This is a genomic window from Streptomyces sp. NPDC025806 (assembly GCF_055558275.1).
Genome location: NZ_JBVHMU010000009.1, coordinates 226,611 through 282,001, shown reverse-complemented (window position 1 = coordinate 282,001; position 55,391 = coordinate 226,611). Strand labels below are relative to the sequence as shown.

Genomic DNA, 55,391 nt, shown 5'->3' with positions numbered 1-55,391 from the left:
ATGACGCGCAGCCGGTCGGCGGCGGCGCCGAGGCGCTTGTAGTTCCAGATGCGGCCGGTGGTACGGGTCTTGGGGCTGACAGTGACGACGCACTGCTTGTCCGCGGCGTGCAGGCGGGCGCAGAGGTCGGTGACGAAGTCGGCGAAGCCGTCGCGCACCGCCGGGTACGTGGCCTCGGGGGTCGGCGCGATGGACTCGTAGTCGATGTCGAGTCCGTCGTAGGCGCGGCTGCGGACGACGGCGAGCAGGGTGTCGATGTGGGCGGCGCGCTGTGCGGCGCTGGTCATGACGGCAGCGAGGGCGCCGGGCGGGAGTTGTTCCATGACGGTCGGGACGACCTGGACGCCCTGGGCGCGCAGCCCGTCGATGATCGTGCGGTCGCCGGCCCCGGGGAACCCGGCGACCTCGCCGGCGGAGCGGGTCTCGTACCAGAAGGGGCTGACCGTGCGCAGTTGCGCGGCGTGGGCGAGGGCCGACCGGTAGGCGTTGTCCTGGTCCCAGTACGGGAGCCAGGCGGAGACGGTGCGGGTCTTCTCGGGTGTCGGCGTCGACTGTGCCGGAGCCGACGGTGCCGGCGTCGACGGTGCCGGAGCCGACGGTGCCGGGTCCGCCGTGCGGGCGGCCGCGGGCGCGGGCAGGAGTGCCAGAACGGCCAGGGCGGCAAGCGCTTTTGGGACCCAGCGGGATATCCGGCCGGCCCGGACGGCGCGTCGCGGGCGTGGGGCCGGGGTGTGTCGTCGTGCCATGGTCCGAGCCTGTCGGCCCGGGGGTGGACCCGCCGCGCGGATTGCGCCGTCCAGCCTCTAACGTGACCCGCGTGACTGCCTTCAGGGATGACCCCGCGACCGACACCGACACCTTTGCGCACCCGGGACGCGGCGGTGCGACCGCCACCGTCGAGGCCGAACCGCGCGGGATCGGCCGGGTGCGCACCGAGTACGCGCCCGCGCACGACGGCGATCCGGACCCCGGGGAGATCGTGTGGACCTGGGTGCCGTACGAGGAGAACGACGGGCGGGGCAAGGACCGGCCCGTGCTCGTCGTGGCCCGTGAGGCGGGCGGCACGCTGCTCGCGGTGCAGTTGTCGAGCAAGCGGCACGACGCCGACCGCGAGTGGGTGGCGATCGGCTCGGGGCCCTGGGACCGCGAGGGACGGCCTTCGTGGGTGGACCTGGACCGCGTGCTGCGGGTGCACGAGCGCGGGATGCGGCGCGAGGCCTGCGCCCTGGACCGCGGCCGGTTCAACCTGGTGGTGCTGCGGCTGCGGGAGCGCTACGGCTGGCGCTGACCCGCGGCGCCCGCTTCTCCCACGGGCGTCAGGACCCGCTCGAACGCCGAGCGGGTCGTGGCGCCCCGGGTCCGGTCGAGGACGCCGAACACGATCTCGTCGAAGGCTCCGGCGAACCGGCCGGTGAGCAGGGCGCGGAACGCCTCGGCCACGTGCGCCGGATCGTTCTGGAACACGCCGCAGCCCCAGGCCCCGAGGACGAGCCGGCGGTACCCCTGCGCGGCGGCGACCTCCAGGACCCGCTCGGCGCGGGAGGCGAGCGCGGCCGGGATCCGCGCCACCCGTTCGGGCGTGCGGGCCGCGATCACGCCCGCGTTCGGCGCGGGTGAGGTGAGGAAGCCGACCTCGTACGGGCTCTCCAGGAGGCGTCCGGTGTCGTCGCGGAAGACGGGGACGCCCGGCGCGTGGATCACCCGGTCCGTGTAGAAGACGTCCCGGTCGGCGCGGTGGTGGGCGTAGAACTCGGGCACCTCGATCAGGCAGGTGTAGAGCGCGGAGGCGCGGCAGACGGCCTCTTCCTGGGCCTGCGCGCCGTTCAGGTAGCCGCCGCCCGGATTGCGGGCCGAGGCGAAGTTCAGGACCGCGACCGGCTCGGGGCGGGCGGCCGTCATGCGGCGGGCCGCGTCCAGGCTGCTCTCGCCGGTGACCGTGATCTCGCCGCGGCCGTCCCCGGTCGGTGCCGCGGGCACGGGGTCGGGTCCGTACAGGCGGGTGCCCGCTTTGGCCCGGGCCACCGCGTCCGCGATGCGGACGACGCGTCCGGTCCCGGTCGTGTACTCCCCCGCGGCGACGATCTTCTCCGTGTCCTGCGCGATCCCGCGCAGCCGGGCGCTCATGCCCGCTCCCCCGTCGTGCTCATGAAACGATCGTGAGCTTCCGGTGGCCGCCCGTGCAACAGATTTTCCCGTCCCGACGGACTCCCGAGGCGCACCCTTGTGCGATCCGCCGCGACCGTCTTGGGTAGTACGGGCGCCGCCGCACCGGCGGTGTCCGTACGGGCCCGAATCGACGGCGCGGTCCCCACCGGGGACCATGGAAGCGAACCGACCAGGAGGATCCCCGCATGACCGAGGGAGACTGTACGACGCTCGGTGACCTGGTCACCGAGACCGAGGCGGAGGCCCTGGTGCAGGGCATCTGCTTCAAGACCGGCCCGCCCCGCGCGGTGGGTGTCGAGCTGGAGTGGATCGTCCACGAGACGCACCGCCCCCGCCTGCCGTTACCGCCCGAACGGCTCGACGCGGCCTATGCCGCGCTGCGCGCCCTGCCGCTGAGCTCCGCGCTCACGGTGGAGCCCGGCGGCCAGCTGGAGCTCAGTTCGCTCCCCGCCGCCACCCTGACGGAATGCGTCTCGGCCGTCCAGGCCGATCTGACCGCCGTCCGCACCGCACTCCGCGCCCACGGCCTCGTCCTGGCCGGGCACGGCACGGACCCGTGGCGCCCGCCCCGCCGGCTGCTGCGACGCCCCCGCTACGACGCTCTGGAGGCCTGCCTCGACCGGGCGGGACCGGCCGGACGCTCCATGATGTGCTCCTCCGCCTCGGTGCAGGTGTGCCTGGACGCCGGGTACGAGGAACCGGGTCCGCTGGGCCACGCGCGGCGCTGGGTGCTCGGCCATCTGCTGGGCGCCGTGCTCGTCGCGGCCTTCGCCAACTCACCCATGCTGTCGGGCCGTCCCACGGGCTGGCGGTCGACCCGGCAACTGCTGTGGGCGCGGATCGACGCGGGCCGCTCGGCGGCGCCGTCCCCCGACGGGGAGCCGCGCGAGGCCTGGGCCCGGCGGGTGCTGGACGCGCCCGTGATGTGTGTGCGCAGCGCCGACGGCCCGTGGGAGGTGCCGGAGGGGCTGACGTTCCGGGAATGGGCGCGCACGGGGCAGCCGCGTCGGCCGACCCGGGACGATCTCGACTACCACCTGACGACGCTGTTCCCGCCGGTGCGTCCGCGCGGCCACCTCGAACTGCGCATGATCGACGCGCAGCCGGGCGAGGACGGCTGGCTGGTGCCGCTCGCGGTGACGACGGCGCTGTTCGACGATCCGCAGGCCGCGGAGACCGCGTACCGGGCGGTGAAGCCGCTGGCCGAGCGGGCCGGGGAGCGTCCCGCGCCGCACAATCCGCTGTGGCGCGACGCGGCCCGTCTCGCGCTGACCGATCCCGAGCTGCGGGAGGCAGCGACGGCCTGTTTCGCGGCGGCGCTTGAGGCGCTGCCCCGGCTCGGCGCGGGCGCGGACGTGCGGCGGGCAGTCGAGGACTTCCACCGCCGTTACGTGCTGCGGGGCCGCTGCCCCGCCGACGACGTGCTCGATCCACTGACGCAAACGCCTGTCCAGGGGAGGACCGTCCGCTCATGACCACCGAGGAGAACCGCACCGACTTCCTCACCGATCCTGAGGCGCTGCGCGTCCGCGCGGTGGACGCCCTGGAGGCAGCGCGCCGCCGCACCACCCTCCTGACGAGCTGTGTGGAAGATCCCGAACTGACCGCGCAGCACTCGCCGTTGATGTCACCGCTGGTCTGGGACCTGGCGCACATCGGCAACCAGGAGGAGCAGTGGCTGCTGCGGGCGGTGGCGGGCCAGGAGGCGATGCGGCCCGAGATCGACCCGCTGTACGACGCCTTCGAGCACCCGCGTTCCGAGCGGCCCAAGCTGCCGCTGCTGGCGCCGGAGGAGGCGCGCGGCTATGCGGCGGACGTGCGCGGGCGGGCGCTGGACGTGCTGGAGAAGGCGACGTTCGACGTGGACGGTCCGGCCCGGCTGACCCGGGCGGGCTTCGCGTTCGGCATGATCGCCCAGCACGAGCAGCAGCACGACGAGACGATGCTGATCACGCACCAGCTGAGGTCGGGGGCGGCGGCACTGTCGGCGCCGGACCCGGAGCCGCTCGCCGTGCCGTTCACCGGTCCGGCCGAAGTCCTGGTGCCCGGGGGCCCGTTCACGATGGGCACGTCGGCGGAGCCGTGGTCGCTGGACAACGAGCGGCCCGCGCACACGCGTGAGGTGGCCGCGTTCCACATCGACACGACGCCGGTCACGAACGCCGCGTACCTGGAGTTCCTCGCCGACGGCGGCTACGAGGATCCACGCTGGTGGGATCCTGCGGGCTGGGCCGCGGTCCGTGAACACGGCCTGCACGCACCGCTGTTCTGGCGGCGCGAGGCGGGTGACTGGGTGCGCCGTCGGTTCGGGGTGACGGAGCTGGTGCCGCCGGACGAGCCGGTGCTGCACGTGAGCTGGTACGAGGCCGACGCCTACGCCCGCTGGGCGGGGCGGCGACTGCCGACCGAGGAGGAGTGGGAGAAGGCCGCCCGGCACGATCCGGTGACGGGCCGCTCGCGGCGCTACCCGTGGGGCGACGCCGACCCGACGCCGGAGCGCGCCAATCTCGGTCAGCGGCATCTGCGCCCCGCCCCGGCCGGCAGCTACCCGGCGGGTGAATCGCCGCTCGGGGTACGGCAGTTGATCGGGGACGTGTGGGAGTGGACGTCCAGCGATTTCGCCCCGTACCCGGGGTTCGTCGCCTATCCGTACCGAGAGTACTCCGAGGTGTTCTTCGGGCCCGAGTACAAGGTGCTGCGGGGTGGCTCGTTCGCGGTGGCCGACGTGGCCTGCCGGGGCACGTTCCGCAACTGGGACTATCCGGTGCGGCGCCAGATCTTCTCCGGGTTCCGTACGGCCCGTGATGCCGGACCGGCTGCGCAGGAGGTCCGCTGATGTGCCGTCATCTGGCCTATCTGGGGCCGCCGGTGGCGCTGGGCGAGGTGCTCGACGCGCCGCCGCACAGTCTGTTCCGGCAGTCGTGGGAGCCGCGCCGGCAGCGGCACGGCACCGTCAACGCGGACGGGTTCGGCGTCGGCTGGTACGCGGAGGGCGACCCGGTGCCGGGCCGCTACCGGCGGGCCGCGCCGATCTGGGGCGACCAGTCCTACGCCGATCTGGCCCGGGTGGTCCGCTCGGGCGCGCTGCTCGCCGCGGTCCGGGACGCGACCCTGGGCGGCGCCGACGGAGAGGCCGCCGCCGCCCCGTACGCGGCCGGGCCCTGGCTGTTCAGCCACAACGGCGCGGTGCCCGGCTGGCCGCGCTCGCTGACCTCGCTCGTCCACACCCTGCCGGCCGCCGACCTGCTGTCCCTGGAGGCCCGCTGCGACGCCGCGTTCCTGTGGGCGCTCGTGCTGCTGCGGCTGCGCGCCGGTGATCCGGCGCCGCAGGCGCTCGCCGACACCGTCGTCGAGGTCGCCGAGGCGGCGCCCGGTGCCCGGCTCAACTTCCTGCTGACCGACGGCGAGACGATCGCCGCGACCGCCTGGGGCGACACCCTCTGGTACCTGGCCGAGCCCGGGAACCGCACCGTGGTCGCCTCCGAGCCCTACGACGACGATCCGCACTGGACCGAGGTGCCCGATCGCACCCTGCTCGCGGCGAGCCGCGCCGACGTCCTGCTGACCCCGCTCAAGGAGCCATCCGCGTGAGCCCGTTCCAGCTGACCCGCACCCTGCCCGAGCACGCCACGGAGGCCGCGCTGCGCTCCGACGTGCTGCACGGGCTGACCCGTACGCCCAAGACGCTGCCGCCGAAGTGGTTCTACGACGCGCGCGGCAGCGAACTGTTCGACCGGATCACCGAGCTGCCGGAGTACTACCCGACCCGGGCCGAGCGGGAGATCCTGCTCGCGCGGGCCGGTGAGATCGCCGCCGCGACCGGCGCCCGCACTCTCGTCGAGCTGGGGTCCGGCTCGTCGGACAAGACGCGGCACCTCCTGGAGGAGTTCAGCGGCCTGGAGGCGTACGTCCCGGTGGACGTGAGCGAGAGCGCGCTCCGGGGCGCGGGGAAGACGCTGCTCGCCGGGCATCCGGGGCTGACCATCCACGCGCTGCTCGCCGACTTCACGGCGGGCCTCACGCTGCCGGACACGCCGGGGCCGCGCCTGGTGGCGTTCCTCGGCGGCACGATCGGGAACCTGCTGCCCGACGAGCGGGCCGCGTTCCTGGGCTCCGTACGGGACATGCTCGCGCCCGGCGACTTCTTCCTGCTGGGCACGGACCTCGTGAAGGAGCCGTCGGTGCTGGTGGCGGCGTACGACGACGCGGAGGGGGTGACGGCCGCGTTCGACAAGAACGTGCTGTCGGTCGTGAACCGGGAGCTCGGCGCCGACTTCGACCTGGAGGCGTTCGCGCACGTCGCGGTGTGGGACGCGGAGCGGGAGTGGATCGAGATGCGGCTGCGGGCCGCCACCGCGCAGACCGTGAAGATCCCCGCTCTGGATCTGGCGGTGGACTTCGCGGCCGGTGAGGAGATGCGCACGGAGGTGTCGGCGAAGTTCCGGCGTGCCGGGGTCGAGCGGGAGCTCGGGGCCGCCGGTCTGGAGACGGTGCGCTGGTGGACGGACGCGCAGGACCGCTTCGCGCTGTCCCTGAGCACGCCGACCCGCTAGCGCACGACGGGGCGGGTCACGGATTGCGTTCGTCGAGGCGTCGGGTGATCTCGCGGGACGCCTGCCGCGCGGCGGGGCCGGGGGCGGCGCCCCGCAGGACGTCGGACATGTACGTCTTGATGGGGTTGTCCGCCTCGACGGTCGCCCAGCGCGGGGACGCCGGGGTCGCCCGGCCGTGGGCGGCGCCGACGGCCATGGCGGCGACGCCCGGTTCGCCGGCCACGGCCGGGGCCAGGGTCGTCTTGTTCGGCACGTAGTCCATGGTCCTGGCCAGGTCGGTGTTCCACTTCTCCCCGGCCAGGGCCTTGATGACGTCGAGGGCGCCGGAGCGGTCGTCGGTGTTCGCGGGGACGACGAGGTCCGAGCCACCGGTGAAGACGGTGCCCGCCCGGGCGGCGGTCTTGCCGGGGATCGGGAAGTAGCCCAACTTTCCCTTGAGCTCCGGGTTCTTCGCGAGGATCGCCTGGGTGGCACCGGGCACGGAGATGATCTGTGCGACGTCGCCGCCCGCGAACTCCTCGGCCTGCGGCGGGTGTTCCTCGTCGGCGTCCTTCGGACCCTCGCCGAGCGCCTGGAGTTGCTGGTAGAAAGCCATGCCGCGCAGGGCGGCGGGGCTGTCGAGGGCGCCGGTCCAGGTGCCGGCGGATTCGCGGGCGAGCTCGCCGCCCTCGTCCCAGATGAATCCGGAGAGCGTGTACCAGTCCTGTCCGGCGAGGTAGATGCCCTGCTGTCCCGGGGTGTCGAGGCGCCGGGTCAGGGCGAGCCAGTCGTCGCGGGTCTTCGGCGGCTGCTTGATTCCGGCGCGGGCGAAGAGGTCCTTGTTGTAGATCACGACGCGGTTGGCGGCGTACCAGGGGACGCCGTACTGGCGGGCGCGGTCGACGCCGGGTTCGGCGAGGCCGGGGAGCCAGTCGTCCATGCCGAGGTCGCGGGCCGCCTCCAGGGACAGGTCGAGCAGGCCGTCGGTGTCGATGTACGTGGGCAGTTGGGTGTTGCCGACCTCGACGACGTCGGGTCCGTCACCGCCCTCGGCCTTCAGCGCGGTCGTGACCTTCTGGCCGATGTTCGTCCACTCCTGGACGCGGATGTCGAGGCGCAGGTCTTCGTGCTCGGCCTCGAACCGCCGGGTGAAGCGGTCCAGGAACGCGTCGGACGCGCTGCCCTTCATCAGCCACACGGTGACCGTGCGCCGTTCGGCCGTGCCGCCCGGGAGGGCTCCGCACGCCGTGAGGAGCGTGCCGGTCACGACGGCGAGGGAACTCAGGGACAACAGGGCTCGACGGGATCTCACGCGGGGTCGCTTTCTGCCTGAGGACAGGGGTGGTTCGCCCGACGTGGGGGACGAGCGCGCGGCTCGAACGGGTGTGACCGGGATTTTGGTATGGACCAATGGCCCGGTCAAGGGTTACGGAGAAGTAGCCGGAGCGGCCGGCGCGCACCCACCGTGACCGTCACCGCCTCCCCGTGGCGGACCCGGCCGCCCTGGGGCACGGTGGAAGCATGTCGAACCACACGTACCGCGTCACCGAGATCGTCGGCACCTCGCACGAAGGCGTCGACCAGGCGATCCGCAACGGCATCGCACGGGCCTCCCAGACCCTGCGCAACCTCGACTGGTTCGAGGTCACGCAGGTGCGGGGCCAGATCGTGGACGGACAACCGGAGCACTACCAGGTCGGCCTCAAGGTCGGGTTCCGTCTCGACGGGGAGGAGTGACCCCGGGGCCGCGTCTCAGGTGCGGCCCTCACGCTCCTGCGCGTCCTTCAGCGCCGCCGACGGGCTCGCCCAGCGGGCCCGTACGACGGTGAACCCGGCGCGCTCCGCCTCCAGGCACACCAGCTCGTCGTCGTCCACGAGCATGCGCACCGTCCGGCCGCGCGCCAGGCGGCGCAGCGTCGCGAGCTTGGTGACGCGGGCGGGCCTGCGGTCGTCGTTGCGCCGCATGTGCAGCGCGCCCTCGGGCAGTCCGTGCTCGGCGAGCCAGGCCAGCGTGTCCGCGCGGCACCGCTCGGGGCGCCCGGTGAGATACACGACCTCGCACTCCCCCGCGCTCCTGCGGGCCAGCGCCACGCCTTCGGGGAGCGGCGGATCCAGCGGGGCGGCACCGAAGAACCCGTCCCAGTCCCGCGGCTTGCGCTCCAGGAACCTCTGCCGGTGCTCGGTGTCGGCGAGCGTCCCGTCGAGGTCGAACACGGCCAGGTCACGGCGTACGTCGGAAGTCACCGGGCCACTGTAGAGCGCGCGCCGGACTCCGGGGACGTACGGGAATCATCTCCGCGCCCGCGCGTTGAACCAGGACGTGACCACCGTGCCCGACACCGTTCGCTTCTCCGTCCTCGACCGCTCCCGCACCCGCGAGGGCTCGACCGCCGCGCAGGCGCTGCGGGACACCGTCGCGCTCGCGCAGGACCTGGAGCGGCTCGGGTACCACCGCGTCTGGGTGTCGGAGCATCACGGGGTGCCGGGCGTCGCCGGCTCCGCGCCGACCGTGCTCGCCGCCGCCGTGGCCGCCGCCACCCGCACGATCCGGGTCGGCACGGGCGGTGTGATGCTGCCCAACCATCAGCCGCTGGTCGTCGCCGAGCAGTTCGGGGTGCTGGAGTCGCTGTTCCCGGGGCGGATCGACATGGGGCTCGGCCGGTCGGTGGGGTTCACCGACGGGGTGCGCCGGGCGCTCGGGCGGGACAAGGACGACGCGGACGACTTCGCGGCGCAGCTCGACGAGCTCCTCGCGTTCTTCACCGGCACGTCGTCCACCCGGGTGCACGCCCGGCCCTCGGAAGGGCTCACCGTGCCGCCGTTCGTGCTCGCGATGGGCGAGGGCGCGACGATCGCCGCCCGGGCGGGCCTGCCGATGGTCATCGGCGACTTCCGCAACCGGTCGAAGATGCTGCGCGGCATCGACCGCTACCGCGCGGAGTTCCGTCCCTCCCCCTGGGCGGCCGAGCCGTACGTGGTGATCTCCGGGACGGTCGCCATGGCGGGCAGCGAGCCGGAGGCGCGCCGGCTGCTGATTCCCGAGGCCTGGTCGGCGGCGCACTCCCGCACGCACGGCACGTTCCCGCCGCTGCCGCCCGCGGAGCGGATCACCGGCCTCGACATGACGCCCAAGGAGCGCGAGCTGTACGAGTCGGGCCTGCACGGCCACATCGTCGGCACGGAGCAGCAGGTCGCCGACGAGCTCACGACCGTGATCAAGGAGAGCGGGGCGCAGGAGGTGCTGGTCACGACCAGCACGTACGACCGTGAGGGGCTGCTGGAGTCCTACCGCAGGCTCGCCCGGGTCGCCCGCCTCGCCGCGGCCTAGGATGGTGGGGTTTGTCCCGGCCCCTCCTCGGGACGCACCCGTCCCGCCCGCACCAGCACGCACGACCGGAGCCCCGCCCATGCCGCACGCCGCCCCGCCCGATCCCCGCCACGACGGCTTCGTCCGGGTGCGGGGCGCCCGCGAGCACAATCTGCGGGGCGTCGACGTGGACATCCCGCGCGACGTCCTCGCCGTGTTCACCGGGGTCTCCGGCTCGGGCAAGTCGTCGCTGGCGTTCGGCACGGTGTACGCGGAGGCGCAGCGGCGCTACTTCGAGTCCGTCGCCCCGTACGCGCGGCGCCTGATCCATCAGGTGGGGGCGCCGCGGGTCGGTTCGATCACGGGGCTGCCGCCCGCGGTGTCGCTCCAGCAGAGCCGCTCCGCGCCGACCTCCCGGTCCTCGGTCGGCACGGTCACGACGCTGTCGAACTCGCTGCGGATGCTGTTCTCCCGGGCCGGCGACTATCCGGAGGGCGCCGAGCGGCTGGACTCCGACGCCTTCTCGTCGAACACGGCGGCGGGCGCCTGCCCGGAGTGCCACGGCCTGGGCCTGATCCACCGCACGACCGAGGAACTCCTCGTCCCCGATCCGTCCCTGTCGATCCGCGAGGGCGCGGTCGCGGCCTGGCCGGGCGCCTGGCAGGGCAAGAACCTGCGGGACATCCTGGACACGCTCGGCCACGACGTGGACCGGCCCTGGCGGGAGCTGCCGCAGGCCGACCGGGACTGGATCCTGTTCACGGACGAGCAGCCGGTGGTGACGGTGCATCCGGTGCGGGACGCGGACCGGATCCAGCGCCCGTACCAGGGCACGTACATGAGCGCCGACCGGTACGTGATGAAGACGTTCGCGGACTCCAAGAGCGCGACCCTGCGGGCGAAGGCGGAGAAGTTCCTGAAGAGCGAGCCGTGCCCGTTGTGCGGCGGGGCCCGGCTGCGCAAGGAGGCACTGGCGGTCACGTTCGCGGGCCGCACCATCGCGGAGCTGGCCCGGATGCCGCTGTCGGAGCTGTCCACGCTGCTCGACCTGCCGGACGGGATGTCGGAGACGGCGCGGGTGCTGACGGAGGACCTGCGGGCCCGGATCGCCACGGTGACGGAGCTGGGGCTCGGCTATCTGGGCCTGGACCGGCCGACGCCCACCCTGTCGGCCGGTGAACTGCAACGCCTGCGCCTGGCCACTCAGTTGAGATCGGGGCTCTTCGGGGTCGTGTACGTACTCGACGAGCCGTCGGCCGGGCTGCACCCCGCCGACACCGAGTCCCTGCTGACGGTGCTCGACCGGCTGAAGGACGCGGGGAACTCGGTGTTCGTGGTCGAGCACCATCTGGACGTGATGCGCCGCGCGGACTGGCTGGTCGACGTCGGCCCGCTGGCGGGCGAGCACGGCGGGCAGGTGCTGCACAGCGGCCCGGTGGAGGCGCTGCGGCAGGTCGAGGGGTCGGCGACGGCCCGCTTCCTCTTCGACGAGTCGCCTGTGACGCCGCGTCAGACCCGCACGCCCACGGGCTGGTTGAAGATCGGTCCGGTGACGCGGCACAACCTCCGCGACGTCACGGCCGAGCTGCCGCTCGGGGCCTTCACGGCGGTCACGGGCGTCTCCGGCTCCGGGAAGTCGACGCTCATCGGTGAGATCACCGAGGAGCTGGACGGTGTGGGGCGGCTCGTGGTCGTCGACCAGAAGCCGATCGGACGCACCCCGCGCTCCAACCTGGCCACGTACACCGGTCTGTTCGACGTCGTGCGCAAGGTGTTCGCCGCCACGGACGAGGCGAAGGCCCGCCGGTACGGCGTCGGCCGGTTCTCCTTCAACGTGGCGGGCGGGCGCTGCGAGACCTGTCAGGGCGAGGGCTTCGTCAGCGTCGAGCTGCTGTTCCTGCCGAGCACGTACGCGCCGTGCCCGGACTGCGCGGGGGCCCGCTACAACCCGCCGACCCTCGAAGTCACCTACCGGGGGCGGAACATCGCGGAGGTGCTCGACCTGACGGTGGACGCGGCGGCGGAGTTCTTCGCCGACGACGCGGCGGCGACGGCCGTGCTGCGCAGTCTGCGGACCCTGCGGGAGGTCGGCCTCGGCTATCTGCGGCTCGGCCAGCCCGCGACGGAGCTGTCCGGCGGCGAGGCCCAGCGCATCAAACTGGCCGGTGAGCTGCAGCGGGTACGGCGCGGGCACACCCTGTACCTCCTGGACGAGCCGACAACGGGACTGCATCCGGCGGACGTCGAGGTGCTGCTGCGCCAGTTGCACGGGCTCGTCGACGCGGGGAACTCGGTGGTGGTCGTCGAGCACGACATGAGCGTGGTCGCGGGCTCCGACTGGGTCGTGGACCTGGGCCCCGGCGGCGGGGACGCGGGCGGGCGGATCGTCGTGGCGGGCCCGCCCGCGACGGTGGCGGCGGCGCCGGACAGCCGCACCGCGCCCTATCTGGCGCGGGCGCTCGGCGCCTGACCGGCCGCGTCGACGACCGCGCGCCGCAGCACCCCCTTGGCGAGTTTGCCGGTCGGGGTGCGCGGCAGCTCGGACACGAACACGACCTGGCGCGGCACCTTGTAGTGGGCGATCCGGTCGCGCAGGTACGCGATGAGCTCGCGCCCCGACTCCGGTCCGGCATCGGCGCCTTCGGCGGCCTGGACGAAGGCGTGGACCGCCTCCCCCATCTCCTCGTCCGGCACACCGATGACCGCGACGTCGCTGACGGCCGGATGCAGCACCAGGCAGTCTTCGATCTCCTGCGGGTAGATGTTGACCCCGCCGGAGATGATCGTGAAGGCCCTGCGGTCGGTGAGGTAGAGGTAGCCGTCCTCGTCGACGTGGCCGATGTCGCCGGTCGTGGTCCAGTTCGGGTGCTCGGGGTGCTGGGCCTCGCGGGTGCGGCCGTCGTCGCGGTGGTAGCGGAAGGGCAGCTCCTCGCGCTCGAAGTAGACGGTGCCGGTCTCCCCCGGCGGCAGCACCTTTCCCGCCTCGTCGCAGATCCGCAGCTCGCCGAGGAGCCCGCCGCGCCCGACCGAGCCGGGCCGCGCCAGCCACTCCTGCGGGCCGATGAACGTGATGCCGTTGGCCTCGGTCGACGCGTAGTACTCGTGCAGCACGGGCCCCCACCAGTCCATCATCCGCCGCTTGACCTCGACGGGGCAGGGCGCGGCGGCGTGGATGGCGACCTTCATCGACGACACGTCGTACGCGGTGCGCTCCGCGTCAGGCAGTTTGAGCATGCGGACGAACATGGTCGGCACCCACTGGCTGTGGGTGACGCGGTGCCGTTCGATCGCGGCGAGCGCCTCCCGCGCGTCGAAGGCCTTCATCAGGACGACCGTGCCGCCGGTCGCGGTGACGGTGTAGCAGAAGCGCAGCGGCGCCGCGTGGTAGAGCGGGGCCGGGCACAGGTAGACGGTGTCCTCGTCGAAGCCGTACATGGGCTGGAAGAGCAGCTGGTACGTGGACGGGTCGGTGCGGATGTCGCCTTCGGGCAGGTCGGGTTCGATGCCTTTGGGGCGTCCCGTCGTGCCGGACGAGTAGAGCATGTCGGCGCCGCGCGGCTGCACGGCGGGCGGTTCGGGGGACGCGGCGGCCAGGGCGCGGTCGTAGCTGCCGTCGTCGAAGCCGAGCCGGTGCCGCAGCTCGGGCACGAGCTCCTCGACGCGGTCGCCCGTCGCGTCGAGCGCCCCGGAGACGATGAGGGCGCTCGCCCCGCAGTCGCGCACGATGTACGCGGCTTCCTCGGCGGTGAGGTGGTGGTTGACGGCGGTCAGGTAGAGGCCGGACCGCAGCGCGGCCCAGTAGACCTCCAGGACGCGCGGGTCGTTGTCGGACAGCAGAGCCACATGGTCGCCTCTGCGCAGGCCCGCGGTGCGCAGGTGGTCGGCGAGGCGCAGCGAGTTCTCCTCGAGGCGCCCATAGGTGAGGGTGACGGTGCCGTCGGCCGTGACGACGGCCGGCCTGGCTCGGTCGTACGCTCCCGGATACATGCGGCGACGGTACCCGCAAGAGGTGACGGTACGTCAGGGGTGCGCCGGAGGTTGTCGGTTCGCTCCGGCGCACCCGGGTGTCACGCGAGCCCCTCCAGGGCCTGTGGCCACAGGTGGGAGCGATCGCGCCAACCACTCCAGCGCTCGTCGCCGTACAGGACGAGGGCCAGCGCCTCGTCCAGCGTGACGGCGTCACGGCCGAGGATCTCGCGCACGACCACGACGGCCCCGCGCACCCCGGCGGTCCCGGCCCCGGCCAGCCGGCCCAGCGCGCGGGCGGGTTCGGTCGGGTCCGTGGCGCGGACCCGGTCCACGAGCGGGGTCAGCCAGCGCGCCCAGCGCTCGTACGGGGGCAGGTCCGCGTCCCGTTCGGCGCGGGCGATCACCGGTTCGAGGGCCGCGGCGAGCCGGGCGTAGTACGCGTCGACGGTGCCGGTGACGTGCGGGTACTCGCCCTGGAAGTGCTCCCAGCCGATGTCCGTGCCGAAGTAGATCTCGTTCAGCCACCAGCGTCCGCCCGGCACCAGGGCTTCGTTGCCGGACAGCACGAAGGCGGCACGCAGCACGTCGAAATCGACAGGCCCCAGGTCCGCGAGGAGCACGGCGTCGTACAGGTCCTTGCCCTGCGGGTGCATGTCGCTGATCAGCCACATGATCTTCCAGGCGAGGGAGAGACCCGGTGTGACGGTCAGGAGGGTGCTGGGCGGGCCGTCGCCGAGGGGGTTCAGGGCGGTGCGGACGGCGGGCTCGGCGAGCGGCTCGTCGTACACGACGTCGATCTGCACGGTGCCGCCGGCGGTGCCGGGTGCGGTCCACGGCAGCAGGAGCCGGTGTCCGGGCACCCGGTCGTACGTCCAGATGTCCTCGGTGACCGCTCCGGCCGCGTCGATCCACACCAGGGAGTCCGGCCAGGCGGCCGACGCCTCTTGCGCCGCGGCGGCGATCTGCGGGAACAGTTCGGCGGCCTCGGGGCCCTCGAACGCCCATCCCTCGGGCGCGACGAAGTCCAGGTCGCCGGGCTCGCGGGCGTCCTCCCCGCACCAGGTCGCCATGAGGACGCTGCCGCGCAGGACGAGGCGGGCGCCGAGGGGAGTCTCGGCGACAGCGGACAGCACGAGGTCGAGGGCGGTGCGTCTGGCTCGGAACCAGGCGGTTGCGTCGCGGGCGTCGGTGAAGCGGGGGTCGCCCGCGCGGAAGGCGTTCGGGTACTGGGTCAGTGCCGGGTCGAAGACCGCGGGTTGGGTCAGGCCCTCGGGGGCGGGGAGGAGTGTGCGGGGCACTGCGTGGCCTGGGCGGGTGTTCTGCTCGGTCGGAGGCGTGTGGGGGATCGGGGCGCCCGGGGTGAGGGCGCGGGTCCAGGGGTCGGGATTCATGCGGGGCTCCTCTCCGGAGCGGGGGTGTCGTTGAGAGCTCGGGTTCGGCCGTTTCGTGGCGGGCGGGCGGCCGGTGGGGGCTGGTCGCGCCCCGCGGCGGAGCCGCATATCGATAGGGTCCCGCGCCCCTGGAGTGCGCACTTCGTGCGCCGCTCCAGGGGCCCGGTCCAGCCAGCCCGCGTCGAGGTCCAGGTGGGTGTCGTGGAGCACGTACTCGCGTTCCGTCTCCAGCACTTGGGGGTCTGGCAGCTCGGCCAGCAGGGCTTCCAGGCGGCGGTGAGCCGTTCTCGCGCCCACGCCGTGGCAGCGCTGGGTCACGAAGCGTTCCTGCATGCCATCGGGTCTGATGCGGCGGGCGTTGCGGGAGAGGTGGGCGCCGTGGGCGACGACCCGGGCCGTGAGGGCGTCCAGGTCGGCCTCGGGCGGGAGCAGGAGCTTGACGTGGTGCTCGAAGTGGAGGTGGGGCGGGGCGAGTTGGGCCTCGGTGTCGGTCTGCGGGACGCCCGTGGCCCACGGGGTCGTCTCGGCTTTCACGCGCAGGACCGGGAAACCGGACCGGGCCAGGTCGGTCGCCACCCGGGCCACCGTCGTACGCAGCCACGTGTCGGCGTGTCCGTGGCCGCGGAGGGTCACCATGGGCTGGGAGGGGTGGTGGCCGCGGGCGAGGACGATGTGGGCGAAGCCGAGTCCGCGCGCGGCGGCCCAGTCGGCGAGGCGTCCTACGGCGGACTCGTCGCCGGCGTCGACGGTGAGATGGGCCTCCAGGTCCCCCTCGTGGTGGGCCGGGCCGTGCTGCGTGATCATCCGCGCAGCGTACCGACGGGGCGGCGGCGCCGTCGCCGGGATTTCCGGGGGACGGACGCGATGACGGGACCGGGGGTTGAGCACCACTCCCGGTCCCGCCCACCCCGCGCTGTTCGCGGGACGTTCTGTGCGTTTCTGCGAAGGTCAGCGGCCGACCTTGCGGTTGGCGCGCAGCCACTCCTTGTTCATGCTGGTGATGGAGAAGAGCGGGATGCCCTTCGGGCAGGCGGTGGCGCACTCGCCGGTGAGGGTGCAGCCGCCGAATCCCTCGTCGTCCATCTGCGCCACCATGTCCAGGACGCGGGTCTCGCGCTCGGGGGCGCCCTGCGGCAGGACGTTGAGGTGGTTGATCTTCGCCGAGGTGAAGAGCATCGCCGCGCCGTTCGGACAGGCGGCGACGCAGGCGCCGCAGCCGATGCACTCGGCGTGCTCGAAGGCGAAGTCGGCGTCGGGCTTGGGCACCGGGGTGGCGTGCGCCTCGGGGGCGGCGCCGGTCGGGGCCGTGACGTAGCCGCCGGCCTGGATGATCCGGTCGAAGGCCGAGCGGTCGACGACCAGGTCCTTGACGACCGGGAACGCGGAGGCGCGCCACGGCTCGATGTCGATCGTGTCGCCGTCCTGGAAGGACCGCATGTGCAGCTGGCAGGTGGTGGTGCGCTCGGGGCCGTGCGCGTCGCCGTTGATGACGAGCGAGCAGGCGCCGCAGATGCCCTCGCGGCAGTCGTGGTCGAAGGCGACGGGGTCGTCGCCTTTGACGATGAGTTCCTCGTTGAGGGTGTCGAGCATCTCCAGGAAGGACATGTCCTGGGAGATGCCGTCCACCTCGTACGTGGACATGGCGCCTTCGGCGTCGGCGTTCTTCTGGCGCCAGACGCGCAGGGTGAGCTTCATGCGTAGCTCCGCTGGGTGGGGTGGACGTACTCGAAGACGAGGTCTTCCTTGTGGAGCACCGGCGCGGTGCCGGTGCCGGTGAACTCCCAGGCGGCGGCGTAGGAGAACTCCTCGTCGCGGCGGGCGGCCTCGCCGTCGGGCGTCTGGGACTCCTCGCGGAAGTGGCCGCCGCAGGACTCGGCGCGGTGCAGGGCGTCGAGGCACATGAGCTCGGCGAGCTCGAGGTAGTCGACGATGCGGTTGGCCTTCTCCAGCGACTGGTTGAACTCCTCGCCGGTGCCGGGCACCTTGATGCGGCGCCAGAACTCGTCGCGGATCTGCGGGATCCGGTCGAGGGCCTTGCGCAGGCCCTCCTCGGTGCGGGCCATGCCGCAGAACTCCCACATGAGTTCGCCGAGTTCGCGGTGGAAGGAGTCCGGGGTGCGGTCGCCGTCGACGGCGAGCAGCAGGTTGATGCGGTCCTCGGTCTCGGCGAGGACCTCCTGCGCCGCCGGGTGGTCGGCGTCGATCTCGTCCTCGTGCGGGTGCCGGGCGAGGTAGTCGTTGATGGTGGCCGGCAGGACGAAGTAGCCGTCGGCGAGGCCCTGCATCAGCGCGGAGGCGCCGAGGCGGTTCGCGCCGTGGTCGGAGAAGTTGGCCTCGCCGATCGCGAAGAGGCCCGGGACGGAGGTCTGGAGGTCGTAGTCGACCCAGAGGCCGCCCATCGTGTAGTGCACGGCCGGGTAGATGCGCATGGGCACCCGGTACGGATCCTCGTCGGTGATCCGCTGGTACATGTCGAAGAGGTTGCCGTACTTGGCCTCGACGGCCTTCCTGCCCATGCGGGCGATGGCGTCGGCGAAGTCGAGGTAGACGCCCTGGCCGCCGGGGCCCACTCCCCTGCCCTCGTCGCACACGTTCTTCGCGGCGCGGGAGGCGATGTCGCGCGGGACGAGGTTGCCGAAGGACGGGTAGATGCGCTCCAGGTAGTAGTCGCGCTCGTCCTCGGGGATCTGGTGCGCGGGGCGGGTGTCGCCCTTGGCCTTCGGGACCCAGATGCGGCCGTCGTTGCGCAGCGACTCGCTCATCAGCGTCAGCTTGGACTGGTGGTCGCCGGTGCGCGGGATGCAGGTGGGGTGGATCTGGGTGAAGCAGGGATTGGCGAAGTGGGCACCGCGCCGGTGGGCCCGCCAGATCGCGGTGGCGTTGCTGTTCATGGCGTTCGTCGACAGGTAGAAGACGTTGCCGTAGCCGCCGGAGGCGAGGACGACGGCGTCCGCGAAGTACGTGTCGATCTTCCCGGTGACGAGGTCGCGGGCGACGATGCCGCGGGCCTTGCCGTCGACGACGATCAGGTCGAGCATCTCGGTGCGCGGGTGCAGTTCGATGTTCCCCGCGGCGACCTGCCGGCTGAGCGCCTGGTACGCGCCGAGCAGGAGCTGCTGGCCCGTCTGCCCGCGGGCGTAGAACGTACGCGACACCTGGACGCCGCCGAAGGAGCGGGTGTCGAGGAGACCGCCGTACTCGCGGGCGAAGGGCACGCCCTGGGCGACGCACTGGTCGATGATCTCGACGGAGATCTGGGCGAGGCGCCGCACGTTCGACTCGCGGGCGCGGAAGTCGCCGCCCTTGACCGTGTCGTAGAAGAGGCGGTGGATGGAGTCGCCGTCGTTGCGGTAGTTCTTCGCGGCGTTGATGCCGCCCTGCGCGGCGATGGAGTGGGCGCGGCGCGGGGAGTCCTGGAAGCAGAACTGGACGACGTGGTAGCCCTGTTCGGCGAGCGTGGCGCCGGCGCTGCCGCCGGCGAGGCCGGTGCCGACGACGATCACGGTGTGCTTGCGGCGGTTGGCCGGGTTGACCAGCTTGGCCTCGAAGCGGCGCTTGTCCCAGCGCTCCTCGACGGGCCCGGCGGGCGCCTTGGTGTCGACGACCGGCTCGCCGGTCGCGTAGTCCGCGTAGGTGCTCATGTGTTCAGCTCACCAATCCGGTCATGACGCCCACGGGCACGGCGACGAAGCCGGCGGTGAGCAGTACGGCGAGGACGTTGCCCGTGGTCTTCAGGACGCGGTCGCGGGTGCGGCTGCCGACGCCGAGGGTCTGCGCGGCGCTCCAGAACCCGTGCTGGACGTGGAAGCCGAGGGCGACCACGGCGACGATGTAGACGACGTTGCTCCACCAGGTCGAGAACGTGTCGATGATGTTCTGGTACGGGTGGAGGTGCTCGTAGCCGCCCGGGTGCACGGTGCCGGTCGTCAGGTCGAGGATGTGCCACACGATGAACAGGCCGAGGATGATGCCGCCCCAGCGCATGGTGCGGGTGGCGTAGCTCGCGCGGGCCTTCTTGTGGGCGTACTTGCTCGGGCGCGCCTTGATGCCGCGGCGGCTGAGCTGGTACGCCGAGGTGGCGTGGGCGACGACGGCGGCGACGAGGACGACGCGCACGAGCCACAGGCCCCACTCGTGGTGGAGGACCGGGGCGCCCATGGTGCGCAGCCACACCGCGTAGTGGTTGATCTCCTCGGGGCCGAAGAAGATCTTGAGGTTTCCGATCATGTGGGCGACCAGGTACAGCAGCATGACGATGCCGCTGACCGCCATCACGGTCTTCTTGCCGACGGTGCTGTCCCAGAGCGTGCGCGTCATCGACGGCCGTCGGTCCGTCCGTGTTGCCAGAGCCATGCCACTGACGGTAGGGGCCGGGGGCCCGATCGGTCCAAGACATGGTCTGCCTCATTTCCATAGGCACTGCCTATCCAGGGAACTATCCTGGGTTCATGCAGTTCCAGCAGCTCCAGTACTTCGTCGCGGTCGCCGAGACCCGGCACTTCACGCGCGCCGCCGAGCTCGTGCACGTGGCGCAGCCCTCGCTGTCCCAGCAGATCCGTGCCCTGGAGCGGGAGCTCGGCGCCGACCTGTTCCTGCGAGCGCGGGGGAACATCACGCTGACCGACGCCGGTGAGGCCCTGCTGCCGCTGGCCCGGCGCATCCTCGCGGACGCGGACACGGCACGGCACGAGGTGCAGGAGCTGGCGCAGCTGAAGCGCGGCCGGGTGCGGCTGGGGGCGACGCCCTCACTGTGCACGGGCCTGCTGCCGGACGTGCTGCGCGCCTTCCACGACCGCTACCCCGGCATCCAGCTCCTCATCGAGGAGTCGGGCTCGCACGACCTCGTACGGGAACTGGCGCGCGGGGCGCTGGATCTGGCCCTGGTCGTCCTGCCGCTGCCGGCGCCGGCGCCCGCGCTGACGACCGTGGAGCTGCTGCGGGAGGAGCTCGTCGTGGTGTCCTCGCCGGACGCGGCGGCGCCGGGGCGGGGGCGGGCCTCGGTGCGGATCTCCGACCTGGAGGGGGAGCGGCTCGTCATGTTCCGGCACGGGTACGACCTGCGGGAGCTGACCGTCGCGGCCTGCCGGGCGGAGGGATTCGAGCCGGATTTCGCGGTGGAGGGGGGCGAGATGGATGCCGTGCTGGGGTTTGTCCGGGCGGGGCTCGGGGTGGCGGTCGTGCCGCGGATGGTTGCGGCACGGGCCGGGGCGGATCTTCGGGTCACGCCCTTGGCTCGGCCCGGACTGCACCGGACCATCGCGCTCGCGCACCGGTCCGATGTGGCGCCGCCGCGGGCTGCGCGCGAACTTCAGCGCCTGCTTTTTGCGCGGGACCAGTGAGAGCTCGGGGCGCCTGGTTTCGTCTCCGGGTGCGGGTCGGTGGGGGCTGATCGCGCAGTTCCCCGCGCCCCTGAAATGCATGCCCTTCGGGCGCATTTCCCCGATAGAGGCTGAGCGGCGAAGCCGCTCGCCTCTAGGGGCGCGGGGAACTGCGCGATCAGCCCCCACCACCCGCAGTCGCGCGACCGAACCGACGGAGTCAGCCCGTGGCGTCCGCCAGGGCCAGGTCGTGGAGGCGGTCCGGCGGGCCGGGGCGGGCGTAGTACCAGCCCTGAGCCGTGTCGCAGCCGAGCTCCCGCAACTGCTCGGCCTGCGCCCCCGTCTCGACGCCCTCCACCGTGACCGCGAGGTCCAGGCTGTGGGCCAGCGAGACGATGCCCTCCACGATCTTCAGGTCGACCGGATCGGCCGGGAACTGCTGCATGCCCTGCGTGAAGGAGCGGTCCAGCTTGAGCACGTTGACCGGAAGCCGCCGCAGGTTCGCCAGGTTCGAGTACCCCGTGCCGAAGTCGTCCAGGGCTATGTCGACCCCCATCTCGGAGAGTCTGCGCAGGGGCTTGAGGAGGTCGTCGTCCGCGCCGATGAGCGCCGACTCGGTGACCTCCAGGCACAGCGCGCCCGGCGGCAGCCCGGCCCGCTCCAGGATGTCGACGGTGTCGGAGACGAGGCCGGGGTGCGTGAGCTGCATCGGCGACAGGTTCACGTTGATGCGCAGCGGCCCCGCCTCCGCGTGCCGCTCCTGCCAGACCCGGGCCTGTCGTACGGACTCCTCCAGGACCCAGCGGCCGAGCGGCACGATGAGCCCGGTGTGCTCGGCGAGCGGGATGAACCGGTCCGGCCCGAGCACCCCGTGCTGCGGGTGCAGCCACCGTACGAGCGCCTCGGCGCCGCGCACACTGCCGTCGCCGAGGTGCACGAGCGGCTGGTACTCGATGAAGAACTCGCCGCGGTCCAGCGCGGCCGGCAGCGCGGTGGTGAGCCCGTGCCGGGTGATGGCCCGCGCGTCGGCCTCGGGGTCGGCGAGCTCGAACCGGTTGCCGCCCGCGGACTTGGCCCGGTACATGGTGATGTCGGCGCTGCGCAGCACCTCGGCGGGGCTGCGCTCGGCGGCCGGGCCCTCGACGATGCCGATGGAGCCGCGCACGGACAGTTCGCGGCCGTCGATGCGGATCGGGGTGGCGAGCGCGTGCATGATGCGGCCCGCGAGCTCGTCGACCTCGGTCCGGGTGTCCGGGCCGGTGGTGAGGGCGACGAACTCGTCGCCGCCGAGCCGGGCGACCATCTCGCCGGGCGCGGTGGCGCAGGCCTGGAGCCGGTCGGCGACCTCGACGAGGAGACGGTCGCCGACGGCGTGGCCGAGGCTGTCGTTGACGGTCTTGAAGCCGTCGAGGTCGAGGTAGCACAGGCCGAAGCGGGCACCCTCGCCGGCGCCGAGCACCTTCTCCAGGCGTTCGAAGAAGAGGGTGCGGTTGGGCAGTCCGGTGAGCGCGTCGTGGGTGGCCTCGTAGCGCAGGCGCAGGTTGAGCAGCCGGCGCTCGGTGGTGTCCTCCATCAGCGCGAGCTGGTACTGGGGGACGCCGTCGGCGTCGCGCAGCAGCGACACCGTCAGATTGGTCCACAGGGCGGTGCCGTCGGGCCGCTGGAAGGCCTTCTCGACGCGGTAGTGCTCGCGCTCGCCGCGCACCAGCTCGTGGTAGAGGTGCCACACCTGCGGGGCGTCCTCGGGGTGCGTCCACTCGGTGGTGTTGCGTCCGCGCAGCACGCTCTCGCTGCCGCCGAACATGCGCACCAGGGCGTCGTTGACCTCGAGGACGGTGCCGTCGAGGGAGGCGATGCCGATGCCGATGGCGGCGCCGTGGAACACCGCGCGGAAGCGGGCCTCGCTCGCGTGCAGCGCTTCGGCGACGGCGCTGCGGGCGTCGAGCGCGGCCCGCGAGATGGCCTCCTGCTCGACGCGGGTGCGCTCGCGCAGCGCGGCGGCGAAGCCCGCGGCCATCTCGTGCTGGATCCGGGAGCAGCGGGCGCGCAGGTCGTCCTCGCGGCCCGGGGTGTCCGCCTCCTCGCCGCAGTACAGGACCAGGTAGGCCTCGACCACGTCCAGGGTGCGGCTGAGCGCGTCCGGGTCCGTGCAGTGGGCCTCGACGAGGCCCGCGCCGACGGCCCTGGCGCGCGAGGCGTCCAGGGTGCGTGCGGCGAGCGCCTCGCGCAGGGTGTGCGCGAGCGGCGCGAGTTCGTCCTCGAACTCGGGCCGCGTCAGCGAGGTCGCCGTCACCGGGTAGATGGCCCGGCTCCAGATGGTGGCGAACCTGCGCAGTCGGTCCTCCGGTCCGCCCGGCTCTTCCCTCACGGCTTGCGCCCCACTCCCACATAGCCCGCGAAGGTGTACGGGTCCTCGTCCTCCGGCGCCGTCTCGGGCCGCCAGACGGGCATCGGCACGATGCCGGGCTCGACGACCTCGAACCCGTCGAAGAAGCGGCCGATCTCCGCGGGGGTGCGCATGATCAGCGGATTGCGCACGGTGTCCCGGTAGACGCCGACGGTGCCGCCCGCCTGCTCCTGCGAGATGGGCATCCCGTCGTAGGAGGCGTGGGTCACCACGAGCATGCTGCCGGGGGCCAGCGCCTCGGCGAGCTCGGTGACCGCTGCGTACGGGTCGTCGGCGTCCTCGATGAAGTGCAGGACGGCGACGAGCAGCAGGGCGACGGGCCGGTCGAGGTCGAGCAGCCCGCGCACCTCGGCGCTCGCCATGATGTCGCGCGGCTTGCGCAGGTCCGCGGAGAGGACGGCGGTGTCCGCGTTGCCCTCCAGGACCGCGCGGCTGTGCGCGACGGCGACCGGGTCGTGGTCGACGTAGACCACGCGGGCGCCGGGGCTCGCCTTCTGCGCCACCTCGTGGACGTTGCCGAACGTGGGGATGCCGGAGCCGATGTCGAGGAACTGGGTGATGCCCTCGTCGACGGCGTGGCGCACGGCCCGCCGCATGAACGCCCGGTTCGCCTGCATGATCTTCGGCAGGCCCGGCATGAACTCCATGGCCCGGCGCGCGGCTTCCCGGTCCACCTCGAAGTTGTGCGAACCGCCCAGGTAGTAGTCGTATATCCGGGACACACTGGGCACCGAGATGTCGATGCCCTGCGGGGCCCAGGCAGGACGCTCCATCAATCTCTCCAAGGCGTAGGCGAGCCGGTGTTCGAGCTGAGGCTACTGATCAGGTGCCAAAGGAGCGAGTCAAAACGGAAATTGACCGTCCGTTCTCGGTCACTGCCTGCGGCACGTGCCAATTGCACAGAGCCCGAAATCACCCCGAAACCATCGCTTTCCCAACCCAAAAGGAACCGGTCCGTTCCCCGCACATGACCTTCACTGGTCATGGAGGAACGGACCGGCGTTTCGTCAAATCCCCGCCGACTCTACTGTGCGTCGCTCGCGGAGCGCACGGGCCCCGCCTCGTAGGTCACTTCGGAGCGCCCACGGGCTTTCCGTCCGGGCCCGCCGCGTACCAAGTCCCGCCCACGCCCTGCCCGTTGGTGTCACCCGGCTTCTTGTCGCCGGAAAACGTGTAGACCGGCCAGCAGTTCAGGGTCTGCTGCTTCGTGCCGTCGGGTCGGGTGAAGGTCATGTATCCCTTGAGCGGAATGCCCTTGGTGTCGTTCTTGGCGACCGGAGCGACGGCGGGCCACTTCTCGGCGCAGGCACCCACGCAGTTCGACTTGATGGGCCAGGCGGAGTCCTTGAGGAAGCGGTAGACGGTCCTGCCCTCGCGGTCGACGACGATCTCTCCGAGCTTCGGGTCCTTGCGGGTGGAAAGGCCCTTGAGGTCCGCCGGGCGGGCGGCCGCCGCGGGGCTCGCCTTCTTGCCGTCGGGCGCCGCCGCGTACCAGACACCGCCCACGCCCTGCCCCTTGGCGTCGCCGGGCTTGGTGTCCTTGGCGTAGCGGTACACGGGCCAGCCGTCGAGGGTGAGCTGCTTGGTGCCGTCGGCGGCGGTGACCTCGCCGAGCAGGGAGGGGTCGACGCCGGGCGCGGGCTTCGCGCCGTCCGCGGGGACGGCCGGCCAGGCCTTGAGGCAGGCCTCGTCGCAGTTCGACTGCGGTGGCTGGGCGGTGTCCTTGTCGAAGCGGTACAGGGTGAATCCCGCGCTGTCGGTGACGACGCGGCCGAGCTTCTTGCTGTCCCAGACGGCCAGCTGACCCGCCGGTTCGGCCTGGGCGGCCGTGTCTCCCGACGATCCGTAGCCGTCGGAGCCGTAGCCGTCCGAGCCCGATCCGTAACCGCCCTGCGCGGGCGCCGCGTCGCCCACGTTCTGGGTGGTGCCGCTCGCGCCGCCCTGGTCCTGACCGCACGCCGTCGTCAGGGCCAGCAGGGCCGCGGCCGTCGCCACGAACGAGGCGCCGCGCCAGGAGGTCTTCATCGTCAACTCCCGCTGATCTTCTGGGTGTTGCCCGGTCCCGGTCGGGTCCGCGCATGACCGTGGGTACGGGCGGCACCGGGGGCGTGTTCAACGCGGCGCGAGATTCCTGACTCCTTCGGGGGACGGCACGGCCGGTAAACCTCGTGCGCCCCCACGCCCCACGATCGGAGTATTCGCGCCGTGCCCGGGCGTGTCCGTGCCGGGCGCTGCCGAGGATCACCGTCGTGCATCGAACGAAGCGGGCCGGATCGGCCCTGGTCACCCGCGTCCTGGCGGTGGTCGTGACGGCCTGGCTGTGCGGCGCCTCCGCGAGCGCGGCGGCGTTGGCCCCGGCCGACGCCTGCGCGTGGGCCTCCGTGGACGGGGGCGCCGAGGGCGGCGCCGTCGTGGTCGCGGGCGACGGCGCGCAGTGCAGCCCGTCACCGACCCCGCCTCCACCGAAACCACCGCCGAAGCCCACGCCCAAACCCCCGCCGCCCCCACCTCCCCCGCCGCCCCCTCCGCCACCGCCACCACCTCCGCCGCCCCCTCCGACGACCCATGCTCCCGAGCCCGCTCCCCCACCGCCGCCACCGCCGCCACCGCCGCCACCGCCGGCGCCGAAGCCCGTACCGAAGCCGAGCCCGACCCCGACCCGGTCGGCGCCGCCGAAGCCGAGCCCGACGCCCGTCCACTACCCGGCCTACCGCCCGAAGGCGCACCGCGCGCCACCGAGCGGCGGTCCCTCGCTCGTGACGCTCACCCTGCTCATCACCGCGCCCGCCGTGCTCGCGGTCGCCGCGCTCCGCCCCCGCTGACCTCTGTGGAGACAAGAGATGTCGGAATGGCTTGTACTCGCCCTCGCGATGATCGCGGTGTGCGCCGTGGTCCTCGTCGTCCAGGTGCTGCAGCAGCGCCGGATCGGCGACGACGACGACCCGTCGGAGACCCCCGACGTCATCGAGTACATGACGATGATGATCGGCGTGGTGTACGCGATCGTCCTGGGTCTGGCCATCGCGGGAGTCTGGGAGGCGCGCAGCGCGGCCCAGGACCACGTGCGCAACGAGGCCCAGGCGCTGCACGAGGTCCACGAACGGGTCCGGGTGTACCCGGCGGACGTACGCGCCCGGATCCGGGCGGATGTCGACACGTATGTCAGCCATGTCGTGACGACCGAGTGGCACGCGATGCGCACCAAGGGTGAGCTCACCGACCGGGGCACCGAGCTGCTCGACCGGGTGCGGCACGACGTCACCGACTACAAGCCGCGCAACGACTTCGAGGCGCAGGCCTATCAGCCGCTGCTCGACCAGGTGACGGCCGCCGACGACGCCCGCAACGCCCGGGCGGACTCGACGGGGGCGACGATGCCGGGGGTCGTCTGGTTCGGCCTGATCGTCGGCGGGCTCGTCACCATCGGCATGATCTTCGTGCTGCAGATCCGGCGCACCCCGCGCGAGCTGATCCTCGCCGGGCTGTTCTCCGCCCTGTTCGCGTTCCTGCTGTTCCTCATCTGGGACTTCGACGCCCCCTACAGCCGGGGGGTCGCGGCGACGGCCGATCCGTTCCTGATGCTGTTCCCCGGCGCGCGGTGAGGTGGCTCCGGGCTGCGGCCCCGCGCCGCCCGGAGCACTCTGGGGGCATGACCGCATGGCAGACCCCCATCGTCGTCCACCCGCCCGCGCCGGAGGGTGGGCGGCACGTCACCGTGCGCGGGCGTCCGGTGGGGCTGGCCCACAGCGACCGGGATCTGACGGAGTTGCTGCGCCGGGCCGGGCTCGGCGAGGCGGACACGACGCTGGACGACCCACATCTCGTGGAGTGGCGCGGCGCGGGTCCGCACGTGTGGCACGCGCCGGGGACCGACGGGCCGTCAGTCCGCGCCGACCTCCCCTGACCGGCCCACACGCGTTGCCCCGTTCGTACGACACCGATCGCGCGCCGCACGGCGTGTCCCTAGCGTTTCGGGCATCGAGGTGCTTGTCCCCAGTAGTACGCGGAACCGGTCCGCGGCTGCCCCTCGTGGACCCGGAGGATCTCCCATGCGCGCGATACGTACCGCTTCGGCCGCCGCTCTCTGTCTGACCGCCCTGTCGCTGACGGCCGTACCGGCGGCGGCGGGCGACTCCGACACGTTCCGGGTCGGTGTCACGCCCACGACGGTCGCCGCCGGCGGGCAGATCACGCTCACCGCGCACGGCTGCGAGCGGCGCACCGAGGTCACCGCGGGGATCTTCGACACGGTCTCCATCGGCAAGGGCGGCGGCTCGGCGAGCGCGACCGTCGACTGGGACGCCAAGCCGGGCGCCGTCTATCCCGTCACGTTCTCGTGCAAGCGCGGCCCGACGCGCACCCTTCACCTGACCGTCGCGGGCGGCAGACCGATCGAGCCCACGCCCGAGCCGATCCATCAGGGGCACGGCGTGCGGGCCGGTGTCGGCGGCAGCCTCGGCGGTCTCGACATGAAGGCGATCGGCCTCGGCTCGGTCCTGATCCTGGGGTCGCTGGCCACCGCGTACCACCTCGCCCGGCGCCGCACGGGCGACGACGGGGCCTGAGGCACCCGCGCGAGAAGGCCGGTGCCCCGCGGACCATGACGGTCCGCGGGGCACCGGCCTTTTCGCGGTCTCACGCGGCAGGCCCCGTGAAGGGGGCCGGGGCCCGCCGCGCCGGATCAGACGCGGTTCTCGGCGCGGCGGCGCATCCAGAAGACGCCGCCGCCGACCAGCGCGACGGCCACGAGGCCGCCGCCGATCGCCATGTCGGTGCGGGTGGCGCCGGTCTCGGTGGAGCCACCGAGTCCACCGCGGACGCCGCCGTTGATGACGGTGAACGCGGCCGGCTTGGTCACGTTGGAACCGCCGCAGGAGACGGTGATGTCGTGCGCGCCGGGCGTGGCGTCGTGCTTGATGCGCGCGGTGGCGGTCGCGGTGCTGCCCGAGGACCGGGTGAAGCTGGTGGTGTCGAACGCGTTCGACGAAGCGGTGCCGCCCTCCTGGCACTTGGTCGAGTCGACCGTGATGGTCAGCTCCCCGCCGCGCGGGATGACGCTCGGCGTGGCCGTGATGTTGGACGGCGTCGGGTCGGACCAGGCGGACGCGGCGGGGGCGGCGAGACCGACGGCGGCGACGGCGACGGCGGACACCGCCAGAGCACGGGTGGTACGCATGGAAATCCTCCGCGGAAGACGTCCCCGGGGAACGGTCCCCGGGAATTTCGGCGAGAACGCCTCCCAGACGAACCCTCAGATGCCGTGCACGGCACCGCATTTCGGGAATCGGCCGTCCTGGTGAGGCGACACGCCGACGGACTTCCGTACAAGCGGACAATCCCGCAGGTCACACACCGTCAGAAAAATCCTGTGCGGGAGAACTCGGATGGCGCACAGGGGCCGCTCCGCCCGGCGGGCCGCCACCCGTTCGCCCTCGCCCCGTCGCCCGTCGTGCGCGCTCGACTTAGCGTTCTGGTACGCGCAACGGACACGGTCTCGCCGCCGGGTCCAGAGGGGACGAGCGAATGTTCAAGCCAGCCTTCGTGGAAGAGGAGCGACCCAGGAAGCGAGCCCCGTGGGGCGTGATAGCGCTGGTGCTGCTCACCGGTCTGGCGCTGATCCGCAACGGTTCGGGAGAGTTCGAGGTCGGCCCGCCGCAGCCCGCGCCGGCCGCCGCGGCGGACACCCGGATCCCCGCGGCGCTCAAGTCGGCGGGCGCCCCGCAGCCGCTGCCGTTCTCGATGGCGGACCGGGTGCGCATCCCGGCGATCCGGGTGGACGCGCCGGTCACCGCGGTCGGTCTGGACGCGGAGGGCTGGGTCGACGCGCCACCGCCGCAGGACCCGAACCTCGCGGGCCAGTTCACGGGATCGGTCTCGCCCGGTGAGCAGGGCACGGCCATCGTGGTCGGCCATGTCGACAACATGCAGGGCCCGGCCGTGTTCTACGGGCTCGGCTCCGTGAAGAAGGGCAATCACGTCGAGGTGCTGCGCCGGGACGGCAAGACCGCCGTCTTCGAGGTGTACGGGATCGAGGTGTTCGAGAAGGCGAACTTCCCGGGCGAGAAGGTCTACGGCCCGACGGGCACCCCGGAGCTGCGGGTCATCACCTGCGGCGGCGGTTTCTCGAAGCAGAACGGATACGACGGGAACGTCGTGGTCTTCGCCCGCCTGGTGTCCGTGCGCTGAGCGCACGGACACCAGGTCGGCTCACAGGCCCCGGCGGCGCGGCACGGTCAGGCGGTAGCCGTCGTCGAGCAGCCGGGGCAGATACTTGTGCAGGGCGGCGACGCTCTGCGCGCGGTCGCCGCCCGCGTCGTGGTTGAGGACCACGACGCCGGGCGCGGCGCCGCCCAGCACCCGGGAGACGATCGTGCGGGTGCCCGGCGTGGTCCAGTCGAGGCTGTCGACGGTCCAGGCGAGGGGCTCCATGCCGAGCTCGGCGCCGAGGCGGAACGCGGAGCGGTTCCAGGCGCCGTAGGGGGCGCGGAACCAGGCGGGTGCCTCGCCGGTCGCGTCCTCGACGACTTCGCAGGTGCGCTCGATCTCGGGGCGCATGCGCGCGCGGGTCAGCTTCGTCAGCAGCGGATGCGTCCAGGTGTGGTTGCCGATGACGTGGCCGTCGTCGGCCATCTCGCGCAGCAGGTCCTTGTTCTCGACGGCCATCTCGCCGCACACGAAGAACATGGCCCGCACGTCGTGGCGGCGCAGGGTGCGCAGGATCTCGGGGGTGAAGCGCGGGTCGGGGCCGTCGTCGAAGGTGAGGACCATGGCCCGCTCGTTTGGCCCGAAGTCCATGCTGAGCAGCGGCGCGCGGCGGACCGCGAGGCGTTGCGGGGCGGTGCGCTGGGGCCCGTACCCGCCGATCGGGCGCAGCCGGTAGGCGGAGGGGGCCAGGGGCCGGGCCGCGGGGGCGCCGGCGGCGGGGGCCGCGCTCGGGCTCGCGCCCGCCGGGCCGCCCGCGCGGTCGGTCGCGGAGCACCCGGTGAGGGCGGCCACGGCGACGGCGGTGAACCCGCGCAGGAAGGTGCGCCGGCCCGAGGACGCGGGCGGGGCCGGCGCTGCGGTGTCGTGATCGGTTTTCATGCTTAATGCCTCGCACGCGCCCCGCCGGGCGAGCCCCGCGACACCTGCGGGCCCGGACGAATGCACCCGTTCAGCCGGGGCCGTCCGACCGGTGCCCCCACCAGGGACTTTCGGCTAGCCTCTCGGCGTGAACGAACAGCAGCCCCCACAGTTCGAACGCGGCACGGACGGCCCGAAGGTGATCGTCGTCGGCATGGACGGCTCGGACTCCTCCTTCCGTGCCGCCGCCTACGCCGCCGGTCTGGCCCGGCGCCAGAACGCCCTGCTCGCCGTCGTGTACGTGCAGCCCGTGATGGCGGCCGGGACCGCCCTCGGGGTGCCGGTCGCCGAGGTGACCGACGAAGTCGCGGAGGGACTCATCGCCGAGATCCGCGCGGGCGTGGAGCGGGCGAAGGGCATATACGACCTGCGCTGGGAGTTCCACACCTTCCGCGGCGATCCCTACAACGGCCTGGTCACCGCGGCCGACAAGCTGACGGCGGACGCGGTGGTCGTCGGGGCGTCCGAGCAGGCGGGGCACCGGATCATCGGCTCGGTGGCGGTGCGCCTGGTGAAGGCGGGGCGCTGGCCGGTGACGGTGGTCCCGTAGATCCGGGGGCGCGGGCCGGGGCGTGCCTTCTTCCGAACACGCCCCCGCAGGTGCATCATGAGCGGCCGTCAGCCGTCGCACCTGCGAAGAGGTGAACCCCATGGCCAAACTACGGATGGGACAGGGCGTACTGCGCCGCAAGCCCATCGAACAGATCGAGGACACGGAGTCCGGGGCGGGTGGCGAGTCGGCACAGCTGACTCGCACGCTCGGTCTGACACAGCTCACCGCGATCGGCGTGGGCGGCATCATCGGCGCGGGCATCTTCACGCTCGCGGGCACGGTCGCGAACGAGAAGGCCGGCCCCGCCGTGCTCATCTCGTTCCTCATCGCCGGTGTGGCGAGCGCGGCGGCGGCCCTGTCGTACGCCGAGTTCGCCGGTCTGATCCCGAAGGCCGGGTCCGCCTACACGTACGGGTACGCGGTGCTCGGCGAGCTGGTGGGCTGGTTCATCGGCTGGGACCTGCTCCTGGAGTACACGGCGATCGTCGCGGTGGTGGCCATCGGCATCTCCGGCTATTTCAGCTTCCTGCTCGGGGAGATGGGCCTGGAACTGCCGAAGTGGATGCTGGGCGCGCCGGGTACGGGTGACGGGCACAAGGTCGACCTGTTCGCGGCGCTGCTGTGTCTGCTGATCGCGTACCTGCTCACGCTCGGCATCAAGAACGCGGCCCGTTTCGAGACGGTCGTCGTGGTGCTGAAGGTGCTCGTGGTCGTCGTGGTGATCGCGGTGGGCTTCTTCCACATCGACACGGGGAACTACACGCCGTTCTTCCCGTTCGGGGTGAGCGGGGCGTTCACGGGAGCGGCGACGGTGTTCTTCGCCGTGTTCGGATACGACGCGATGTCGACGGCGGCCGAGGAGTCGAAGGACGCGCAGCGGCACATGCCGAAGGCGATCCTCTACTCGCTGGCCATCTCGATGGTGCTGTACGTGCTGGCCTGCCTGGTGCTGACGGGCATGCAGAACTACAAGGACATCGACCCGGAGAGCGGCTTCTCGACGGCGTTCAAGTCGGTCGGTCTGAGCGGTCTCGCGGACGTGATCGCGGTCGGCGCGATCATCGGCATCCTCACCGTGATGTTCACGTTCATGCTCGGTGTGACGCGTGTGTGGTTCTCGATGTCGCGTGACGGACTGCTGCCGAAGTGGTTCGCGAAGACGCACCCGACGCGGCACGTGCCGACCCGGGTGACGTGGATCGTCGGCTTTGCGTCGGCCGCCATCGCCGGGTTCCTGCCGATCGGCGAGGCGGCCGAGCTGACCAACATCGGCATCCTGCTGGCGTTCGTCGTGGTGTGCGTCGCGGTGATCGTGCTGCGCTACCGGCAGCCGGAGCTGCCGCGCACCTTCCGCACGCCGGGCATGCCGGTCGTGCCCGCGATCGGGGTCGTCTTCTCGATCTGGCTGATCACGTTCCTGGAATGGCAGACGTGGGTGCGGTTCGCCGTCTGGTTCGTGATCGGGCTCGTCATCTACTTCGGGTACTCGTACAAGAGGTCCGAGCTGAACCGCACCGAGTCCTAGTCAGCTCACGCGTCACCGGCCTCGAGGGACTTCTGGAACTCCTGCTTCATCTTGTCGAGTCCCTTGGGGCCCCACTCCGTCCAGAACGGCTTCCACTCGCTGATCTTGCGGCGTCCGGCGACGATGTCGTTGACCAGGTCGTTGGCCTCGGTCGACAGGCGCCCGTAGTGCTCGGTGTACGCGTCCGAGTAATGGCCGACCGTGGCGTTCTGGACGGCCGTGCGCAGGAGCTCCTGCTCGACCCCGTACATGTCCTTGACGTCCTGGACGCCGTGGCTGCCGGGGAAGACGGACGGAGCGAGGACGAAGGGGGCGGTGGTGGCGGTGGCCAGGCCGCTCCACAGGCCCTCGACCTCCTGCTTTCCCTTCTTGGTGCGCTGCGGGAAGCCCTTGTCGTCGTAGGTGAAGTCGCTGCCCTCGGCGCCGAACTCCAGGAACTCGCGTTCCTTGGTGCCGTAGGGCGCGGCGAGGTAGTTGAGGATCTCCAGCATCATCCGGACGCGCTTCTCGCTGCCCTTCTTGATCGCCGTGTATCCGATGGTGCCGAACGCGTGGTAGTGCGCGTTGGCCTTGGCGCCGTCGGCGTCGAAGGGGATGAGGATCTCGGCGGCGAGGGCCGGGTCGTTGGTGCGGGTGTCCTTGCGGGCGCCGGTCGGGTTGGCGTAGACGCAGGCGCCGATGCGGCCCTGGGCGAGCTTGAGGTAGGCGTCGGCCATCTTGGGGTCGCCCGGGTAGAAGACGCCCGCCTTCTTGAGCTTGACGACGAAGTTGAGGGCTTCGAGGTACTGCTCGGACTCCATCCAGAAGGTGACCTTGCCGCTCTTGTCGCGGCCCCACTTGTTGGGTGCGCCGTAGCACTGGCTGAGGACGCTCACCGCGTTGCCGTAGATCGGTTCGAGGGCCCAGGTGTTGCCGCCGGTGACCTCCTTGCACTTGTCCATGAACTCCTCGGTGCTCTTCGCCGAGAAGCCGTCGGCCTTCGCCCAGATCTTCGGGTTGCCGCCGTAGACCTGGCCGAGGGCGGGGTAGGGGCTGGGGGCGCCCCAGATCTTGCCGTTGACGACGGCGGTCTTCCAGTGCGCCGGGGTCATGTTGGCGAGGTTCGGGTAGTCCTTGACCGCGTCGCCGGACACGTACGGCGTGATGTCGGCCATCTTGGACTCCAGGAGCTGCGCGATGTGCTGCAGGCCCTGGTTGGGCGGGATCCACATGAGGTCGGGCAGATCGCCGCCGGCGACGATGGCGGGGAACTTCTCCTCGTAGCCGGGGTCGGTGCCGAGGATCGCGGAGAGGTCGACGCCGAGCTTCGAACTGACCTGCTTCCAGTGGGCGTTGGAGCCCTTGGGCAGCGGGGGCTGGACCCAGATCTCGGTGAGCATCGAGACCTTGGAGCCGTCGCCGGGGACCTTCGCGACGCTCTGCGCGAGCTCCTTCGGGTAGGAGAGGAAGCCGGCGGACAGGCCCTTGGCGTTGGGCGGCAGGTCGGGCTTGACGCCGGTGAAGGGGACGTAGGCGGGCAGTTTGACCTTGGCGGAGGCGGCCTCGCCCTTGCCGGCGGTGGAGCTTCCGCAGCCGGTGAGGAAGGAGGAGGCGGCGCCCGCCGCGACGGCGGTGCTCAGGCCGAGGAATCGGCGTCGGGACACACCGGTGCTCATGATCGTCTCCACACGGGTTCGGGAACGGGAGGTACGGGCAGGGGGCGGGGCCGGCCCTGGATCGTGGGCCGGGTCAGCCCTTGATCGCGCCGGTGAGCACGCCCTTGCTGAAGTACTTCTGCAGGAACGGGAAGAGCAGCAGGATCGGCAGCAGCGCGAGCATGACGACGGCCATGGAGATGGACTGGGGCGGCGCCATGTGGGTCACGCCCAGCTGGTCGGAGGTGATGGCCTTGCCCTGGACGACGTAGCTGCGGAGCACGACCTGGATGGGCCATTTGCCGGAGTCGTCGAGGTAGAGCATCGCGTTGAAGAAGGCGTTCCAGTACGTGACGGCGTAGAAGAGGCCGACGACGGCGATGACGCCCTTGGACAGCGGCATGACGATACGGGTGAGGACGCGCCAGTCTCCGGCGCCGTCGATGCGGGCGGCCTGGTAGATCTCCTCGGGGATGTTCATGAAGAAGGCCCGCATGACGACGAGGTTGAAGGCGTTGATCAGGCCGGGCAGGATCAGCGACCAGTACGAGTCGCGCAGCCCGAGCTCCTTGACCAGGACGTACATGGGGATCATGCCGGGCGCGAACAGCAGCGTGAACAGGACCATGAGCAGGACCGGCTTGCTGCCGGGGACGCCGCGCTTGGACAGGGCGTAGGCGAGGCCGACGGTCGTCAGGAGCGAGAGGGTCGTGCCGACGACGGTGATGCCGATGCTGACGAGGACGGCCCGGGTGACGAGGCCTCCGGACAGGATCGTGGAGTACGCCTCGAAGGTGGGGTCCGTCGGGAAGAGCACGAACCCGCCGGACGCGGTGATCTCCTCGCGGGAGGCGAGGCTCGTGGACAAAACCGTGAGGAACGGCAGGATCATCACGGCGCAGATGACGGTGAGGACGACGGCCTTGGCGCTCTTGCCGAGCGGGCTCGGGGGCTCCTCCCAGGCAGGGCGGACGTCCTCGGGCCGGGGCTTCAACAGCGGCAGGGAGAAGGTCACTTGCTGTACACCCCTTGCTCTCCGAAGGCGTGGGCGAGCTTGTTGGCGCCCCAGATCATGAGGGCGCCGACGACGCCCTTGACAAGGCCCGCGGCGGCGCCGACGCCCCAGTCGCCGTAGACGACACCGTGGTAGTAGACGTACGTGTCGAGGACCTCGGCGGCGCGGGCGCCGACCGCGTCGCGCTGGAGCAGGAACTGCTCGAAGCCGACGGACAGGACGTCGCCGAGCCGCAGCACGAGCAGCATGATCGTGACGCTGCGGACGGCGGGCAGCGTCACGTGCCACATGCGGCGCCAGCGGTTCGCGCCGTCGACGGCGGCGGACTCGTAGAGGCTCTGGTCGACGTTGGCGAGCGCGGCGAGGTAGATGATCATCCCCCAGCCGATGTCCTTCCAGATGACCTGGGAGGTGATCAGCAGCGGGAAGGCGTGCGGGTCGGTCATCACGTCGAGGGCCGAGAAGCCGTGGTCGCGCAGGAAGTTGGAGACGAGACCCGCGCCGCCGAGGACCTGTTGGAACAGGGCGACGACCAGCACCCAGGAGATGAAGTGCGGGAGGTAGACGACGCTCTGCACGAACTTCTTCACGCGGCTGGAGACCAGGCTGTTGAGCAGCAGGGCGAGCGCCAGCGGGGCGGGGAAGAAGAAGACCAGCTGGAGGGCGGCGAAGGCGAGGGTGTTGCGGACCGACTCCCAGAAGGCCGGGTCGGCGAAGAGTTCCTGGAAGTTGGCGAGGCCGACGAGGGCGCTGTCCTTGAAGCCGATGAAGGGCTGGTAGTCCTCGAAGGCGACGATGTTGCCGAGCATCGGGACGTAGAAGAAGACGACGAAGAACAGCAGGCCGGGCGCCATCAGGGCGAGCATCACCCAGTTGTCGCGGAGCCGGCGCGCGAGCGGCGGTCGGCGCCTGAGGGTGCGGCCCTCGGGCCGGGCCGGGGCAGCCGCGGGCGGCGAGGCGGCACGGACGCGCCGTTCAGTTGCTGGGGAAGACACGCGTACTCCCACCGACGGGACGGGTGCGGCCGCCCGGCACGTCGAGACGCCGGGACGAGCGGCCGCCAATAAAGAAGGCAACTTTCCGAATTGGAGAGTCATCATGGAAGCGGCCGGAGGGCACGTCAACCGCCTTCCGGCCCCGGGAAGTTGGACTCTTCTTCGGTGAGGCTTGGACTTTTCTGCGGGAAGGACCGCTACACGGCCCGTTCGACGTGGTCCAGGGCGAGGCGGGCCGCCCCGATCGCGGTGGACTCCTCACCGAGCGTGGAGGTCCGCACCTCGGGCGGGCACGGGGTGAGGCCGGCGAGCCGCTCGGCGAACGGCTCGCTGAGCAGGGCCCCGGCCCGCGAGATCCCGCCACCGAGCACGACGGCGCGCGGGTCGAGCACCGCGACGTGCCGGGCGAGGCTGTCGGCGAGGGCGTGCGCGAAGGCCCGCAGGGTGTAGGCGGCGCCGCCGTCACCGGCCGCGGCGGCGCGCACGACGGCGCGGGCCGCGGTCTCCCGGGTGGGCCGTGCCTCTCCCCCGTGCCCGGCGAACCAGTCGAGAAGCCGCTGGTAGGGCACGGTCCAGCCGTCGCCCGCGACCATCTCGCCGGCGGCGCCGTGATGACCCCGGTGCAGTTCGCCGCGCAGCCACAGGCCGATGCCGAGCCGGTTGCCGACGTACAGGTACAGGAAGTCGTCGGTGCCCGCGGCGACGCCCGCGGTGCCCTCGGCGAGGGTGGCGAGCTGGATGTCGTTGCCGACGACGACCGGGCCCGGGGCGTGGCCCGCGAGCGCGGCCGTCAGATCGACGCCGCTCCAGCCGGGCAGCGAGTCGCTGACGGTGACGACGCGACCGGCGGGGTCGACCATGCCGCTGGTGCCGATGCCCGTGGCGAGCGGGCGCAGTCCGGCCGCGGCGGGCCCGGCGAGGCAGCGGGCGACGGCGGTGCGGACGGCGTCGAGCCGTTGCTCCGCGCCGAGTTCGGGCGTGACCGGCAGCCGGTGGGAGGCGACGGTGCGGCCGAGCAGGTCGGTGGCGAGGACGAGGACCTTGTGGGCGCCGACGTCGACGCCGAGCACATGTCCCGCCTCGGCGCGGAAACGGAAGCGGCGGGCCGGGCGGCCGACCCCGCCGGCGCCGGGCTCCAGCTCGACCAGGCGCCCCTCGCGGAGCAGCTGGGCGGTCAGGTCCTGGGCGGTGGGCCGGGACACGCCGATCAGCGCGGCGAGTTCGGGCACGGTGATCTCGGCGCGCTCGCGCAGCACCCGCAGGGCCGCGGCCGTGTTGAGCCGGCGCAGCAGCGACGGATCGCCACTCTTGTCCTGCTTGTCGCGCTTCTCGCTCTTGTCGTCGTGGCTGGTTCTCATGGGCGCGGCTCCCCCCGATCCAAGGTGTCCCCCTTGACAGCATGATCGGTGACTCCCCAGGGTGACCCGGAGTGATTGAGCAACTTACCTAATAAACGCGCCCCTGGGGGACCACGCATGGGTGAGCAACGCACGGGTGAGCACGGCACGCTCCGACACCTCGAACTCCCGGCCGGCGACGGTCATCCCGAGCTGGCCTGCGGCGTCGGCGACTGGGACACCGAGGCCTACGGCAACCACCGCATCCTGGTCCGCGCCGTCCAGGCAGGACCGGTCCTCGCGGCGGAACTGCCGTGGCGGCGCCGGGACCCGGACCCGCAGCTGGTCGACGTGGTGGTGCTCGCCCCGTCCGGGCGCCGGGTGCGCAACACGCTGGTGGTGGAGGTGACGGCGGAGCGCGGCCGCATCGTCTTCGAGCCCGTCGAGGGCCCGGGCACGTACGCCGTGCACTACCTGCCGTACGCGCACACCGGCCGCGCCTACTACCCGCAGGCCGTGTACCGGCAGCCGGTGCGCACCGCCGATCCGGCGTGGGTGCACGCGCACGGGCTCGACGGGCCGGACTCCGGCTGGGGGCGGCTACCGAGGGCCGAGGTGTTCCGCTACGAGGCGGCGAGCGCCGTCGACTCCTTCGCTCCCCTGGGCTTCGCCGCGACCGACGACGAACGGCGCAAGCTCGAACTCGCTGATCCGGACGCCGACTTGATGCTCTTCGGAGAAGATCGCGCGCACCCCCTGGGCCGGTACGGACAGTTGCCCGCCCGCTGGGCGCGCGGGGTGCCCGGCGCTGCGTACGAGGGCACGGCGGACCGCGGGGAGTTCTTCGCGTTCCAGGTCGGCGTGTACGCGCGCACGGATCTGGCCGGTCTGACGGCGCGGGTGCGCGGGCTGCCGTTCCCGGTGCGCTGCCCGAGCCTGGGCGGCACGGACGCGCGGGGCCGTCCTCTCACCCGGCGGGTGGACGTGCCGGCGGGTGGGGTCGACGCGCTGTGGTTCCTCGCGGAGGTCCCGGCGGACGCGGCGCCGGGCCGGTACGAGGGCGAGGTCGAGGTGAGCGCCCCGGGCGCGGTCCCGCAGGTGCTGCCGGTCCGGCTCACGGTCACCGAGCACGCGGCGGCCGACGGCGGGACCGGGGAGCCGGAGCGCCTCGCCCGGCTGGCCTGGCTGGACAGCACGGAGGGGCACGACGACACGGTGGTGCCGCCGTTCACCCCGGTGACCTGCGTGGACGCGCCCGACGGCGGGCGCGAGCTCGGGCTGCTCGGCCGGCGGGTCCAGCTCGGCGCGGACGGGCTGCCGCACCGGCTGGTGTCGACGTTCACCCCGGCCGTCACCGCGGCCGACGGCCCGCCGCACGACCTGCTGGCGGGGCCGGTCCGTTTCGACCTCGGCCGCGAACTGACCCTCGGCCCACTGACCTCGGAGCAGCCCGGCCCGGGGCGCGTCACCTGGAAGGCCATATCCTCCTCGGACGAGCTTCTGGTCGACACCGAGGGCGAGGTGGAGGCGGACGGCTTCCTCGTCCTGCGGATCGACGTGGAGGCGCGCGCCGCCCTCGAACTCCCCGACGTGACCCTCGACGTGCCCGTGCGCGAGCCGCTCGCCCGGTACGTGATGGGCCTCGGCCTGACCGGGCGCGACTGCCCGGAGACGTACGACTGGACCTGGGACACCGCGACCCGCAACCAGGACGCCCTGTGGCTGGGCTCCGCGCACGCCGGACTCCAGCTGTCCCTGCGCGACGCGCACTACGCCCGGCCGCTCAACACCAACTACTACCGGGAGAAGCCGCTGGTCACGCCCCGCTCCTGGGCGGGCGACGACGGGCGGGGCGGGGTGCGGCTGCGCACCGCGGACGGGGTGCGCACCGTCACCGCGCACAGCGGCCCGGTCCGGCTGGAGGCGGGCGAGCGGCGCTGCTTCGAACTGCGGTTGCTGCTCACGCCGTTCAAGCCGATCACTCCGGGCACCCAGCTGACCGAACGCTACTTCCACGCGTACGCCACGCCCGAGGAGGTCGCGGCGTACGGGGCGAACGTCGTCAACCTGCACCACGCCACTCCCCCGAACCCGTACATCAACGACCCGCTGCTCGCCGCCGACGTGCTGCGCGCCTACACCGACCGGGCGCACACGCTCGGAGTGCGGGTGAAGGTGTACGACACGGTGCGCGAACTGACGCGGCACTCCCCCGAGTTGAGGGTGCTCGCCTCGTTCGGGGACGAGGTCCTCGCGGCGGGTCCGGGCGGCGGGCACGCCTGGCTGCGGGAGCACCTGGGCGAGGCGCACGTGCCCGGCTGGGTGGCCTCCGACGTCCGGGACGTCGCGGCCGTCACCACGGGCGAGTCCCGCTGGCACAACTTCTACGTGGCGGGGGTGCGGCGGCTGCGCGAGCGGCTCGGCGTCGATGGGCTGTACCTGGACGACGTGGCGTACGACCGGACCACGATGAAACGGGTCCGCAAGGCGCTGACCTCGGCGGGCGGGCCGCCGCCGGTCGTGGACCTGCACTCCTGCAACCAGTTCCGGGCGCCGGACGGCTTCGCCTCCAGCGCCAATCTGTACGCCGAACTGATGCCGTACGTCGACCGGTTGTGGCTCGGCGAGCTCTTCGACTACGCGACGACGGACCCGGCGTACTGGCTCGTGGAGATCTCCGGGATCCCGTTCGGATTGATGGGCGAGATGCTGGAGGGCGGCGGCAATCCGTGGCGCGGGCTGGTGTTCGGGATGACGGCGCGGGCCCCGATGACCGATGTGCGGCCCCTGTGGCGGGCGTTCGACGAACTCGGGCTGCCCGAGGCCGAGATGACCGGCTGGTGGGCCGGTGACACCACGGCGGGAACCAACCACGACGCGGTGCTCGCGACCGTGTGGCGCGGCCCCGGCGGGGCGACCACGGTGGCGCTCGCGTCCTGGGCGGAGGACCCGGTGGACTGCCGGCTGACGCTCGCGGGCGCGGAGGTGGCGGCGCACGCGCCGGGGATCGAGGGCTTCCAGGAGGAGCGGGACTACGCCGCGGGCGGCCCGGTCCGGGTCGAGCCCGGACGGGGCCTGCTGCTGCGGCTGCGCCCCGCGGACGCCGGCCCTCAGGTCACTGCGCCATGACGAGCCCGTCACGGTCCGCACCGCGGCTGAGGACGACCTGACGGATCGCGTCGCGGACGCCGCCCAGATCGGCGCCCTCGTCGATCGCGCGGCCCAGGTTCACGACGCGGCCCGTGGACACGTCGAACCACTGCGGCACGAACTCGGCCTTGGTCACCTGCCAGCGCTGTCCGTCCCGGACGGGCGGAGCGAAGGTGAAGCGGCCGACCGAGCTCATGTTGCCGCGGGCGTCCCGCGCGCCGTCGTAGTTGAACATCTCGCCCGCGATCTGGTCGCCCATGCCGTACACGATCCAGGTCCCGTTGACCTTCTCGTAGGCCTGCGGGACATGGGCGTGGGTGCCGAGGATCAGGTCGATGTCGGGGCGGCCGTTCGTGGTCGACGCGGTCAGTTCGCGGCCGAGGCTCAGCTGGCGCTCGTCGGGTTCGTCCTGCCACTCGGTGCCCCAGTGCAGCGAGACGACGACCACGTCGGCGCCGGCGCGGCGGGCGGCGCGGGCGTCCTCGACGATCCGCTGCCGCTCCATCAGGTTCACGGACCAGGGCTTGCCCTCGGGCATCGGGTGGTCGTTGGTGTCGTAGGTGTAGGCGAGCTGGGCGATGCGGGCGCCGCCCGCCTTCAGCCAGGCGGGGGCCCGGCCCTCGGCGGCGGTGCGGCCGGAGCCCGCGTGCTTCACCCCGGCCTTGTCGAAGGCGCCCAGGGTGCGCGCGATGCCGTCGGCTCCGTCGTCGAGGGTGTGGTTCGAGGCGGCGGAGCAGGAGTCGTAGCCGGTCTCCTTCAGGCCCGCGACGACCTCGGGCGGGGACTTGAAGTCGGGGTAACCGCTGTACTCGCCCTGGGCGCCGTAGACCGTCTCCATGTGACAGATCGCCACGTCCGCGCGGGAGACCACGGGTTTCATGCCGGCCAGCATGGGGCGGAAGTCGTAGCCGGTGCCGCCCGCGTCCTCCCTCGCCTTCTCGATGATCGAGGAGTGCGGCAGGACGTCGCCGGACGCGGCGAGTGTGAACGGGCGGACGGCCGGTGCGGGGGCGGGGGCGGCCTTGTGGGGCGGTGCGCCGCCCGGCCCGGCGCCGGGGGCCGCGCAGCCGGCGCCCAGGCCGATCACGGCGGCCGTGAGGGCCAGCGCCGTGCGCCGGGTGCTGCCGCGACTGCTGCTCCGTGTCTTCGACGTCATCGATCAGGCTCCCTGAACAGGTGAGATGCGGGGGACGGGGGTGGATCGCGATGGGCGGATCGCTATGGGTGGATCGCTATGGGTGGATTGCCTTAAATATCCACATATGACCAATGGAGGGAGTCAAGGCGCCGGACCGGGGCGCGGCTCCGCTCGACCCGTTCGCCGCACCGCTCGTCGAGCGCATCGACCGTCCGGCGCACACCGCCGCCGGGGCTCTGGGCGCGGACGGCCCCCTGCGCTGCCATACGCGCATGACGACGGCGCTCAGGACACTCAGGACGACGGAGGAGGACCTCGCACAGGTCCAGCAGCAGCACGGCAGGCCGCTCTACGCGTTCCTGCTGCGGCTGTGCGACGGCGACCGGCAGCGGGCGGAGGACCTCGTCCAGGAGACGTACGTGCGGGCCTGGCAGCATCCGGAGGCGCTCCGCTCGGAGCACGAGTCGGTGCGGCCCTGGCTGTTCACCGTCGGGCGACGTCTCGCCATCGACGCCCGGCGGGCCCGGCTCGCCCGGCCCGCCGAGGTCGGGGACGCGGTGCTGGAGAACGCGCGGGTCTGCGCGGACCACGCCGAGCGGTCGGCGGCGGCGCTCGACGTGCGGGAGGCGGTGGCGACGCTCAGCCCCGAGCACCGGGCGGTGCTCCTGGAGGTCTACTTCAAGGGCGCCAGTGTGGCGGAGGCCGCCCGCACGCTCGGCATCCCCCCGGGTACCGTGAAGTCCCGTGCGTACTATGCGTTGCGGGCGTTGCGCAGGGTCCTTCCGGGCTACGCGCCCGACCTGCGATGAAACCGACGCCCAGGTCAAGCATCGGTAAAGCGCCTGCCCGGTGGGGGACTTCCTCGGTTGAGTAATCCGCTGTCCTGCCCGGTGAGTCGACGGGGCGGGCCGGGACCGGCGCACGCACGGACCGGAGGAAGGCGGACAGGGACATGCGGTACGGGAGCCACGACGGCGCGGCGGGCGCCGAGGGCGGCGGCGCACAGGGGCCGGGCGGTGAACTCGCCGTTCCCATGGCCTGGTTGTACGCGGAGTACATCGCGGACGAGCTGTTGCGCACCGGGGATCTGATGCCTCCCACGTCCTTCGAGTTCCGTGCGGGCAGAGACGCGCTCGCCCTCACCATCTACCTCTCGGACGTGAGCGACGAGCTGTCCGGGATCCGGGTCGTGTCCCAGCTGGAGACCTGGTCCTCGCTGACCGCCTACGACCGGCCCTGGCAGTCGTGGGTGCGGGCCTCGCTCGCGGAACGGGAGGCGAAGGTGCGGCGGTCCGGGCAGTCCTCGCCGGACCTGCCGCTCGCCGCGGCGGCGTGGCGCTGGCTGGAGGAGACGGAGCTGCTGGCTCCGGACCTGGACGCGGTGCCGGTGCCGGACGAGGAGGACGGGCCGCAGGTGTGGACGCCCGCGTGGCGGCTCGGCTTACCTCTGGGACATCTGGCGATCCATCTGTTCTGAGTTTCCAGTGGGGTTCAGGGTGCGTGCACGCCCGCGCGGTACTTCGGGATGCGGACCGTGATCCTCATTCCCGCGCCGGTGGCCGTCTCGATGACCAGTCCGTGATCGTCGCCGAAGACCTGGCGCAGCCGCTCGTCCACGTTCGACAGGCCGACCCCGTGGGAGGCGCCGCCCTCGCCGCGCAGGATCGCGCGGAGCGCGCCGGGGTCCATGCCGACGCCGTCGTCCTCGATGACGACCTCGGCCTCGGCGCCCGCGTCCGTCGCCACGATCGTGATGCGGCTGCGGGTGACCGCGCCCTCCAGGCCGTGCTTGACCGCGTTCTCGACCAGCGGTTGCAGACACAGGAACGGGAGCGTGACGGGGAGCACCTCGGGGGCGATCTGCAGCGTCACGGAGAGGCGGTCGCCGAACCGGGCGCGGACCAGGGCCAGGTACTGGTCGATGGAATGCAGTTCGTCGGCGAGCGTGGTGAAGTCGCCGTGCCGGCGGAACGAGTAGCGGGTGAAGTCGGCGAACTCCAGGAGCAGTTCGCGGGCGCGCTCCGGATCCGTCCGGACGAACGAGGCGATCGCGGCGAGCGAGTTGAAGATGAAGTGCGGGGAGATCTGGGCGCGCAGGGCCTTGATCTCCGCCTCGATCAGACGGGTGCGGGAGCGGTCCAGTTCGGCGAGTTCCAGCTGGACGGAGACCCAGCGGGCGACCTCGTCGGTGGCGCGGGCCAGGACGGCGGACTCGCGTGGGGCGTAGGCGACCACGGCGCCCCGGACGCGGCCGTCGGCGACGACGGGGGCGGCGACCGCCCAGCGCAGCGGACAGTCCGCGGAGCCGCAGCCGCAGCCGAACGCGACGGAACGGCCGCCTCCGGCGAGGGCCGGGGTCAGTTCGGGCATGACGTGGGCGGCGTGGGCCTGTTCGGAGATGCCGTCCCAGGCGAGGACGGTGGAGCGGTTGGTGAGGGCGAGGGCGTCCGTGCCGAGGAGGGTTCTGAGGCGGCGGGCCGATTTGCGGGCCGTCTCCTCGGTGAGGCCCGCGCGGAGGGGTGGGGCGGCGAGGGAGGCGGTGTGGAGGGTGTCGAAGGTGGCGCGCTCCACGGGTGTGCCGATGTCGCTGTGGCGGGTCTTGTTCGTCGCCCGGCGCCCCAGGGCGTAGCCCAGGGTGAGGAGGACGGGGGTCAGCGCCACGAGTGCGGCTACGGCTCCGCCGGTCAACGGGGGTCCTCCTGCCGGGGGGTGGCTTCCTTCGCCGTAGGACCGGCGGTCGGTGGGTGCGTTTCCCTTGTAGGTGGTTGCTCGCGCCGTTCCCCGCGCCCCTGAAGGCGCACTTCGTGCGCCCCAGGGGTCGACCCATCGCGCCCCGCGGCGGAGCCGCCAGTGGACACAGCCCCGCGCCCCTTTCGGGGCACCCCTGCACCCGTCCCCCTCAGGTACTCCGGGAGGTGCAGGCGGGTCATCGTGGCTGTCGTGTGTGGGGGGACGGAGTCGGGGGTGGTCAGGCTGACCAGGATCATCGTCAGGAAGCCGACGGGGACCGACCAGACCGCGGGCCAGGCCAGCAGGGTGTGGAGCCAGCCCGTCGTCGCCGCGCCCGACACCGTCAGGGTCACCGCGAGGAGCGCCGAGCCGCCGCCCGCGAACAGGCCCGCCACCGCGCCGGGCGGTGTCAGGCGGCGCCACCAGATGCCGAGCAGGAGCAGCGGGCAGAAGGAGGACGCGGAGACGGCGAAGGCCATGCCCACCGCGTCGGCCACGGGGACGCCGTCGACCAGGAGCGCGCCGCCGAGCGGGAACACGACGGCCAGGACGACCGCGAGGCGGAAGTGGCGGACGCCGCGCGTGGGCAGCACGTCCTGGTTGATCACGCCGGCCACGGCCATCGTCAGACCCGAGGCCGTCGACAGGAACGCGGCGAACGCCCCGCCCGCCACCAGCGCCCCGAGCAGGTCCCCCAGGACCCCGCCGATCATCCGTCCGGGCAGCAGGAGCACCGTGGCGTCGGCGTCCTGGGCGGCGGCCAGTTCGGGGGCGTACAGACGGCCGAGCCAGCCGTAGAGCGGCGGGAGCAGGTAGAAGAGGCCGATGAGGGCGAGGACGACGACGGTGGTGCGGCGGGCCGCGCGGCCGTTCGGGCTGGTGTAGAAGCGGACGACGACGTGCGGCAGCCCCATCGTGCCGAGGAACGTGGCGATGATCAGCCCGTACGTGGCGTAGAGGGGATGGTCGGCGCGGCTGGTGGCGAGGGGGCGGCCCGCGCCGGCTCCGGTGGGCGGGAGGTCCGTCGCCGGGAGGTCCGGTGCGGGGGCCGCGCCGTGCCAGGCGAGAACGAGGAAGAACGCCGGGACGAGGAGCGCCGTCAGTTTCAGCCAGTACTGGAAGGCCTGGACGAAGGTGATGGAACGCATGCCGCCCGCGGCGACGGCGAGCACGACGACAGCGGTGACGAGCGAGCCGCCGACCCAGCGGGGCGCTCCCGTGAGGACCTGGAGGGTGAGTCCGGCCCCCTGGAGCTGCGGCACGAGGTACATCCAGCCGGCGCCGACGACGAACACGCTGACCACGCGCCGCACCCGGCGCGACTCCAGCCGTCCCTCGGCGAAGTCCGGCAGCGTGTAGGCGCCGGAGCGGCGCAGGGGCGCGGCGACGAAGACGAGCAGGACGAGATAGCCCGCGGTGTAGCCGACGGGGTACCAGAGCATGTCGGGGCCGTGCACGAGGACGAGCCCGGCGACGCCGAGGAACGAGGCCGCCGACAGGTACTCGCCGCTGATCGCCGCCGCGTTGAGCCGGGGTCCGACGGTGCGCGAGGCGACGTAGAAGTCGGACGTGGTACGGGAGATGCGCAGGCCGAAGCCGCCGATGAGGACCGTGGCGAGGACGACGGCGGCCACCGCGGGTATCGCGTACGCCTCGTTCACGGTGCTCCGGTGTCGCGGCCTCGGACGAGGTCCGCGAAGTCGCGTTCGTTGCGTTCGGCGCGGCGCACGTACCACCAGGCGACGAGGACGAGGAACGGGTAGCAGCCGGCGCCGAGGACGAGCCATTCGACGGCGGGGTCGCCGAGCGCGCCGAAGAAGAGGGGCAGCACGGCGACGGGGACGGCGAGGGCCGTGAACGCGACGGTGCCGGTGCGGAGTTGGCCGCGCATGAGGGAACGGACGTAGGCGGCGCCGAGCGTCGTCTGTTCGTCGATCTCGCCCTGGGTGCGCAGGGCGGACGGACCGGTCGCGCCGTGCGCGGTGCGCGGCTCGCCGGTCACCACTTCGCGGCGTGGTTCGGACACGGGCGGAGTGTAGGCAGGTGCGGGCGGGCGGCGGAAGGGGCTGGTCAGCCTCCTGCGCGGCGCATCAGCAGCTCCCGTACGCGGCCGGCGTGGCGTCGGCTGACGGCGATCTCGGCGCTGCCGACCCGTACGGTCATGCCGCCGCCGTCGAGGCGGAGTTCGTCGATGCGGTGCAGGGCGACGAGGTGGCTGCGGTGGACGCGGACGAAGCCGAGCGGCTGCCAGCGTTCTTCGAGGGTGGTGAGCGGTATGCGGACGAGGTGGCCGGCGCCGTCGGCGGTGTGCAGTCGGGCGTAGTCGCCCTGGGCCTCGGCGTACGTGATGTCGGCGACGGCGACGAGGCGGGTGACGCCGCCGAGTTCGACGGGGATGCGGTCGGGGACGGTGGCCGGGGGTGCGGCGACGGCGGCGCGTTCGGCGACCCGGCCGACGGCCTCGGCGAGGCGTTCGCGGCGGACCGGTTTGAGGACGTAGTCGACGGCCTTGAGGTCGAAGGCCTGGACGGCGAAGTCCTCGTGGGCGGTGACGAAGACGACGAGCGGCGGGCGGGCGAACCCGGCGAGCAGGCGGGCCACGTCGAGCCCGGTGAGTCCCGCCATGTGGATGTCGAGGAAGAGCACGTCGACGGCGTCCTCGCCGCCGGGGCCCGCCTCCAGGGCGTGGCCGATGCGCCGCAGCGCCTCGGTGGCGTCGGTGGCGCCCTCGGCGCTGCGGATGCGGGGGTCGGAGCGCAGGAGGTAGAGGAGTTCGGCGAGGGCGGGTTCCTCGTCGTCGACGGCGAGTGCGCGCAGCATGCGGCGGAGTGTAATCGGCCGGTGTGTTGAGCGGGCCGGGCGGCTCCTGCGTATGCATCGGCGTGGAGGAGAACGACTGGACGGGATCGCGGGGTCGGCATCGTGACGCCGGTGCGTACGCGCTGGGGGTCCTCGGCGCCGCGGACCGGTTCCGCTACGAGGATCATCTGGGGCGGTGCGCGGTGTGTGCGGGGTACGTGGCGGAACTCGGGTCCACGACACGGCTGTTGGAGCTGTACGCGCGGGCGACGCCGCCGTGTGTGGAGCTGTTCCCCCGGCCCGCGCGGCTCGGCGGCGTCTTGGAGGGGCTGGCCGCGGCCCGGGCGGGCGCGCGGCGCCGGGTGCGGTGGGCGGGGGCGGTCGCGGGCCTTGTGGTGCTCGCGGGCGGGTTCGGCGCGGTGCTCGCCGGGGGCGGGTCCGGGGATCGGGGCGCGGTGACGCTGCGCGGGCGGAACGCGCGGACGGGGGTCGCGGCGACGGTGACGGCGGACGCGCGGGCGTGGGGCACGGCCGTGGACCTGGAGGTGCGGGACGGGGGCGGGCCGCGGGTGTGCGCGCTGGTGGCGGTGGGGCGGGACGGCAGCGAGGAGACGGTGGCGAGCTGGGCGGTGCGTGGGGAGCGGGTGCGGGTGAGCGGTGGGGCGGCGCTGTCCCCGGGGCGGATCGCGCGGTTCGAGGTGCGGGCGGCGGGCGGGGCCCGGCTGCTGACGGTGCCGGCCGGGGGCCGGTGAGCGGGGCTACTTGAGCAGGCGGGACATGCGGCGGTCGGCGAGCGGCTTGCCGCCGGTCTGGCAGGTGGGGCAGTACTGGAGCGAGGAGTCGCTGAAGCTGACCTCGCGGATCGTGTCGCCGCAGACGGGGCACGTCTCACCGGTGCGGCCGTGGACGTGCAGGCCGCTCTTCTTCTCGGCCTTGAGCCGTCCGGCGGCGACGCCGCGCGAGCGTTCGACGGCGTCGGTGAGGGTGTCGCGCAGCGCCGTGTAGAGGGTGTGGATGTCCTCCGGGGTGAGCGTCGCGGCGAGCTTGAACGGGGACATCTTGGCGGCCCAGAGGATCTCGTCGCTGTACGCGTTGCCGATCCCCGCGATGAGGGACTGGTCGCGCAGGGCGCCCTTGATCTGGCGCCGCTCCCCCGCGAGGAGTCCCGCGAACGCGGCCTCGTCGAAGGCGTCCGCGAGCGGGTCGGGGCCGAGGCGGGCGACGCCCGGTACGTCGCCGGGGTCCTGGACGACGTACACGGCGAGCTTCTTGGTGGTGCCGGCCTCGGTGAGGTCGAATCCGGCGCCGGTCTCCAGGGCCACGCGCAGGGCGAGCGGGCCGCGGCCCGGCTTGGGCGGGCCGTCGGGGAGGCGGTCCTTCCACTGGAGCCAGCCCGCGCGGGCGAGATGGGTGACGAGGTGCGGGCCGCCGTCCGTGGCGAGGTCGAGGAACTTGCCGTGCCGGGTGACTTCGGTGACGGTGCGGCCTTCGAGGGCGGTCGGCGGCGGGTCGTACGTCTTGAGGACGCTCACCGCGACGGGCAGGACCCGCATGATGTCGTGCCCCACCAGGTGCTCGGTGAGGAAGTCCTTGAGCGCTTCGACCTCGGGCAGTTCCGGCATGGAACCAGAGTGCCACCGTTCGCCGCGCGGGGCCCGGGAGGCGCCTCGGGCGTGGGCGGGGTCGGACGTGGGCGGGGGTCAGACGTGGGCAGGGGTCAGACGTGGGCAGGGGTCAGACGTGGGCGGGGGTCAGGAACTCGCACCAGACGCACTTGCCGCCGCCGCGCGCCTCCACGCCCCACACGTCGGCGAGCCGGTCGACGAGGAGGAGGCCGCGTCCCGAGACGCCGTCGTCGCCCGCCTCGCGGCGGCGCGGCAGGGCGCTGGAGGTGTCCTCCACGTCGACGCGGAGTCTGCGGTCGGGGCCGGTCAGGACGCGCAGGGTGACGACGGCCGGGCCGTCGGTGTGCATCAGGGCGTTGGTGATGAGTTCGTCGGCGACCAGCTCGATCTCGTCGGCACGGTCGCGCCCGCCCCAGGCGCGGACGGCGGCTCGGATCATGTGCCGGGCGGCGCTGAGCGCGGCGGGGTCGCCGGGCGGGACGTGTTCGGTGAGCCGGCCGCGGCTCTGCGGGGCGCCGGCGCCTCTGCGGCGCAGCAGGAGGAGGGCGACGTCGTCCTCGCCGCCGCGTTCGTCGACGGAGGTGCACAGCCGGTCGGCGAGCTGGTCGATGTCGGCGGGGCCGGAGCGGACGAGGTCGGTGAGGGTGCGCATGCCGTCGTCGAGGTCGATGCCCGGTTCCTCGACGAGGCCGTCGGTGCACAGCAGGAGGGTCTGGCCGGGGTCGAGGTCGACGGTGGTGACGGGGTACTCGAGCCGCCCGAACATGGCGGACAGGCCGAGCGGGAGGCCGCCCTCGACGGGCAGCCGGCGGCAGGTGCCGTCGGTGAGCCGCAGCAGCGGGTCGAGGTGCCCGGCGCGGACGAACTGCACGACGCCCGTGGATAGATCGGCCTCCGCGTACAGGCAGGTCGCGAAGCGTTCGGTGTCGAGTTCGTGGAGGAAGACGGAGGCGCGGGCCATGACGGTCGCGGGGGTGTGTCCCTCGGCGGCGTAGGCGCGCAGCACGATGCGGAGCTGGCCCATGACGGCGGCGGCGTGCGTGTCGTGGCCCTGGACGTCGCCGATGACGGCGCCGACGCGTCCGCCGGGCAGCGGGATGACGTCGTACCAGTCGCCGCCGATGTCGCGGCCGAGGGAGGCGGAGCGGTAGCGGACGGCGAGGTCGGCACCGGGCACGTTCGGGATGGAGCGCGGCAGCATGGCCTGCTGGAGGCCCTGGGCGAGGTCCTTCTCCTGCTCGTAGAGCATGGCGCGCTGGAGGCTCTGGGCGATGCTGCTGCCCAGGGCGATGAGGACGTTGCGCTCGGTCTCGTCGAAGCCCTTGCGGTCGTGGTAGAGCAGGCCGACGACGCCGATCGGGCGGGCCTGGGCGATGAGCGGCAGATAGGCCGCGGACTGGATGCCGAGGTGGGAGACGTGCGGCCACAACTGCGGGTAGGAGCGCGCGAAGTCCTCGGGTGAGTCGACGAAGCGGGGCTTGAGGCTGCGCACGACCTCGCTCATCGGGTACGGGTCGTCCAGTCGGGTGACCTGGGTGCCGGGCACGAAGCTGCCGGAGGGCCCTTCGGCGACGAGGTGGATGCGGCCGGCGCGGACGAGGCCCATGAGGAAGTTGGAGGCGCCGAGCCGTTCGATGCCGTGGGACTCGCGGAGCACCTCGATGACGTCGCGGACGGTGCGGGCGTGGGCGAGGGCGGCGGTGGTGCTCTGCACGACACTGGTCTCGCGGCGCCGGGCCGCGGAGTAGGCCTCGCGCTCGTGCTGCACGGTGGCGTCGTTGAGTTCCTCGGTGGCGTCGCGCACGATGCCGACGATGCGCCGCGGCCGGCCGTCGGCGTCGCGGCGGATGTACCCGCGGGTGTGGGTCCAGCGCAGGAGCCCGTCGCGCGTGCGGATCCGGAAGTAGGCCCCGTAGTTCTCGGATCCGTTCTTGAGGGCCTGGGAGACGACGGCGTCGAGCCGCTGGGCGTCGTGGGGCGGCACACGCGACGCGAGGGTCTCGGGGTGGTCGTCGTACTCGTCGGGGTGGAGGTCGAACACGTCGCGGGCCTGGGCGTCCATCTGCATGAGCCCCGACTCCAGGTCCCATTCGAAACTGCCCATCCGCAGGCCGCGCCCGTACGCCTCCAGGAATCCGCGCGCGTGATCGTCCTGGCTGTCCCCGGCCGGGGACGCCTCAGGTCCGTGTCCGACCCCGGCTCCCGCGTCCATACAGGACACGCTAGGCGCAGGATCAGGCCCCCGCACCCGGGACGAGAGCGGCCCGGAGCCGGTCGAGCAGGGCCGCCGCGGCCGGGCTCGGCGGGCCCGCGCTGCGCCAGGCGAGGGCGACGCGGGCGCGGAGCGCGGGGTCCGCGAACGGCAGCACGCGTACGCCGATCGCGGCGGCCTGCGCGGCGGAGATCTCGGGCAGCACGGCCACGCCGAGGCCACGCGCGGCGAACCGGGCGAGGACCAGCGGGGTACCGGCCTCGAACGCGACCTGCGGGCGGAACCCGGCGCCCGCGCAGGCCCGTTCCAGCACGGCCCGCACGCCGGTGCCGCGCGGCAGGCCGATCAGGCGGCGCCCGTCGAGCGCGGCGAGCGGCAGCCGGGTCCGGGCGGCGAGCGGGTCGTCGGGGTGCACGGCGGCGACGAGCGGTTCGTCGACGAGGATCTCGTACGTGAGTCCGGGCGGCGGGTCGTGCTCGGCGACGCCGACCGCGGCGAGGTCGAGGTCGCCCTGGTGCAGGGCGGTGAGCATGCGTTCGCTGGAGTCCTCGGTGAGGGTGATCTCGACGTGCGGGTGGGCGGCGTGGAAGTCGGCGAGCAGACCGGGGATGTCGAAGGCCCGCTCGGCGGCCCCGGTGACGAGTCCCAGGGTGACGTGCCCGCGTAGCAGGCCGGTGTGGGCGTCGGCGGTCTCCCGGACGGCGGCGGCCGCGGCCAGGGCGGCGCGGGCGTGGGGCAGGACGGCCGCGCCGACCGGGGTGAGGCGGACGGCGCGACCGGTCCGGTCGAGGAGGGGCTGGCCGATTTCGCGTTCGAGTCGGCGGATCTGCGCGCTGATGCCGGGCTGGGCGAGGTGGAGGCGGGCGGCGGCCCGCGTGAACCCGCCCTCCTCGACGACCGCGACGAAGTACTGGAGCTGCCTGAATTCCATAACTGTTGATTCTAGGTCGCAGACAGAACCGCTCTTGGACTTATGGGCGCGCGGCCCGCACGCTGGGGATCATGGCGACGAGAACACGGAGCGACGGGCCGGAAACAGGGCAAGCAGGGGCGGCGAAGGCGCGGCTGCGGGCCGTGATCGCGGCGGAGCGGCGCGAACTGGCGGACGTGCTGGACGGGTTGAGCGCCGAACAGTGGGACGCGCCGAGTCTGTGCGCGGGGTGGCGGGTGCGGGAGGTGGCGGCCCACCTGTCCATGGGCTTCCGGCTCTCGCTGCCGCGCACGCTCGGCGAGCTGGCTCGCTCGGGCGGACGGCTGCACCGCATGACCGACCGGGTCGCCCGGCGTGACGCGGCGGCCATGGCGCCTCGCGCGCTAGCGGCGGCGCTGCGGGAGAACGCGACGCATCCGTGGACCCCGCCGGTGGGCGGGCTCGCCGCGGGCTCCCTGCGGTTCTTCCGGTCGGGGCTGGAGCACCACGCGTTGCGGGCGACGGATCTGGACTGGTCGCTCGGCGGGTCCGGCGCCACGCAGACCCTGGAGGCGCCGGCTCAGGAACTGGTGCTGCGCGCCTTCGGCCGGAGCCCGTCCCGCTGAGACGGGCCCCGGCCGGGCGCCCGGGTCAGCTGTCCGTCGCGTCGTCCTGGGACGAGGCGTCCGGGATCAGTCCGCCGCTGTCGGGCTGGTCCGGGGCGTCGGAGACCGTGTCGGGGCCCGGGGAGTCGGCGGAGGTGTCCGGGGACGGGGAGTCCGAGGCGAGGGTCGGGGTGGGGCAGCCGGAGGGCCAGGGGGACGGGCTGACGGGGGTGCTCGTCGCCGTGGGGGTCGGGCAGGTACTGCTCGACGGGCTGTCGCTCGGGGACGCGGAGTCGGAGTCCGAGTCGGAGGGGCTCGGCGAGGTCTCGGAGTCGCTGGGGCTGGGTGACGGTGAGGTCGGGGTGGGGCTGGGCGGCGGGACCGGCTTGTCGTGGTGGCCGTCGTCGCCGATCGGGCGCTGGATCCAGGTGTTGTTGACGATGTTGATGATGGTGATGTTCTGGATGATCTTCGGGGCGGCGACGATGACGACGACCTCGGTGGGCCGGTAGCCCTCCCAGGCCTTGCCCTTCTGGCGCGGGGTGCCCTTGAGGGCGACGGGGGCGGCGATCGGGTTGCCGCAGGCGCAGCGGACCCGGGGCAGGCCGTGCCGGTCGACGAGGACGGCGGTGCCGGCCTGGAGGACGGACTGGAAGCTGGTGGCGCTGCCGTCGCGGTAGCCGTGGTTGGTGACGCGGGTGTCCACGCGCAGCACGACGGGCGTGAGTCCGCGCAGGAAGCTCGCGATGTCCGCCCGGTCGATGCCGCTCGCCTTGGCGAAGGCGCCCGCCTTGCCCTGGTCGGAGGTGAGGAAGCGGACCTGCTTCTCGACGTCGCAGCTGCCTACGGAGCGGGTGCCGCCGTACAGGCCCGGGGTGGACCCGGAGTAGGACGTCAGGCCTTCGGGGTTGCCGGTGGCGCTGCCGCTCGGGGCCGGTTGCGGCGTTCGGGTGACGGGTGGCGGTGTCGCGTCCGATGTGGCGGTGGAGTCCGTGAAGGGGTCGGGGCCGTCGTCGGCGATCGGTTGCAGGTGCAGCGTGCCCTTGGCACCGGCGGCGACCCCCACGGTCTGCTCACCGGCCCCTTCGCCGGACGAGCACCCGGCGAGCAGCAGCGCGGCGGATATACCGAGCGCGGTGACGTATGTCTTGGTCCTGATCCGTGCGCGCACGTGTTCTCCCAGCTGGACAGCGGCGTTCTGTGATCTCTCCGCTCCAGTCGGGCGCAGGCCGTACGGCCCCGCAAGTCGTGCCGGGGCTGCCGGGCGGGGCTCACACTGGAGGGGTGGACTGGTTCGTCGCCTCGGACTACTGGCTCGCCCGGCTGGTGTTCCAGCGGGGTCTCGCGGCGGTGTACCTCGTCGCGTTCGCCGGGGCCGCGCTGCAGTTCCGGGCGCTGATCGGCGAGCACGGGATGACGCCCGTACCGAGGTATCTGGAGCGGGTGCCGTGGCGGGCGGCGCCGACGCTGTTCCGGCTGCGCTACTCGGACCGGTTCTTCGCGGGGTGCGCCTGGGCCGGGGCCGCGCTGTCGGTGGCGCTGCTCGCGGGCGTGGACCGGCTCGTGCCGTTGTGGGCGACGCTGCCCTTGTGGCTGGTTCCCTGGGCGCTGTATCTGTCGATCGTGAACGTGGGGCAGACCTGGTACGGCTTCGGCTGGGAGACGCTGCTCCTGGAGACCGGGTTCCTCGCGGTGTTCCTGGGCAACGACGAGGTGGCGCCGCCGGTCCTCGTGCTGTTCCTGCTGCGCTGGCTGCTGTTCCGCCTCGAGTTCGGCGCGGGTCTCATCAAGCTGCGCGGGGACGCGTGCTGGCGGAAGCTGACCTGTCTGTACTTCCATCACGAGACGCAGCCGATGCCGGGCCCGCTGAGCTGGTTCTTCCATCATCTGCCGCGCCCGCTGCACCGTGTGGAGGTCGCGGCGAACCATGTGACGCAGCTGGCCGTCCCGTTCCTCCTCTTCACCCCGCAGCCGGTCGCGACGGTGGCCGCGTCCGTGATGATCGTGACGCAGCTGTGGCTGGTGCTGTCCGGGAACTTCGCGTGGCTGAACTGGCTGGCGATCGTGCTCGCCGCGTCCGCCCTCGACCTCTCCCCGCTGCACACCCCGCCCGCGCTGCCCGCCGCGCCGCTCTGGTACGAGATCCTCGTCCTCGCGCTCACGGCGCTGGTCGCCGTCCTGAGCGTGCGCCCGGTCCGCAATCTGCTGTCCCGCCACCAGAGCATGAACCGGTCCTACGACGTGCTGCACCTGGTCAACACGTACGGCGCGTTCGGCAGCGTGGGCCGGGTCCGGGAGGAGATCGTCATCGAGGGGACGGCCGACGCCGGGCCGGGCCCGGACGCCGAGTGGCGGGCCTACGAGTTCCGCGGCAAGCCCGGCGATCCGCGCCGGCTCCCCCGCCAGTTCGCCCCGTACCATCTGCGGCTCGACTGGCTGATGTGGTTCGCCGCGCTGTCCCCCGCGTACGCCCGGCCGTGGTTCGGTCCGCTCGTGGAGCGGCTCCTGGACAACGACCGGGACACGCTGCGGCTGCTGCGCCACAACCCGTTCCCCGAGACCCCGCCCGCCTTCGTCCGGGCCCGGGTGTTCCGCTACCGGTACACGACGTGGCGGGAGCTGCGGGAGACGGGCGCGTGGTGGGAGCGGACCTACGTGCGCGAGTTCCTGCCCCCGACCCGGCTGAGGTAGACCCGGCGCGCCGTCCCCGCGAAGACTTCCGCGTCCGCGCCGCCCACCAACTCCCGTGCTGCTTCCACTACTTGGCCGTACGACGCGGCGAGCGTGCACACCGGCCAGTCGGAGCCGAACATCACGCGCTCGGGGCCGAAGGAGTCCAGCACGGTGTCCGCGTACGGGCGCAGGTCGGCGACCGTCCAGCGCTTCCAGTCGGCTTCGGTGACGAGGCCGGAGAGTTTGCAGACGGTGTTGGGCAGGGCGGCGAGTGCGCG

50 protein-coding genes (2 of these 50 cut by a window edge) are annotated in these 55,391 nt (G+C 72.7%); 22 read left to right on the top strand and 28 right to left on the bottom strand.

The genetic code is table 11. The features are described 5' to 3' along the window. Positions 1 to 746, bottom strand: the 5' portion of a protein-coding gene (locus tag ACZ4E1_RS22520) for a glycosyl hydrolase family 18 protein (RefSeq protein WP_467541799.1). The gene continues 418 nt to the left of window position 1, outside the view; the window shows 746 of its 1,164 coding nt (coding positions 1-746); it begins with the start codon at positions 744 to 746; the stop codon falls past the left edge of the window. Between the two features lie 62 nt (positions 747 to 808). On the opposite strand from ACZ4E1_RS22520, the gene ACZ4E1_RS22515 reads away from it, so the two are divergent. Further along, positions 809 to 1,288, top strand: a complete 480-nt coding sequence (locus ACZ4E1_RS22515) for a type II toxin-antitoxin system PemK/MazF family toxin (RefSeq protein ID WP_467541796.1) — start codon at positions 809 to 811, stop codon at positions 1,286 to 1,288. On the opposite strand, the gene ACZ4E1_RS22510 is transcribed toward ACZ4E1_RS22515, so the two are convergent. After that, a complete protein-coding gene (locus ACZ4E1_RS22510) occupies positions 1,273 to 2,124 on the bottom strand; it encodes a TIGR02452 family protein (protein WP_467541794.1) in 852 nt (283 codons plus the stop codon). The genes ACZ4E1_RS22515 and ACZ4E1_RS22510 overlap by 16 nt on opposite strands. 227 nt (positions 2,125 to 2,351) lie before the next feature. Here ACZ4E1_RS22510 and egtA point away from each other — a divergent pair, with 227 nt between their 5' ends. From egtA to egtD, 4 genes are read left to right on the top strand one after another with little or no spacing between them, the layout of a single operon-like run. After that, positions 2,352 to 3,641, top strand: coding sequence for an ergothioneine biosynthesis glutamate--cysteine ligase EgtA (gene egtA / locus ACZ4E1_RS22505; protein WP_467541792.1), 1,290 nt, complete (start codon positions 2,352 to 2,354; stop codon positions 3,639 to 3,641). After that, entirely contained in the window at positions 3,638 to 5,002 is a 1,365-nt protein-coding gene (egtB, locus tag ACZ4E1_RS22500; protein WP_467541790.1) for an ergothioneine biosynthesis protein EgtB, read from the top strand. Before egtA ends, egtB begins: the two co-directional genes overlap by 4 nt. Continuing rightward, a complete protein-coding gene (gene egtC, locus ACZ4E1_RS22495) occupies positions 5,002 to 5,757 on the top strand; it encodes an ergothioneine biosynthesis protein EgtC (protein WP_467541788.1) in 756 nt (251 codons plus the stop codon). Before egtB ends, egtC begins: the two co-directional genes overlap by 1 nt. Next, a complete protein-coding gene (gene egtD / locus ACZ4E1_RS22490) occupies positions 5,754 to 6,719 on the top strand; it encodes an L-histidine N(alpha)-methyltransferase (protein WP_467541786.1) in 966 nt (321 codons plus the stop codon). Before egtC ends, egtD begins: the two co-directional genes overlap by 4 nt. Positions 6,720 to 6,735: 16 nt before the next feature. Here the strand turns inward: egtD and ACZ4E1_RS22485 are convergent, their stop codons facing one another. Next, entirely contained in the window at positions 6,736 to 7,965 is a 1,230-nt protein-coding gene (locus ACZ4E1_RS22485) for an extracellular solute-binding protein (protein WP_467541784.1), read from the bottom strand. 254 nt (positions 7,966 to 8,219) lie between these two features. On the opposite strand from ACZ4E1_RS22485, the gene ACZ4E1_RS22480 reads away from it, so the two are divergent. Next, a complete protein-coding gene (locus ACZ4E1_RS22480; protein WP_399127098.1) occupies positions 8,220 to 8,435 on the top strand; it encodes a dodecin in 216 nt (71 codons plus the stop codon). 15 nt (positions 8,436 to 8,450) lie between these two features. Here the strand turns inward: ACZ4E1_RS22480 and ACZ4E1_RS22475 are convergent, their stop codons facing one another. Further along, positions 8,451 to 8,942 (bottom strand): phosphatase domain-containing protein, encoded by a 492-nt coding sequence (locus tag ACZ4E1_RS22475; protein ID WP_467541781.1) that lies wholly within the window; start codon positions 8,940 to 8,942, stop codon positions 8,451 to 8,453. A 76-nt stretch (positions 8,943 to 9,018) separates the two neighbouring features. On the opposite strand from ACZ4E1_RS22475, the gene ACZ4E1_RS22470 reads away from it, so the two are divergent. Further along, positions 9,019 to 10,026 carry an MsnO8 family LLM class oxidoreductase gene (locus tag ACZ4E1_RS22470; RefSeq protein ID WP_467541779.1) on the top strand — a complete coding sequence of 336 codons (1,008 nt, stop codon included), beginning with the start codon at positions 9,019 to 9,021 and terminating at the stop codon, positions 10,024 to 10,026. A gap of 79 nt (positions 10,027 to 10,105) precedes the next feature. Next, positions 10,106 to 12,475 carry an ATP-binding cassette domain-containing protein gene (locus ACZ4E1_RS22465; RefSeq protein ID WP_467541777.1) on the top strand — a complete coding sequence of 790 codons (2,370 nt, stop codon included), beginning with the start codon at positions 10,106 to 10,108 and terminating at the stop codon, positions 12,473 to 12,475. Here ACZ4E1_RS22465 and ACZ4E1_RS22460 read toward each other — a convergent pair. The 5 genes from ACZ4E1_RS22460 to ACZ4E1_RS22440 all read right to left on the bottom strand — a co-directional run bounded on the left by ACZ4E1_RS22460 (position 12,448) and on the right by ACZ4E1_RS22440 (position 19,718). Further along, positions 12,448 to 13,992, bottom strand: a complete 1,545-nt coding sequence (locus tag ACZ4E1_RS22460) for an acyl-CoA synthetase (protein ID WP_467541775.1) — start codon at positions 13,990 to 13,992, stop codon at positions 12,448 to 12,450. The genes ACZ4E1_RS22465 and ACZ4E1_RS22460 overlap by 28 nt on opposite strands. Before the next feature lie 80 nt (positions 13,993 to 14,072). Next, entirely contained in the window at positions 14,073 to 16,169 is a 2,097-nt protein-coding gene (locus tag ACZ4E1_RS22455) for a nucleotidyl transferase AbiEii/AbiGii toxin family protein (RefSeq protein WP_467541773.1), read from the bottom strand. A gap of 144 nt (positions 16,170 to 16,313) precedes the next feature. Further along, positions 16,314 to 17,060: a succinate dehydrogenase/fumarate reductase iron-sulfur subunit gene (locus tag ACZ4E1_RS22450; RefSeq protein WP_399127106.1), complete on the bottom strand. Its 747-nt coding sequence runs from the start codon at positions 17,058 to 17,060 to the stop codon at positions 16,314 to 16,316. Beyond that, positions 17,057 to 19,006, bottom strand: a complete 1,950-nt coding sequence (locus ACZ4E1_RS22445; RefSeq protein WP_467541771.1) for a fumarate reductase/succinate dehydrogenase flavoprotein subunit — start codon at positions 19,004 to 19,006, stop codon at positions 17,057 to 17,059. Before ACZ4E1_RS22445 ends, ACZ4E1_RS22450 begins: the two co-directional genes overlap by 4 nt. A 4-nt stretch (positions 19,007 to 19,010) precedes the next feature. Next, positions 19,011 to 19,718: a succinate dehydrogenase gene (locus ACZ4E1_RS22440; RefSeq protein WP_467541769.1), complete on the bottom strand. Its 708-nt coding sequence runs from the start codon at positions 19,716 to 19,718 to the stop codon at positions 19,011 to 19,013. A 95-nt stretch (positions 19,719 to 19,813) separates the two neighbouring features. Here ACZ4E1_RS22440 and ACZ4E1_RS22435 point away from each other — a divergent pair, with 95 nt between their 5' ends. After that, positions 19,814 to 20,704 carry a LysR family transcriptional regulator gene (locus ACZ4E1_RS22435; protein ID WP_467541767.1) on the top strand — a complete coding sequence of 297 codons (891 nt, stop codon included), beginning with the start codon at positions 19,814 to 19,816 and terminating at the stop codon, positions 20,702 to 20,704. Between the two features lie 199 nt (positions 20,705 to 20,903). Here ACZ4E1_RS22435 and ACZ4E1_RS22430 read toward each other — a convergent pair whose 3' ends face one another. From ACZ4E1_RS22430 to ACZ4E1_RS22420, 3 genes are all read right to left on the bottom strand, one after another. Next, positions 20,904 to 23,051: a putative bifunctional diguanylate cyclase/phosphodiesterase gene (locus ACZ4E1_RS22430; RefSeq protein ID WP_467541765.1), complete on the bottom strand. Its 2,148-nt coding sequence runs from the start codon at positions 23,049 to 23,051 to the stop codon at positions 20,904 to 20,906. Beyond that, a complete protein-coding gene (locus ACZ4E1_RS22425; RefSeq protein ID WP_467541763.1) occupies positions 23,048 to 23,863 on the bottom strand; it encodes an SAM-dependent methyltransferase in 816 nt (271 codons plus the stop codon). Before ACZ4E1_RS22425 ends, ACZ4E1_RS22430 begins: the two co-directional genes overlap by 4 nt. Before the next feature lie 295 nt (positions 23,864 to 24,158). Then, a complete protein-coding gene (locus ACZ4E1_RS22420; protein ID WP_467541761.1) occupies positions 24,159 to 25,115 on the bottom strand; it encodes an SCO0930 family lipoprotein in 957 nt (318 codons plus the stop codon). Between the two features lie 224 nt (positions 25,116 to 25,339). On the opposite strand from ACZ4E1_RS22420, the gene ACZ4E1_RS22415 reads away from it, so the two are divergent. The 4 genes from ACZ4E1_RS22415 to ACZ4E1_RS22400 all read left to right on the top strand — a co-directional run bounded on the left by ACZ4E1_RS22415 (position 25,340) and on the right by ACZ4E1_RS22400 (position 27,655). Then, complete coding sequence (locus ACZ4E1_RS22415; RefSeq protein ID WP_467541759.1) at positions 25,340 to 25,912, top strand: hypothetical protein; 573 nt, start codon at positions 25,340 to 25,342, stop codon at positions 25,910 to 25,912. An 18-nt stretch (positions 25,913 to 25,930) separates the two neighbouring features. Next, on the top strand, positions 25,931 to 26,692 hold the full coding sequence (locus ACZ4E1_RS22410) for a bestrophin-like domain (RefSeq protein WP_467541757.1): 762 nt from the start codon (positions 25,931 to 25,933) through the stop codon (positions 26,690 to 26,692). 47 nt (positions 26,693 to 26,739) lie between these two features. Then, complete coding sequence (locus ACZ4E1_RS22405) at positions 26,740 to 26,994, top strand: hypothetical protein (protein WP_467541755.1); 255 nt, start codon at positions 26,740 to 26,742, stop codon at positions 26,992 to 26,994. A gap of 145 nt (positions 26,995 to 27,139) precedes the next feature. Beyond that, complete coding sequence (locus tag ACZ4E1_RS22400; protein WP_467541753.1) at positions 27,140 to 27,655, top strand: hypothetical protein; 516 nt, start codon at positions 27,140 to 27,142, stop codon at positions 27,653 to 27,655. Between the two features lie 116 nt (positions 27,656 to 27,771). Here the strand turns inward: ACZ4E1_RS22400 and ACZ4E1_RS22395 are convergent, their stop codons facing one another. Further along, the gene (locus tag ACZ4E1_RS22395) at positions 27,772 to 28,266 is read right to left on the bottom strand and encodes a hypothetical protein (protein ID WP_467541751.1); all 495 of its coding nucleotides are present in this window, start codon (positions 28,264 to 28,266) and stop codon (positions 27,772 to 27,774) included. A 347-nt stretch (positions 28,267 to 28,613) separates the two neighbouring features. Between ACZ4E1_RS22395 and ACZ4E1_RS22390 the strand changes: the two genes are divergently transcribed. Then, the gene (locus ACZ4E1_RS22390) at positions 28,614 to 29,276 is read left to right on the top strand and encodes a class F sortase (RefSeq protein ID WP_467541749.1); all 663 of its coding nucleotides are present in this window, start codon (positions 28,614 to 28,616) and stop codon (positions 29,274 to 29,276) included. A gap of 21 nt (positions 29,277 to 29,297) precedes the next feature. Here the strand turns inward: ACZ4E1_RS22390 and ACZ4E1_RS22385 are convergent, their stop codons facing one another. After that, positions 29,298 to 30,173, bottom strand: a complete 876-nt coding sequence (locus ACZ4E1_RS22385; protein ID WP_467541747.1) for a polysaccharide deacetylase family protein — start codon at positions 30,171 to 30,173, stop codon at positions 29,298 to 29,300. A gap of 127 nt (positions 30,174 to 30,300) precedes the next feature. Here ACZ4E1_RS22385 and ACZ4E1_RS22380 point away from each other — a divergent pair, with 127 nt between their 5' ends. Next, on the top strand, positions 30,301 to 30,762 hold the full coding sequence (locus ACZ4E1_RS22380; RefSeq protein ID WP_467541745.1) for a universal stress protein: 462 nt from the start codon (positions 30,301 to 30,303) through the stop codon (positions 30,760 to 30,762). Positions 30,763 to 30,862: 100 nt separating this feature from the next. Then, entirely contained in the window at positions 30,863 to 32,290 is a 1,428-nt protein-coding gene (locus ACZ4E1_RS22375) for an amino acid permease (protein WP_467541743.1), read from the top strand. A gap of 5 nt (positions 32,291 to 32,295) precedes the next feature. On the opposite strand, the gene ACZ4E1_RS22370 is transcribed toward ACZ4E1_RS22375, so the two are convergent. The 4 genes from ACZ4E1_RS22370 to ACZ4E1_RS22355 form a co-directional block, all read right to left on the bottom strand. Beyond that, positions 32,296 to 33,945, bottom strand: a complete 1,650-nt coding sequence (locus ACZ4E1_RS22370; RefSeq protein ID WP_467541741.1) for a type 2 periplasmic-binding domain-containing protein — start codon at positions 33,943 to 33,945, stop codon at positions 32,296 to 32,298. 73 nt (positions 33,946 to 34,018) lie between these two features. Next, a complete protein-coding gene (locus ACZ4E1_RS22365) occupies positions 34,019 to 34,939 on the bottom strand; it encodes a carbohydrate ABC transporter permease (RefSeq protein WP_467541739.1) in 921 nt (306 codons plus the stop codon). Next, positions 34,936 to 35,805: an ABC transporter permease gene (locus ACZ4E1_RS22360; RefSeq protein WP_188341175.1), complete on the bottom strand. Its 870-nt coding sequence runs from the start codon at positions 35,803 to 35,805 to the stop codon at positions 34,936 to 34,938. The genes ACZ4E1_RS22365 and ACZ4E1_RS22360 overlap by 4 nt, the downstream gene beginning before the upstream one ends. A 326-nt stretch (positions 35,806 to 36,131) precedes the next feature. Continuing rightward, positions 36,132 to 37,292, bottom strand: coding sequence for an ROK family protein (locus ACZ4E1_RS22355; RefSeq protein WP_467541737.1), 1,161 nt, complete (start codon positions 37,290 to 37,292; stop codon positions 36,132 to 36,134). A 117-nt stretch (positions 37,293 to 37,409) separates the two neighbouring features. On the opposite strand from ACZ4E1_RS22355, the gene ACZ4E1_RS22350 reads away from it, so the two are divergent. After that, on the top strand, positions 37,410 to 40,400 hold the full coding sequence (locus ACZ4E1_RS22350) for a glycoside hydrolase domain-containing protein (RefSeq protein WP_467541735.1): 2,991 nt from the start codon (positions 37,410 to 37,412) through the stop codon (positions 40,398 to 40,400). Here ACZ4E1_RS22350 and ACZ4E1_RS22345 read toward each other — a convergent pair. After that, positions 40,387 to 41,577, bottom strand: coding sequence for a CapA family protein (locus ACZ4E1_RS22345; RefSeq protein WP_467541732.1), 1,191 nt, complete (start codon positions 41,575 to 41,577; stop codon positions 40,387 to 40,389). The genes ACZ4E1_RS22350 and ACZ4E1_RS22345 overlap by 14 nt on opposite strands. Before the next feature lie 254 nt (positions 41,578 to 41,831). Here ACZ4E1_RS22345 and ACZ4E1_RS22340 point away from each other — a divergent pair, with 254 nt between their 5' ends. Next, the gene (locus ACZ4E1_RS22340; protein ID WP_467541958.1) at positions 41,832 to 42,368 is read left to right on the top strand and encodes a sigma-70 family RNA polymerase sigma factor; all 537 of its coding nucleotides are present in this window, start codon (positions 41,832 to 41,834) and stop codon (positions 42,366 to 42,368) included. A 143-nt stretch (positions 42,369 to 42,511) separates the two neighbouring features. Continuing rightward, on the top strand, positions 42,512 to 43,036 hold the full coding sequence (locus ACZ4E1_RS22335; protein ID WP_188335672.1) for a hypothetical protein: 525 nt from the start codon (positions 42,512 to 42,514) through the stop codon (positions 43,034 to 43,036). 14 nt (positions 43,037 to 43,050) lie between these two features. On the opposite strand, the gene ACZ4E1_RS22330 is transcribed toward ACZ4E1_RS22335, so the two are convergent. The 4 genes from ACZ4E1_RS22330 to ACZ4E1_RS22315 form a co-directional block, all read right to left on the bottom strand. After that, complete coding sequence (locus ACZ4E1_RS22330) at positions 43,051 to 44,247, bottom strand: sensor histidine kinase (protein ID WP_467541730.1); 1,197 nt, start codon at positions 44,245 to 44,247, stop codon at positions 43,051 to 43,053. After that, positions 44,244 to 45,950 carry a sodium/solute symporter gene (locus ACZ4E1_RS22325; RefSeq protein ID WP_467541728.1) on the bottom strand — a complete coding sequence of 569 codons (1,707 nt, stop codon included), beginning with the start codon at positions 45,948 to 45,950 and terminating at the stop codon, positions 44,244 to 44,246. Before ACZ4E1_RS22325 ends, ACZ4E1_RS22330 begins: the two co-directional genes overlap by 4 nt. Further along, entirely contained in the window at positions 45,947 to 46,291 is a 345-nt protein-coding gene (locus ACZ4E1_RS22320; protein WP_467541956.1) for a hypothetical protein, read from the bottom strand. The genes ACZ4E1_RS22325 and ACZ4E1_RS22320 overlap by 4 nt, the downstream gene beginning before the upstream one ends. A gap of 68 nt (positions 46,292 to 46,359) precedes the next feature. After that, positions 46,360 to 47,109 (bottom strand): LytR/AlgR family response regulator transcription factor, encoded by a 750-nt coding sequence (locus ACZ4E1_RS22315; protein WP_467541725.1) that lies wholly within the window; start codon positions 47,107 to 47,109, stop codon positions 46,360 to 46,362. A gap of 62 nt (positions 47,110 to 47,171) precedes the next feature. On the opposite strand from ACZ4E1_RS22315, the gene ACZ4E1_RS22310 reads away from it, so the two are divergent. Continuing rightward, entirely contained in the window at positions 47,172 to 47,840 is a 669-nt protein-coding gene (locus ACZ4E1_RS22310) for a hypothetical protein (RefSeq protein ID WP_467541723.1), read from the top strand. A gap of 6 nt (positions 47,841 to 47,846) precedes the next feature. Here ACZ4E1_RS22310 and ACZ4E1_RS22305 read toward each other — a convergent pair whose 3' ends face one another. The 3 genes from ACZ4E1_RS22305 to ACZ4E1_RS22295 all read right to left on the bottom strand — a co-directional run bounded on the left by ACZ4E1_RS22305 (position 47,847) and on the right by ACZ4E1_RS22295 (position 51,856). Then, positions 47,847 to 48,710 carry an Fpg/Nei family DNA glycosylase gene (locus tag ACZ4E1_RS22305; protein WP_467541721.1) on the bottom strand — a complete coding sequence of 288 codons (864 nt, stop codon included), beginning with the start codon at positions 48,708 to 48,710 and terminating at the stop codon, positions 47,847 to 47,849. 112 nt (positions 48,711 to 48,822) lie between these two features. Beyond that, entirely contained in the window at positions 48,823 to 50,925 is a 2,103-nt protein-coding gene (locus ACZ4E1_RS22300; protein WP_467541719.1) for a SpoIIE family protein phosphatase, read from the bottom strand. Between the two features lie 22 nt (positions 50,926 to 50,947). Then, the gene (locus tag ACZ4E1_RS22295; RefSeq protein ID WP_467541717.1) at positions 50,948 to 51,856 is read right to left on the bottom strand and encodes a LysR family transcriptional regulator; all 909 of its coding nucleotides are present in this window, start codon (positions 51,854 to 51,856) and stop codon (positions 50,948 to 50,950) included. A gap of 71 nt (positions 51,857 to 51,927) precedes the next feature. Here ACZ4E1_RS22295 and ACZ4E1_RS22290 point away from each other — a divergent pair, with 71 nt between their 5' ends. After that, on the top strand, positions 51,928 to 52,461 hold the full coding sequence (locus ACZ4E1_RS22290) for a maleylpyruvate isomerase N-terminal domain-containing protein (RefSeq protein WP_467541715.1): 534 nt from the start codon (positions 51,928 to 51,930) through the stop codon (positions 52,459 to 52,461). A 25-nt stretch (positions 52,462 to 52,486) separates the two neighbouring features. Here ACZ4E1_RS22290 and ACZ4E1_RS22285 read toward each other — a convergent pair whose 3' ends face one another. Further along, the gene (locus tag ACZ4E1_RS22285; RefSeq protein ID WP_467541713.1) at positions 52,487 to 53,611 is read right to left on the bottom strand and encodes a DUF6777 domain-containing protein; all 1,125 of its coding nucleotides are present in this window, start codon (positions 53,609 to 53,611) and stop codon (positions 52,487 to 52,489) included. Between the two features lie 113 nt (positions 53,612 to 53,724). Between ACZ4E1_RS22285 and ACZ4E1_RS22280 the strand changes: the two genes are divergently transcribed. After that, positions 53,725 to 55,131: a lipase maturation factor family protein gene (locus tag ACZ4E1_RS22280; protein WP_467541711.1), complete on the top strand. Its 1,407-nt coding sequence runs from the start codon at positions 53,725 to 53,727 to the stop codon at positions 55,129 to 55,131. On the opposite strand, the gene ACZ4E1_RS22275 is transcribed toward ACZ4E1_RS22280, so the two are convergent. Beyond that, positions 55,092 to 55,391 carry the final stretch of an amidohydrolase family protein gene (locus tag ACZ4E1_RS22275; protein ID WP_467541709.1) on the bottom strand. It continues 576 nt past the right edge of the window, so 300 of the gene's 876 nt are visible here — the last part of the coding sequence; its start codon lies off the right edge, out of view; its stop codon occupies positions 55,092 to 55,094. The genes ACZ4E1_RS22280 and ACZ4E1_RS22275 overlap by 40 nt on opposite strands.

Excerpts from the sequence above, each read along its gene's own strand:
- ACZ4E1_RS22335 (WP_188335672.1), top strand. The coding sequence starts at position 42,512 with ATGCGGTACGGGAGCCACGACGGCGCGGCGGGCGCCGAGGGCGGCGGC.
- ACZ4E1_RS22420 (WP_467541761.1), bottom strand. The coding sequence starts at position 25,115 with ATGAAGACCTCCTGGCGCGGCGCCTCGTTCGTGGCGACGGCCGCGGCC.
- egtA (WP_467541792.1), top strand. The coding sequence starts at position 2,352 with ATGACCGAGGGAGACTGTACGACGCTCGGTGACCTGGTCACCGAGACC.
- ACZ4E1_RS22295 (WP_467541717.1), bottom strand. The coding sequence starts at position 51,856 with ATGGAATTCAGGCAGCTCCAGTACTTCGTCGCGGTCGTCGAGGAGGGC.
- ACZ4E1_RS22450 (WP_399127106.1), bottom strand. The coding sequence starts at position 17,060 with ATGAAGCTCACCCTGCGCGTCTGGCGCCAGAAGAACGCCGACGCCGAA.
- ACZ4E1_RS22400 (WP_467541753.1), top strand. The coding sequence starts at position 27,140 with ATGCGCGCGATACGTACCGCTTCGGCCGCCGCTCTCTGTCTGACCGCC.
- ACZ4E1_RS22360 (WP_188341175.1), bottom strand. The coding sequence starts at position 35,805 with ATGCTCGCCCTGATGGCGCCCGGCCTGCTGTTCTTCGTCGTCTTCTTC.
- ACZ4E1_RS22425 (WP_467541763.1), bottom strand. The coding sequence starts at position 23,863 with ATGGAGCGTCCTGCCTGGGCCCCGCAGGGCATCGACATCTCGGTGCCC.
- ACZ4E1_RS22410 (WP_467541757.1), top strand. The coding sequence starts at position 25,931 with ATGTCGGAATGGCTTGTACTCGCCCTCGCGATGATCGCGGTGTGCGCC.
- ACZ4E1_RS22350 (WP_467541735.1), top strand. The coding sequence starts at position 37,410 with ATGGGTGAGCAACGCACGGGTGAGCACGGCACGCTCCGACACCTCGAA.
- ACZ4E1_RS22460 (WP_467541775.1), bottom strand. The coding sequence starts at position 13,992 with ATGTATCCGGGAGCGTACGACCGAGCCAGGCCGGCCGTCGTCACGGCC.
- ACZ4E1_RS22480 (WP_399127098.1), top strand. The coding sequence starts at position 8,220 with ATGTCGAACCACACGTACCGCGTCACCGAGATCGTCGGCACCTCGCAC.
- ACZ4E1_RS22435 (WP_467541767.1), top strand. The coding sequence starts at position 19,814 with ATGCAGTTCCAGCAGCTCCAGTACTTCGTCGCGGTCGCCGAGACCCGG.
- ACZ4E1_RS22370 (WP_467541741.1), bottom strand. The coding sequence starts at position 33,945 with ATGAGCACCGGTGTGTCCCGACGCCGATTCCTCGGCCTGAGCACCGCC.
- ACZ4E1_RS22445 (WP_467541771.1), bottom strand. The coding sequence starts at position 19,006 with ATGAGCACCTACGCGGACTACGCGACCGGCGAGCCGGTCGTCGACACC.
- ACZ4E1_RS22340 (WP_467541958.1), top strand. The coding sequence starts at position 41,832 with ATGACGACGGCGCTCAGGACACTCAGGACGACGGAGGAGGACCTCGCA.
- ACZ4E1_RS22385 (WP_467541747.1), bottom strand. The coding sequence starts at position 30,173 with ATGAAAACCGATCACGACACCGCAGCGCCGGCCCCGCCCGCGTCCTCG.
- ACZ4E1_RS22290 (WP_467541715.1), top strand. The coding sequence starts at position 51,928 with ATGGCGACGAGAACACGGAGCGACGGGCCGGAAACAGGGCAAGCAGGG.
- egtC (WP_467541788.1), top strand. The coding sequence starts at position 5,002 with ATGTGCCGTCATCTGGCCTATCTGGGGCCGCCGGTGGCGCTGGGCGAG.
- ACZ4E1_RS22395 (WP_467541751.1), bottom strand. The coding sequence starts at position 28,266 with ATGCGTACCACCCGTGCTCTGGCGGTGTCCGCCGTCGCCGTCGCCGCC.
- ACZ4E1_RS22405 (WP_467541755.1), top strand. The coding sequence starts at position 26,740 with ATGACCGCATGGCAGACCCCCATCGTCGTCCACCCGCCCGCGCCGGAG.
- ACZ4E1_RS22510 (WP_467541794.1), bottom strand. The coding sequence starts at position 2,124 with ATGAGCGCCCGGCTGCGCGGGATCGCGCAGGACACGGAGAAGATCGTC.
- ACZ4E1_RS22465 (WP_467541777.1), top strand. The coding sequence starts at position 10,106 with ATGCCGCACGCCGCCCCGCCCGATCCCCGCCACGACGGCTTCGTCCGG.
- ACZ4E1_RS22300 (WP_467541719.1), bottom strand. The coding sequence starts at position 50,925 with ATGGACGCGGGAGCCGGGGTCGGACACGGACCTGAGGCGTCCCCGGCC.
- ACZ4E1_RS22305 (WP_467541721.1), bottom strand. The coding sequence starts at position 48,710 with ATGCCGGAACTGCCCGAGGTCGAAGCGCTCAAGGACTTCCTCACCGAG.
- ACZ4E1_RS22455 (WP_467541773.1), bottom strand. The coding sequence starts at position 16,169 with ATGATCACGCAGCACGGCCCGGCCCACCACGAGGGGGACCTGGAGGCC.
- ACZ4E1_RS22315 (WP_467541725.1), bottom strand. The coding sequence starts at position 47,109 with ATGCTGCGCGCACTCGCCGTCGACGACGAGGAACCCGCCCTCGCCGAA.
- ACZ4E1_RS22345 (WP_467541732.1), bottom strand. The coding sequence starts at position 41,577 with ATGACGTCGAAGACACGGAGCAGCAGTCGCGGCAGCACCCGGCGCACG.
- ACZ4E1_RS22440 (WP_467541769.1), bottom strand. The coding sequence starts at position 19,718 with ATGGCTCTGGCAACACGGACGGACCGACGGCCGTCGATGACGCGCACG.
- ACZ4E1_RS22355 (WP_467541737.1), bottom strand. The coding sequence starts at position 37,292 with ATGAGAACCAGCCACGACGACAAGAGCGAGAAGCGCGACAAGCAGGAC.
- egtB (WP_467541790.1), top strand. The coding sequence starts at position 3,638 with ATGACCACCGAGGAGAACCGCACCGACTTCCTCACCGATCCTGAGGCG.
- ACZ4E1_RS22390 (WP_467541749.1), top strand. The coding sequence starts at position 28,614 with ATGTTCAAGCCAGCCTTCGTGGAAGAGGAGCGACCCAGGAAGCGAGCC.
- ACZ4E1_RS22375 (WP_467541743.1), top strand. The coding sequence starts at position 30,863 with ATGGCCAAACTACGGATGGGACAGGGCGTACTGCGCCGCAAGCCCATC.